Source organism: Pseudomonas sp. BF-R-19, assembly GCF_019956445.1.
Taxonomy (GTDB): domain Bacteria; phylum Pseudomonadota; class Gammaproteobacteria; order Pseudomonadales; family Pseudomonadaceae; genus Aquipseudomonas; species Aquipseudomonas fluorescens_BH.
Genome location: NZ_JAHBDN010000032.1, coordinates 55,865 through 111,974, shown reverse-complemented (window position 1 = coordinate 111,974; position 56,110 = coordinate 55,865). Strand labels below are relative to the sequence as shown.

The window sequence follows — 56,110 nt, the reverse complement described above, 5'->3', positions numbered from 1 at the left end:
GTGTTCACCCAGCGGCAGGCTGAACAGCGCGCTGTTGAACAGGCGCATCAGGCGTTCGACGTCTTGCTGCGAGAACTCTTCGCGCAGGCGGGCGTAGCTGTTGTTGTCGGCGTGATCGAGTTGCTGCTTGACCGACTTCAGGCGTTTTTCCAGGTCGCGCAGACGTTCGTCGAGGTCTTCGGCGCTGAACTGGCGGGACTGTGCCAGCGCACCGGCCAGTTCATCGTGGGCGTCCTTGGCGGCCAGCAGTTGCTGCTCCAGCACCTTGACGTCATCGACCAGGGCAAAGCGATGCTTGAGCACCGACAATTCGCCGAGCCAGCGCTGGATGCCGGTGATTTCCCGCTCCAGACGCATAAGTTCCTGAGTGCCACCGCGCTGGTCGTTTTGCAGGGCATCCTGCTCGTTGCGGTAGTGCTCGGCCTGAATGGTCAGCTCTTCCTTGCGCGCACTGGCGTAGTCCGACCAGGTGCCCAGCAGCGAATCGAGCAGGGGCGAGATCCGGTGCAGTTTGCCGCGCAGGATGTCGCGTTGCTTCACGCCGTTGGCCAGGGCTTCGACCAGCGGGCCGGCGGCGACCAGCGAGTTGTAGTCCTGCTCCATGCGTCGTACATCACGGAACGCTTCTTCGCACGCAGCGATGTAGTCGACGCTGCCGGAACGCAGGCTGTGCTCGAAGGCATCGAGAAACAGTTGCTTGAGCTTGGCCGCGGTGATTTCGCGCATGTGCAGCAGGTTGATGAACAGGGCGCGGAAGGTCTTCAGGCTCTGCTCGCTGGTGGAGCGTAGCGGAATCAGGGTCAGGTCCAGCGGAATCGAGGTGTGGCCACCGACCAGCAAACGGCGCAGTTCATCCGGCTTGAGTTCGTAGGCTTTCAGGCCTTCGCGCTCAAGGTTGGTGAACAGTTCTTTCTGGCGCAGGCAGGTGTCGTTTTTCTGATAGTGGGCCAGGTCCAGTTTGCCGGCATAGGCAAAGAACTGGTGACCGAAACCGCCGCCCGGGCCGCGACCGACCACACCGATCACGTGGGGGCCGTGGGGCAGGTTCACTTCGACCAGGATGTAGCTGGTGTCCGAGGCGAAGTAGAAACGCCGGGATTGCTCCAGGCTGTACTTGCCGAAGCTCATGTCCGACATGCGCGCCAGGATAGGGAACTGCAGGGCGTTGATCGAGGCGGATTTACCGAGGTTGTTCGCGCCGTAGACCGACAGCGGCTCTTCCAGCGGGAACAGGCCGAGGCTGTAGCCGGCGGTGTTCAAAAGGGCAAAGCGGCGGATGCCGTAACGTTCCTTGCTCATGCGTCGAGCTCCTGTTCTTCGGCGATGGCGCGGGCCAGGGCGTCTTCTTCGCTTTCGTCTGCAAATTCCGCGAGGTCGAGCGGATCGTCGGTCTGCAGCAGTTTTTCGTCGCTGTCTTCGTCGATCAGCACCGGCACCGGCAACGGCAGGACACTGTGCAGACTGGCGGCCAGATCGCGGTCCTGCTGCACCGACAGGCACACATCGAGGAAGCGGTGCATCGGCGGCAGGAAACGGTAGATGCCGTTTTCTTCGCTGGCGAAACCGAGCTGGGTCATGCGCCGCATGATCTTTTCTTCCAGCTCGTCCTGGGTCTGCACTTCGGCCTGGATGAACAGGTCGCGGTACTTTTCCAGCAACGACGGCAGCTCATCGCGGCCGAGGCTGCCGCCGTCAAGCACGGAGATCGGGTCGCGGCCCTGGTCGGCCAGGTGCTCGACGAGGATGAAGGTGAACAGCGCAAGACGCTGCGCGGTCTTGTTCACCGCGGCGGCAGCGAGGTCCGGCACGAAGTAGTAGAAACCGCGGGTGTCGCAGACCAGTTCAAAGCCCAGGGCCTTGAACAGCGTGCGGTATTGGTCCTGAAAATTCGACAACTGTGCGTACAGCTCCGGATCGCGGCGGCTGACGTGGTAACCCTTGAACAGTTCGCGAAAGATCGGTGCCAGATGGGACAGTTCGGATAGATCAAGTTGCATAGGAAGTACTTGCATGGAGGGTGCTCGCAGAATTCTCGGTGCCGTCGCTGACCGAGAGCAGGGCGAAGGAGCGCAGGCTGACCTGGTGCTCGTGTGTGTAGTAGTCGCGACGTTCCAGACGCTCGCGCGTGAAGCGTTTTTCCCGCGACAGACGCGAGAACCAGTACAGCAATTCGTCGGTGGCGCCGTCCGGTTCCTGCTCCAGCAGCCAGGTCATCAGGTCCGGCATCGGCAGGGCGTCTTCGCAGCGTTCGAGCATTTCCCGAACGGTGCGTGGCGCCCGTGGCGCTTCGCCTTTCTGGGTCTTGTGCGCCTTGGGGAAGCGCGCCGGTTTCGGCTCGAAGCGGGCCAACGCATAAACGTAGGCTTCGACCTGACTGGCACTGCCGAGGAAGGTGCTTTGCGGGCGAGTGAACATCGGCATCGCCGCTTGCGGCACGGCGTCGATGCCTTTGCGGCGGATCATCGACAGGGCCAATGCGGCGCCACGGGTCACGGCGTTGTGCCGGCGCGCTTCCTCACGCAGCGGCAGCAGCAGCTCGCGGGCGTGACGCAGGGTCAGCTGGGCGCTGGTCTGCATTTCGAGGATGCGTGCGTGGGTGCGCAGCAGCATGTCGTCGTCGACCAGGTGGCCGAGGCGCTGCTGTTCGCTGAGCATCTTCAGCAGCACGGTTTCGACCTTGCGCACGCCTTGTTCGAAGGCACCGTCGGCGTTCACCAGATCAATCATCGGCTCGACGTATTCGTCCCAGGTCGCCAGTACTTCAGCGTAACGCTGGCGCAATGGAATCTGCCGATCGCTGGTTTTCGCCCGTTCGGCGACGGCCACCAGCGCCTGTTCGTCGTTATCGAGTTTTTTCAGTACATCGCGAACCCGCATGTCGAGCAGGCGCAATTGGCGCGCCAGGTCGTTGCCATCGCGGATATCGAACGCGTCCTGGATATAACCGGCCAGACGCTCGAGGTGGCGCAGGTAGGCTTCGATTTCCAAACACAGGCCAAGGCGGTGTTCGCGGCGCAGGTAGGCGAGGAAGTCGTGAATCTGCGCATTGAGCTCGAAACGGTTCGGGCTTTTGGCCACGGGAACCAGGATGTCGAGGCGAATCCACACGTCCAGCAGGCTGGTGATGTCCTGCGGCGTACTGTCGAGTTGCTGGGCGGCCAGTTGCGTGCGCAGTTCGTTCAGGCTCAGTGTGCCTTGGTCGAAGTGCTCGCACAGTGGCTCCAGAAGTGCCCAGTGTTCAGCGAGGGCGCGCAAGACGCGCTTGGGTTCGATCATCGTAATGGCCGGCTGGTTGGCGATTAAAAGCCGCGATTGTACTGCATCGGGGGCAATGCGATTCAATCTCGGGACGGGCTGTCGCCTTCTTTTCGGTAAAGTGCATCGATCAACTGCGGGCGATCTTGAGCGAACGGCGGTAGAATCAGCGCACTTTAGTTATCCACAAGTGGCCGACCTTTGCTTATCGAGTCCCGTCGTCGCGCTTATCTGGCCGCCATGCAGGTGGTCAACTGGCTGCCGCGCACCGAATTGCCCTTTGCCGCGCCGTCGCGGCCCGAGCTGCTGGAGATCCCCGAGCCGGTTGTGGTCGCGCCTGTCGTGCCAGCAGTTGTGGCTCAGACGCCCGTGGCGCCTGTGGTCAAGCCGGCCGAGCGGGCGAAGATCGAGGTGCCGCGACCATCGCTGGCCAGCACCCGCACCGGGGTCAAACCGGTGGAGGAGGCCGAAGAGGCCCTGGTCGTGGTCAAGGCGCCGATCGTGCCGCCGCCGCGTTTTGCCCTGCAATTGCTGCGGGCCGGGCGTTGCCTGCTGCTGGTGGAGTTACCCACAGGCGAATCCTTCCAGACTCGCGACCCTGCTTATCTGCTGCTCAAAGACATGTTGCGCGCCGCCGGCCTGCCGGACAGCCCGCAAATCGTCGGTGAGCCGGTGCGTTGGCCGCTGCTGGTGCGTGGCACGATGGATCAGGGCCCGGAAGCGGCCCGCGACTTCGTGCAAGGTTTTCTCTCGGTGCGCATGGAAGAAACGCCCTGCGCCTGCTTGTGGCTGATCGGCCTGCCCGCGGTGCGATTTGCCGGCGAAGCGGATGCCGAGGCGTTCAATTGCGAGTTGCAGATCGAAGGCCTGGGCTCGGCCTGGGCGGTGCCGGGCCTGGAATTATTAATGGAAGAGCCACAGCGTAAGGCTGATGTCTGGCAAGCCATGCGTCGGCTGATGGCGCGCTGGAAAGAATCGAATGAGTGACGCTGTATCGTTTCGCCCGATGACCGAGGCGGACCTGGAAACTGTACTGAAAATCGAATACGCGGCCTACAGCCATCCCTGGACCCGCGGGATTTTCCTTGATGGCCTGGGCAAGTATCAGATCTGGCTGATGTTCGAAGGTCAGCAACAGGTCGGCCACGGTGTGGTGCAGATCATCCTCGACGAGGCGCACCTGCTGAACATTACGGTCAAGCCGGAAAACCAGGGCCGTGGCCTGGGGCTGACATTACTTGAGCATCTGATGTCGATTGCCTACAAGGCCGACGCCCGGGAGTGCTTCCTGGAAGTGCGCGACAGCAATACCGCGGCGTTCAAGCTGTATGAGCGTTATGGTTTCAACGAGATCGGCCGGCGTCGGGATTACTACCCGGCGGTGGGCGGGCGCGAAGATGCGGTGGTCATGGCCTGCACTTTGGTGGATTGAGCCTCAAAAACTTCGCGAGCAGGCTCGCTCCCACAGAGATTTGTGTCGTACATAAAACCTGTGGGAGCGAGCTTGCTCGCGAAGAGAGCCTGACAGACACCAAAGATCAGCGCTTGCCATCCATCGGATCGCGCCGCGCCAGTTCAGCCTCATCCAGACCATTGCCACCGCCAATATCGTCCTCGTCGACGATGCTCAGGTCCCAATCCGCGCGCTTATCATCGCCCGCTTCATGGGCATCCCGGGCGCCGTCTTCACGGATCAGGGTTTCCGGGCTCAGGTCGTCGTCGGTAGGTTGATGGTCACTGGTCGCGGCACCAGCCAGGCTCGCTTCACGTCCGCGGCGACGAGGCATCAGTTGCTCGCGCTTCTCGTCCGTCAATTCGTCACCAATTCTGGCGCCGGGCTCTTCTTCATCGAAATCCAGCTCACGCACCGAGCCCATGCGGTCTTCGTTGTCATCGACGGGTTCCGGTTGCACCGCATCGTACGGACGTCGTGAATCATTCATGGCAATTCCTCATACTGTAGGCCTTACTACGGTTGACCCTCGTGGCTACCGAGAATTCCACCGGCATGGAGCCCCGTGTTCCGGATCAGGAGAGCATCTGCATTTCGCGCGTGACCCCGACGGACGGTTGTCAGTCAAAGCTGCGCATCATTCTTGAGGCTTCAAAGCATGAACGAATTACAAGATCTGATTGATAACAACGAGCGTTGGGCCGCTGCGATCAAGGAGGAAGATCCTGACTTCTTCGCCAAGCTGGCTCGCCAACAGACCCCTGAGTTCCTGTGGATCGGTTGTTCCGACGCCCGGGTGCCGGCCAACGAGATCGTTGGCATGCTGCCAGGCGATCTGTTCGTACACCGTAATGTGGCCAACGTCGTGCTGCACACCGACCTCAACTGCCTGTCGGTGATTCAGTACGCGGTCGATGTACTCAAGGTCAAACACATTCTCGTCACCGGCCATTATGGCTGCGGCGGTGTGCGTGCTTCGATGCAGGATCGCCAGTTCGGCCTGATCGACGGCTGGCTGCGCTCGATTCGCGATCTCTATTATGAAAAACGCGAAGAACTGGCCAAATACGCCACTGAAGAGGAGCGCGTCGACCGCCTCTGTGAACTCAACGTGATCCAGCAGGTCGCCAACGTCGGTCACACCAGCATTGTGCAAAACGCCTGGCACCGTGGGCAGAGCCTGTCGGTCCACGGCTGCATCTACGGCATCAAGGATGGCCGCTGGAAGAGCCTGAACGCGACCATCAGCGGTTTCGAGCAACTGCCGCCGCAGTACCGCCTGCGTCCGTTCGAACCCCTGTAAAGCCCTTCAGCACGGACTTTGCCGACGCCACTGTTGCAAAAACAGCTGGCCGTCGGCGTTCGGCTCTTCATCGTAGCCGGTGATCCAGCCACGGCACTCGTATGAGCCGCACTGGCAGGCGAACTGGCGTTGCAGTTTGTCTTCGCTGGCGGCGAAGTCCATGGTCAGCCAGTCCCCCTTGCTGATGTCCTTCAGCGCCCATAACCACAACTCGCTCAAGTCGAGAAAGACATTGGGGTCGCAGGAGTGTCGCAACAGTCCGCAGAAGCGCGGGTCGTAAACGTGCACACCCGGGGCGAGCTGGCGGGTATGCCGGCAGCGATAGGGCAGCAAGTGCCCCGACGCCCGGCAGAGACGAGTGATTCGCGGGAATTCGCGCCGTGCGGCAATAGCCGTGGCTTCGCCCTTGGCGTTTTCAATGATTTCGAAGTCGGCCAGGGAAGGAAATCCCAGGCGAACGGGCAGCTCCGAAAAGGGGTAAACACCTTGCGGCGGTTGTGGGTGTTTTCGTTGAGGGGCGTGAGCTTTCATAACGATCCCTGTCTGCTGGGTGCTGCGACTTCCTTGCACCGACGGTCCTGTCAGCACAGCAGCACATGGGTTCAGACCAAGCCTCTCGCAGATACTACGGGCGGTCTACTGTCATAAGTGACAGATTGGCAGCCGTTCATCGGGTTACAACGGCGGAGCAGGTTTCGCCGTGGCTGGCGCTGGGGCCTTGAGTTGTTTGAGCTGGGACACGATCGGAGCTGTCGCGCATTTACCCGCGGCCTGTTGGGGCGACAGGTGGCGGATCGAGGTGTAGAACAGCTCGCAGGTTTTTTCTTTGCGGGCCACTTGCCAGGTTTGCCTGCAGGTATTGAGCTCAACGTCTGGATTGCTGTCCGGTTGACGGCCCATGGCGGCCTGCCAGCACGCAGCACTCAAATCCTGGCCCATGACTTTCAGGCCTGCCGCATCGGCCTTGGCCTGGGCGTCACTGCCGGTGTAGCTTGCCGGATCGGCGGCATACCAAATGTAGCTCGGGTGGTTGGAGCCCAATACGGGGACTTTCACGCCGTTGTCCGGGTTGATCTGGGTCAGGCCCAACACGTTCACCGTCGGCCCGTATTGCTCTTTGATCCAGTTACGCACCGGTGTGCCGAAGGCGACCATCGGCAGTGCTGCACCGCTGGCATTCAGGCTGACTTCCTTGACCATGGTGGTCTGGTAATCCTTGAAGTAGCCGTAGACGCCTTCGAGGTCCTTGCCCGCGTTGGAAGGCGCGGCAATCGGGGCGATGTCGATGATGGTCTGGTAGCCCGGCGTCTGCTCGGCCGGGATGCCGTTGGCGGTCAGCAGCGTGGCCCAGCGATCCGTGGTGGCGGACCTCAGGTAATCCTGGGCCTGGGTCAGCGAATAATCTGGCGGGAAGTGCAGCAGTTCGACGCTTTTGCGATTTTCCAGGGCCATGCCCAGCGGCAGGAACAGATACCAGCTGTACGCCCACTTGCCATCGGCATTCAGTTTGCTGGCGCCGTTATAGGCCAGGTCACCGGCGTCGAGCAGCGCGGCCAGGGGCTTTTCATAGCCGTTGGGTACGCCGCTGATTTCGGCATATAGCTGATTGTTATCGGTCTTGATCAGAACCTTCGCCCCACTGTAGCCATCACGCTGCACGCTTTGGGTCAGGTAATGTTCGACGGTTTGCTCAAGCGTCCAGTTGCGAAAGCAGATCACGTTACAGTTGTTGGGGTAGGCGAAGAGACGGGTAACGCGTTCGGTAGTGCCCAGCTTCAAATTGACATCGGCGTGGGCGGTGGTGCTCAGGGTGAGGGCTGCGAGAGTGAGTGCCGCGAGTTTGAACATGCTCAGATCCTTTTCAGCGTATTAAGACCAGCAGTTACTGAAACAGACAGGGCGGAACAAAAAGGGCCGATATCAATACCGGCCCTTTTTTATGGTTACGGCATTACCGGCGGCGTATACGCCAGCGTCGTCCCCAGTGCCCATAACAACACTAGCACCAGTGGCGTGTGTACCAGCAACTGCACGAACGAGAAACCGATCAGGTCCCGCGCCTTCAACCCCAGCACGCCCAGCAACGGCAGCATGTAGAACGGGTTGATCAGGTTCGGCAAGGCTTCGGAGGCGTTGTAGATCTGTACGGCCCAGCCCAGGTGATAGTTCAGGTCGTTGGCCACTTGCATCACGTATGGCGCTTCGATGATCCACTTGCCGCCGCCGGATGGAATGAAGAAGCCGAGGATCGCCGAGTACACGCCCATCAGCAGGGCATAGGTGTCGTGGGAGGCAATGCTGACGAAAAAGGTCGAGATGTGGTGCGCCAGAGATTGCGCATCGGCGCCCTTGACCGTGGTCATCAGCGCAGCGATCGAGCCATACAGCGGGAACTGGATCAACACGCCGGTGGTGGTCGGTACCGCACGGGACACGGCGTCCAGAAAGCTGCGCGGACGCCAGTGCAGCAGGGCGCCCAGCATGATGAACAGGAAGTTGTAGGTGTTCAGCCCGGATATCGCGCTGATGGCCGGTTTGGTCGAGAACTCGTGAAACAGCCATCCGGCTGCCAGCAACACCAGCAGAATCGTCAGCAGCGGGCTGTGTTCCAGCCATTCGCCAGGGCGGGTGCGTGGTTGCAGCGGTGGCAGGTTGAAACTCGGATCGACGCCGCACGCCTTGGCGTCACGCGCCGAGTTCGGGCCAGGCGCGGTGGCGTAGGCGATGATCAGCGAGATCACGATCAACGCCAGCAACATGGCACCGGACTGCCAGAGGAAAATCGTCTGCGTGAATGGAATCACTCCGGTGATCGACAGAATCGACGGCGGCAGGCTCGCCGGGTTGGCCTGTAATTGTGCTGCGGACGACGACAGGCCCAGGGCCCACACCGCGCCAAGCCCCAGATAGGCGGCAGCACCAGCGGCACGGTAATCCATTTTCAGATCGGTGCGGCGGGCCAGGGCGCGCACCAGCAATCCGCCAAACACCAGGGACAGGCCCCAGTTCAGCAACGAGGCGACCATCGAGATCAGCGCGACCCAGGCCACGGCGGAGCGGCCGTTTTTCGGGAGCTTTGCCAGTCGGTCGATCAGCTTGACCGCTGGCGGCGAACTGGCGACTACATAACCGCCGATCACCACGAAAGCCATCTGCATGGTGAAGGGAATCAGGCTCCAGTACCCGTCACCGAACGCCATCGCGGCATCGGTGGGCTTGGCACCCATCGCCATAGTGGCGAGGGCCACGATAATCACCGCCAGGGCAGCAAACACCCAGGAGTCGGGGAACCAGCGTTCGGCAAAACTTGAGCAGCGCAGGGCAAAGCGGGCGGAGCGGCTATCTTCGATATCAGCGGCCACGGGTGAACCTCGAATTTTTATGTTTGTCGTGGTCTTCGGGGCAGTAACCGCCCGTCTGGACAGACGCCAACATTAATTCAAGCCGAGGATTTTTGCGGGGCTGTTTCGCGGCTATGAGACTTTGGTCTAACGGGTTGTCCGCCGGTGCGTTTGCGTAGACCATGGGCGCCTTGGTTTTTGCCTGTGCCAGAGTTCTTTTCATGACTGCCAACACCGATTCGCGCCCGACGCCGTTCAACCGCTCGGACTACAAGACCCTGGGGCTCGCCGCGCTCGGCGGGGCGCTGGAAATCTACGACTTCATCATTTTCGTGTTTTTCGCCCTGACCCTCAGCCAGTTGTTCTTCCCGCCTGAAATGCCCGAGTGGCTGCGCCTGCTGCAAAGTTTCGGGATTTTCGCCACCGGTTACCTGGCGCGACCGCTGGGCGGCATCCTGATGGCGCACTTCGCCGACCGTCTGGGGCGCAAGAAAGTCTTCAGCCTGAGCATCCTGATGATGGCGTTGCCCTGCCTGTTGATCGGGATCATGCCGACCTACGCGCAAATCGGCTATTTCGCACCCTTGCTGCTGTTGGCCCTGCGCATCCTCCAGGGCGCGGCGGTGGGCGGTGAGGTACCCAGTGCGTGGGTATTCGTCGCCGAGCACGCACCCATCGCCCATCGCGGCTATGCCTTGGGCTTCTTGCAGGCTGGGCTGACCTTCGGTTATTTGATCGGCGCACTGACCGCGACCTTCCTGGCGCAGGCATTCACACCAACGGAAATCCTCGATTACGCCTGGCGTTACCCCTTCCTGCTGGGCGGCGTGTTTGGGGTGATTGGCGTCTGGCTGCGTCGCTGGCTCAGCGAAACCCCGGTGTTCATGGCCATGCAGGCGCAACGCGAGGCGGCCGGCGAACTGCCGCTGCGCACGGTCTTGCGCGAGCATCGGCTGGCCATATTGCCGGCGATGATTCTCACCTGTGTGCTGACCTCGGCGGTGGTGGTGTTCGTGGTCATCACTCCGACCATGATGCAGAAAACCTTTGGCATGACCGCCAGCCATACCTTTGCCTTGAGCGCACTGGGCATCGTGTTCTTGAACATCGGCTGCGTGCTCGCCGGGCTGTTGGTCGACCGCATCGGCGCCTGGCGCACGGTGATGCTCTACAGCCTGCTGCTGCCTCTGGGCATCGGCGTGCTGTATGCCTGCCTGATCATGGGCGGCGACTGGATCGGCCTGGCCTACGCCGTGGCAGGGCTGTCCTGCGGGGTGGTCGGCGCGGTGCCATCGGTGATGGTCAGCCTGTTCCCGGCGCGGATTCGCGTCTCGGGCATCTCGTTCACCTACAACATTGCCTACGCCGCGTGGGCGAGTGTCACACCGCTGTTGTTGATCGGCCTGATGCCGTGGAGTCCATGGATCTGCGTGATGTTCAGTGCGGTGATGGGGGCGGTGGGCGTGGGCAGTGCGGCGTACTTCGGTGCGCGGATGCCGAGAATTGCAGGCTGTTCTGCGGCTGGCGCGCATTGATTGTGCGCGTCGTAACTATTTTTACAGGGCAAGCCTGAAACACGCTTAAGTAAATGTTTCCAAGGCCGATGGTTAGGCTGCATATCGCTTTCTGCCCCTGTCCATCGGTGCTTTCCCATGTTCAATAAACGCTTGAAGCAAGAGCTGTCGGCTCTTCGTGAAGAACTCTCCAGCCTCCAGCAAGTGAAGGAAAGCCTGGAAAGCGAGATGCTGGTACTGACCCTCGAAAGCGATGGACGGGTTCAGTCGGTCAATCAGAACTTCCTTGGCGAAATGCATTACAAGAGTGGCGACCTGATTGGCCGACACATCGACGACTTGGTCCCGGATCACGTGAAATCCGACGAGTTCCAGCAGCGTTTCAAGAGCGCGCTGACCCGTGGCGAGCACTTCGCCGGCGCGGTGCGCCTGTTGCGCGGTACGGGCCAGGAAGCGTGGTTGCGTTCGATCCTGCAACCGGTGCGCTCGGCGGATGGGCGGATCAGGCATTTTTCGATCTTCTCCAGCGACCTGACCCGCACCATCGAGGCCTCCCGCGAACACTAGAACCTGATCGGCGCGCTGGTGCGCTCCACGGCGGTGATCGAATTCGACCTCAATGGCAATGTGCTCGCCGCCAACGACCGCTTCCTCAGCGGCATGGGTTACAGCCTGGCGCAGATCAAGGGCAAACATCACCGCATGTTCTGCGAGCCGGCGGATTACAACAGCGCCGAGTACCAGGAGTTCTGGCGTCGCCTGAACGCGGGCGAATACGTGGCCAACCGTTTTAAACGAGTCGACAGCCATGGTCGTACGGTCTGGCTGGAGGCGTCCTACAACCCGGTGGTCGATGCCAACAATAATCTCTACAAGGTGGTGAAGTTCGCCACGGTGATTACCGACCAGGTCAATCAGGAACAAGCCGTCGCCGAGGCCGCCAACATCGCCTACAGCACCTCGCAGCAAACCGACCAAAGCGCCCAGCGCGGTAACGCCGTGGTGACCCAGGCCGTGGACGTGATGCGCGACCTGGCCAGGCATATGCAAACCGCCGGCGATGGCATTGAAGCCCTGAACGAGCAGTCGCTGGTGATCGGTAGCATTGTCAAAACCATCAGCGGCATTGCCGAACAGACCAACCTGCTGGCGCTCAACGCGGCCATCGAAGCGGCGCGAGCGGGCGAGCAGGGGCGGGGGTTCGCCGTTGTGGCGGATGAGGTCCGGCAACTGGCTTCGCGCACCAGCCAGGCCACCGACGAAATCGTCCTCGTGGTGCGGCAGAACCAGGACATGGCGCGCAACGCCGTGGCGCTGATGACCGACGGCAGGCTTCAGGCCGAGCAGGGCCTGGCACTGGCGGCGGAAGCGGGTACGGTGATTGTCGAGATCCAGGACGGCGCGCAGAAAGTGGTCAATGCGGTGGGGCAGTTTGCCAATCAACTCACTAACTGACCTGCGATCAGCTCTTGGTGGGAGCAAGCCCGCTCCCACAGGGTTACGTGGGCGCTACAATCGGCTCTTTTCCCCAGGAGCAGACTTCCATGAGCGTTTCCCACCGCCGTCCGGTTCCCTTGTCCAAGGCCTATCGTCTGCTCAATCATGGCCCGACCGTGCTGGTCAGTGCAGCCCACGGTGGTCAGCGCAATATCATGGCGGCAGCCTGGGCCATGCCGCTGGATTTCGAACCGCCGAAAATTGCCGTGGTGCTGGACAAATCCACCTGGACTCGCCAGTTGCTGGAAGCCGCGGGCACCTTTGTGCTGAACGTTCCGTGCGCTGCCCAGGCCGACATTGTGCAGACCGTCGGTTCGACCTCCGGCCTGGAATTGACCCAGGGCCAGGGTCGCGACAAGTTTGAGACCTACGACTTGCAGACCTTCACCGGCGAGTCGGTCGATGCACCGATGCTAGAAGGCTGCGTGGCCTGGCTGGAATGTCGTCTGTTGCCTGAACCGAACAACCATCAACAGTACGATCTGTTCCTGGCCGAAGTGATCGCAGCCCAAGCCGACGAGCGCGTGTTCAGCGAAGGTCGCTGGCACTTCGAGGGGCATGATGCGCTGCGCACCTTGCACCACGTGGCGGGCGGGCATTTCCTGAAGATCGGCGATCCGGTGGATGGCAAGCACTTGCAGGCTTGAGCCGGTCCGCGCTCATATCCACAGATCATTCTCGGCCGTGCGTTCGCCACCTTCACTGCCGGTATTGAGCACACCCTTGGGTTCGATCAGCAGGAGTTTCACCTCCTGCTCGGCACAGGGTTTGTGCTCGACGCCCTTGGGCACCACGTACATTTCCCCGGCGTTCACTAGCACGTGGCCATCGCGAAAATCGATGCGCAACCGGCCTTCGAGCACGATGAAGGTTTCGTCGGTATCGAGGTGGTCGTGCCAGATAAAGTCCCCCAGCAGCTTCACCACCTTGAACTGGTAGTCGTTCATTTCGGCGATGACCCGGGGCGACCAGTGGGAATCGATCCGGCTGATTTTTTCAGCGAAGTTCAGGCTTTCGTAAGCGTTCATCTAACAGCTCTCATGGAGGTTGGTGAACCCACGATAGCCAGCGACTCAACGCGCTTCTTGTACGATTGTGCGTGGCTCAACGGCGCTGCATGTTGATCCAGCGGGCCGGTGACAGGCCGTAGGTCTTGCTGAATTGCCGCGTCATGTGGCTCTGGTCGGTGAAGCCTGCGATCAGTGCGGCACTGACCAGGCTCTGGCCCTGAATCAGCAGCGCACGGACCAGGTCCAGGCGGCGCATGGTCAGGTAACGGTAGGGGCTGGTGCCGAACAACAGGCGAAAATCCCGGGACAGGCTCCAGCGATCCCGACCACTGTGCTGCGCCAGTTCATCCAGGGTCACGGTGCGATCCAGGGCGCCGTGGATGTATTCCCGCGCACGCTGCGCGGCCACGTAATCGAAACCCGAGCGTTTGCCCGACGCGCCGGAAACCGCGCTCATGGCTTGCGCCAGATCGAACAGCGCGTCCTGTTCTTCCAGTGGATCGAGCGGGCAATCCAGGCTGCGCAGCAGCGCTCCCGTGGCGGCGAACAGACGTGGGTCGTTCGACAGCCCGCTCTTGATGAACGGCAGCGGCTGACCGCCGAGCATCTGCTGGATCAGTGCGGGTTCGATGTACATCATCCGGTACTGGAAACCGGACTCGGTGCCGGCCTCGCCATCGTGGGCTTCGTCCGGGTGCAGCACGATCGTTGTGCCCGGCAGGCTGTGACGCCTGCCACCGCGATACTGAAAACTCTGCACCCCGGCCAGGGTGTGGCCGATGGCATAGGTGTCGTGGCGGTGAAGGTCGTAGCCATGGCCGGCAAAAAACGCCTCGAAACGCTGCAGCCCGCCGACATCGGGCGCGCGATGGAACCAGTCATTGCGAGGCAGTTGCTTGGCCATGGTGATGATTGTCTTTGGATCGATGTGCAACACGGTAACCCAGCCAACGGTTCCCTGTCTTCTGATCGGATGGCGGTTTGCCCGCTAGAAAACCAAGGGCAAATACTGCACTGTGGGGCGCATTCGCTACAGGTCCTTTTTTATTTGTCAGGATGAGGCCAGGTCATGAGCAAGTTGCGCGTGGGGATCATTTTCGGAGGCCGTTCGGCCGAGCATGAGGTGTCGTTGCAGTCGGCGAAAAACATCGTCGATGCGCTGGATCGTTCACGCTTCGAGCCGGTGCTGATCGGCATCGACAAACAAGGCCACTGGCACCTCAACGACCCTACTAACTTTTTGCTGAACCAGGAAAACCCGGTGCTGATCGCCCTCAATCAGTCCAATCGCGAGCTGGCCGTGGTGCCGGGCAAAGCCAGTCAGCAACTGGTGGAAACCTCCAGCCAGGAAATGCTCGGTCACGTCGATGTGATCTTCCCGATTGTCCACGGCACCCTCGGAGAAGACGGTTGCCTGCAAGGCTTGCTGCGCATGGCCGATCTGCCGTTTGTCGGCTCCGATGTGCTCGGCTCGGCCGTGTGCATGGACAAGGACATCAGCAAGCGCCTGCTGCGCGATGCCGGCCTGGCCGTGACGCCGTTCGTGACATTGACCCGCGCCACGGCGGCGCGCACCGGGTTTGCCGAGGTGCGGGGCAAGTTGGGTTTGCCGCTGTTCGTCAAACCGGCGAACCAGGGCTCTTCCGTGGGCGTGAGCAAGGTCACCGACGAGGCTGAGTACAGTGCTGCGGTGGAGCTGGCCTTGAGTTTCGATACCAAGGTGTTGATCGAATCCGCCGTCAGCGGCCGTGAGATTGAATGCGCGGTGCTCGGCAATGAAGACACCATCGCCAGTGGCTGCGGCGAGATCGTGGTGCGCAGCGGGTTCTATTCCTACGACAGTAAGTACATCGACGACACGGCTGCCGAAGTGGTGGTGCCGGCCAATATCAGCGTCGAGGCCAGCGAGCGCATTCGCGCCCTGGCCGTCGAAGCGTTCCAGGTACTTGGCTGCTCCGGTTTGGCCCGCGTCGATGTATTCCTGACCGACAGTGGCGAAGTGCTGATCAACGAAATCAACTCGCTGCCCGGCTTCACCCGCATCAGCATGTACCCGAAACTGTGGCAGGCCACCGGCATGACCTACAGCGAACTGGTGACGCGACTGATCGAGCTGGCGCTGGAAAAGCACCATGTTCGGCAGGGATTGAAAATCAGTCGATAGCGACTTGCTCATGTACAAAGGGCCTACCCACCGGTAAGCCCTTTCTCATCCCCGCGTACGACTCAATCCCCCAACGCTTGCCCTTCACGCCGAGGATCGGCCCCGCCTGTCAGCGACGCTTTGCCTTGGGCGTCCTTGACCCGAACAATCGCCTGGGTGCCGCTGGTCATGTCGATTTCGCTCACGCTGTGCCCTTTGTCTTTCAGCGCCTGAATCAACGTCGGGCTGAACTGCCCCTGTTCCAGTTCAGTCGGGCCGTTGCGGCTGCCGAAGTTGGGCAGGTTGATGGCGGCTTGCGCATCGAGGTTCCAGTCGAGCAGGCCGATGGTGGATTTGGCCACGTATTCGATGATTTGCGAGCCGCCGGGGGAGCCGACGGTGGCGAGGAATTCGCCGCTCTGGCGGTCGAAGATCAGGGTCGGGGCCATGGAGGAGCGCGGGCGTTTGCCGGGTTCGGCGCGGTTGGCGACTTTCTGCCCGTTTTCCTCGGGGATGAACGAGAAGTCGGTCATCTCGTTGTTGAGCATGAAACCCTGAACCATGATGTGCGAGCCGAACGCCGACTCGATGGTGGTGGTCATCGACACGGCGCCGCCTGCGTCATCGACGGCCACCACTTGCGAGGTGGAAATCCGCAGCGGCGAACGGTCCGGCGCATAGGCCACCCGGATGCCCGGCGGAGTGCCGGGTTTGGCCGTGCCCATGCTGCGGTCGCCAATCAGGGCGGCGCGGCTGGCGAGGTAGGCCGGGTCGACCAGGCCCTTGACCGGCACGGGGACGAAGTCTGCGTCGGCTAAGTATTGTGCGCGGTCGGCGTAGGCCAGGCGTTCGGCCTCGGAAATCAGATGCACGGCTTGCGGATCGGGTTCGATGCCGGCCGGGGCCGTGGTCTTGACCGGTTTCAGCGGCGCCAGCGCCAGGCGCTTGTCGCGAGTCTCCAGGGCTTGCAATGTGCCGAGGATCTGCGCCACGGCGATCCCGCCCGACGATGGCGGCGGCATGCCGCAGACTTGCCAGCGCTTGTAGTCGGTGCACAGCGGCGCGCGCTCCTTGGCCTGGTAGTTGGCGAGGTCGCTTACGGACAAGCTGCCGGGGTTGGCGTGTCCCTGAACCTTGGTCGCGATTTCCTCGGCGACCGGGCCTTTGTAGAGGGCATCCGGGCCTTCGTGGGCGATGCGTTTGAGCACCGCGGCCAGTGCCGGGTTCTTCAGGTTTGTGCCGGCGGCTTTTGGGCTGCCATCAGCATTACGAAAGTACGCCATCATTTCCGGCGAGCGCGGCATGGACGAATCCGCGGCGATCAACCGGTGCAGGCGTGGCGAAATGGCGAAGCCTTGCTCGGCGAGCTGGATGGCCGGTTCAAACAGCTGCGCCCAGGGCAGGCGTCCGTGTTTTTGATGGGCCAGTTCCAGGGCGCGCAATACGCCGGGCGTGCCCACCGAGCGGCCGCCAATCTGCGCCTGGGTGAACCCCATCGGTTGTCCGTTGGCTTGCAGGAAAAGCTTCTCGCTGGCACCGGCCGGGGCGGTTTCACGTCCGTCGTAGGTGCGCACGGCCTTGCCATCCCAGAGTACGATCAATGCGCCGCCGCCGATGCCCGAAGACTGTGGCTCGACCAGCGTCAACACCGCTTGCATCGCAATCGCCGCGTCGATGGCCGAGCCGCCTCGGCGCAGCATCTCCCGCCCGGCTTCGGCCGCCAGCGGGTTGGCCGCCGCTGCCATGTATTTCTCGGCGTGTTGGGTTTTCAGGTCGGTGCGAAAACCGGAAGCGCTTTCCGGTGCGAGCGGCAGCGTCGGCACCGAAGCGTTGTTGCACGCGGCCAGGGTCAAGGCACTGGCGAGCAGAATCAGGGCTGGCAGGCGATAGCGGCGCAAAGGGAAGGTTGAGAACACGTGGGGTACTCCGTCCGTTGGATCTACGATCAGTGGACTTTATCGGCCGACCGGGAGGGAAGCAAACCAGGTCCAACGGCACCGATGTTTTTGTCCTTCATCAATGGCAGGATTTTCTGTAGGGTCGTTGCCAACAGGCAGGCCAGAAGATCAACAAGAGGCAGACATGCAAACCGAGTTCCCCACCCAGTCCAGCTATCGCAACCAGCGTGAACAGTTCCTGGCCGCGGCGACCACGGCAGGCGCAACGCTGACGGAATATCGACACCCGCTCAAAGGACCGTTCGGCGAACCCCTGAGTACCGATGTGGCGGTGCTGGGTGATCCGGGCGCCAAGCGGCTGCTGATCGCGTTGAGCGGCACTCACGGGGTCGAAGGCTTCTATGGCTCGGGCTGCCAGATCAAATGGTTGCAAGAGTTGGGCAAGCGTTCCCTGCCAACGGATGTCGCCGTGGTCATGATCCATGCCATCAACCCCTGGGGCATGGCGTGGTTGCGCCGGGTCAACGAAGACAACATCGACCTGAACCGCAATCACCTGGATTTCCAGCGCCCACTGCCGGACAACCAGGCCTACAACGCCCTGCATGAAATCTATGCCTGCCCGCAGTTGCATGGCCCGCAGCGTGATCGCGCCGATGCCTTGCTCGACGAGCAGATTCGCCTGCACGGCTGGCCGGCAGTCATGTCGATTGTCGAGGGCGGTCAGCATGCTCATCCCGACGGCCTGTTTTTCGGCGGGCTGGCGCCGAGCTGGTCGAACCGCACGCTGCACAAGATCGTGCAAAAGCACGTGGCCCATGCCGAGGTCGCCATGTGTTTCGACTTGCACACGGGCGCTGGCGAGTACGGTCATCCGATGTTGTTGACCATCACCGAGTCCGCCTATCCGGCGCTGGTGGATGCGCAGGCGATTTACGGTCCGTGGCTCTACAGCCTGCAAACCGGCGTCGACACCCTGAGCGAAACCGGCGTGGCGGCAACGGCCACCGGCTACACCTCGCAGGCATTGATCGACGCGCTGCCGCAGGTATGGTTGATGCCTTTCGTCATCGAGTGCGGTACGTACCCGGGGCGGGATGTTCACCGGCATCTGCGCGATGACCACTGGCTGCATCTGCATGGCAACCCGAATGACGCAACAGGGCGCGGGATCAAGCTGAGTCTGCTGGAGCAGTTCTATCCCGCCGACAGCGATTGGCAGGCGATGGTCTGGTTGCGGACGTGGCAGATCTGGGAGCGGGCGTTGTCCGCATTGCCGACGGTATAAAGTTCAGGGGGAAGCTGCAGGGTCAAGCCACTTTGTCTGGATGCAGTGTTTGGCTATCCATGGAAATCCGGACTGCGTCATGACGCCAGAACTCGCGATCGCAATCAAGAATCTGTCCATGCTGATCATAGTTGACGCGAATTATCATTAACAGCGGACTGCCTTCTGGCAGATTGAGATAATTCGCCACGCTGGCCTGCGCCGCAGTCGGGTAAATATCAAAAGTCGCGCGGCCGCAATGGATGTCATAGTGTTTTCGGTAAATCAATGTCAGCGACTGAGTCAGGTCCAGTTTCAATATGTCCGGGAAAAACTCTGGTTTCAGATAATGTTCTACAAACATCACGGGGCGACCATCGACTGAGCGTAGACGGCGTATACAGTGCAGCCTGCTTAACGGCAGCACCGCCAACTTCAGGCATAACTCCGGGCTCGCCAATTCCGTACTGGTCGAAATGACCTGTGTGAGTGCCTTGCGCCCCTGGCTTTCGACCATCTGGTGGAACAGCGAATTTGTGAAGGGGTTGTACACCAGTCGGGGTGGGGTAACAAACCAGCCGCGCCTGCTTTCCCGATAGATCGATCCTTCCGCTTCCATTCTTTGCAGGGCTTCTCTGAGCGTGATGCGGGTTGTGGAAAACAGATCGCTCAGCTCTCGTTCGGGAGGGAGCTTGCTACCGGACGCCAGAGTGCCATTGATGATTTGCGTTGCCAGGGCGTGATAGATGGTGGCAGCTTGGGTGGTTATTTTTTCTGTCACGGTGATGGTCTGGATGATTTTTGAGCGCTGATATTATCCCAGTTCATCATTTCATTACCTTTACTCGACTCAACTGACTCTCTTCGGGCGCACCTCGCCCACTGTCCCTCTGACGATTGATCACCCGGAGCGGATGCTCAGACCTTCGTCCGCACCTGCGCTCTGGTGCCGATTACCTTCGTTGTTTCTGGTCGTGTCGGGCGCGTGAATAAGCGTGGCATCGACAGACATTCCTTGGTGCAACGACAGCCCTGTTCTATCCCGGCCAGGTGCTTAACGCCTATTCAATTGCATCAGGGGGCCGAGTCGGAGCGTCTCAAGTGTCACATTTCGGTCATTTCTTATGGGTAGCATCCAGTTTCCGCCCCAATCTGGTCTATACCACACGGCTATTCCATGAAAAAAATACTGATTACGAGTTTGCTTGCAGGTGCCTTGTCGATTGCAGTTTCCAGTGCGTACGCGCAGTCGGAGCTGGATGCTTTAGTCGCCGCAGCCAAAAAAGAAGGCGCGGTCAATAGTTTGGGCATGCCGGATAACTGGGCAAACTGGAAAGATACCTGGGCTCAGATCACGCAAACGTACGGCCTGGTACATCAGGACACCGACATGAGCTCGGGGCAGGAAATCGCAAAATTCGAAGCTGAAAAATCGAACGCATCAGGCGATATCGGTGACGTTGGCCAATCTTTCGGCCCGATTGCCGTCAGGAAGGGCGTTACCCAGGCCTACAAGCCGACCACCTGGGACGAAATTCCGGCTTGGGCCAAGGACGCAGACGGTCATTGGATGGTGGCTTACAGCGGGACCATTTCCTTCATCAGCAACAACAAACTGGTCAAAAATCCGCCAAAGAACTGGGGCGATTTGCTCAAAGGCAATTACAAGGTGACGGTTGGCGAAGTGGGCGTCTCGGCGCAAGCCAATAGCGCTCTGCTGGCAGCGGCGATTGCCAATGGCGGCAACGAAAAGAACTTGCAACCTGCGTATCAGTTATTTGCAGAGTTGGCTAAACAAGGGCGGCTCTCCATGACCGATGCGAGTATCGCCAACATGGAAAAAGGTGAAGTGGAAGTTGCCCTGTTATGGGACTTCACGTCATTGAGCTATCGCGACAAGATCGATCCATCCCAGTTCACGGTATCCATTCCCACTGACGGTAGTGTGAGTGCCGGTTATTCAACCCTCATCAACAAATACGCACAGCATCCGAACGCCGCCAAACTGGCGCGTGAATACATTTTCAGCGATGCAGGCCAGATTAACCTGGCGCGTGGTTATGCGCGTCCGATTCGCAGCAACGTCGTCCTGCCACAGGATGTAAAGGAAAAGATGCTGTCGGCTGAACAGTATCGCAACGCCAAACCGATCCAGGATTTCGCGGCTTGGGAGACAACCACCAAGGCCATACCGCGGCAGTGGCAAGAACAAGTCATGATTTATAACAAGTAACTCCACCCGCGTTAGTTCGCTTCTAAAAACCTGCTGCACGACTTGGGTCGCTCGCTACGGTTTTTAGAAGTGAGCATCAGAGCAGAGAGCAGGGTAATGGTCGCACTAAGGTTTGTGCCGGCCATATTTCGCGCTCGCTTATCAAAAACCATGTAACACGGAATGGCTAGCTGTATGACTTCTGCATCGAACCCGCTGGCAATACCAGTGACTCTCGACACCCGGCATCACCCACGCTTTCGCCACTGGCGGGCGGCGCTGGTTCTATTGCCCTTGTTATGTGTGTTGGCGCTGTTTTCACTGGCACCGACAGCCTGGCTGCTGATCAACAGTGTGCAGGTTGATGGCGCATGGTCGCTGGCGAATTTCAGTGAAATCCTGCATTCCCCGTTTTACCGGCAGGCCTTTGGTAACAGCCTTTGGGTTTCCGTCTGCTCCAGCTTGATCGGATTAGCCATCGCGCTGGTGGTCGCCGCTTCATTGAAGCGGGTGGATTGCGCGCTGCGCGACATGACGGTGGCATTCACCAATATGGCCAGCAATCTAAGTGGGGTGTCATTGGCATTCGCCTTCATTATCGTGATGGGAACTAATGGCGCCGTGACCTTGCTCTTGCGGCGATGGGGTTTGCTGGCTGATTTCAATTTATACACGCAGACCGGTCTGACGCTGATTTACAGCTATTTCCAAATACCGCTAGCGGTGTTGTTGCTCTATCCAGCCTTTGATGCGCTGCAAGATGATTGGCAAGAGGCAGCCTCTTTGCTGGGTGCCAGCCGTGCCAGTTACTGGCGTCTGGTTGCATTGCCGGTACTGCTGCCGGCGGTACTCGGCACTTTCATATTGTTGTTGGCTAATGCCATGGGGGCGTATGCGAGTGCGTATGCACTGATGACCTCCAATTACAACCTGGTCACCATCCGCATTTCCAGCCTGGTCGCCGGGGACATTTCTCTGGAACCGAATCTGGCGGCAGCACTGTCCGTGCTTCTGGTGGCGATGTTGGTGCTCGTGGCGATGGTCAACCAGCTCTTGATGAAGAGAAGCTACCATGCACACTAACCGTTATCACCAGTTCGTGTTGTATGGCGTGATGGCGCTACTCAGTGTCCCTGTTCTGGCGACCCTGGTGTATTCATTTTCCCAGCACTGGGGGGCAACCATATTGCCCGACGGGCTGACGTTCGACTGGTACCTCAAGTTGTGGCAAGAGCCGCGGTTCTTGAGTGCATTTAGCCACTCCCTGTTGATTGCACTGGGCACATTGGTCTTCAGCACAGTGGTCATCGTGCCTGCCGCATTTGTCGTGTTCCATTATTTCCCGAACCTGGATCGTTGGATGAACATCCTGATCCTGATCCAGTTCGCGGTGCCGCCTGTGGTCTCGTCAGTGGGCTTGTTACAGATTTATGCCGATGGCCCGCTTCCACTGATCGGTACGCCGTGGGTATTGATCGGGTGCTATTTCACGATTGTCCTGCCGTTCATGTACCGGGCACTCGCCAACGGTCTGCAAGGGCTGAACGTGCGTGACCTGATGGATGCGGCGCACCTGCTAGGGGCAAGCACTCCCGCCGCTTTTTTGCGGGTGATCTTGCCGAACATCCGCAAGGGCCTGATGGCCGCGTTGTTTCTCTCGTTCTCCTTCCTGCTGGGCGAGTTCGTGTTCGCCAACATATTGGTGGGCAGCCGTTACGAAACCTTGAACGTCTATCTCTATTCCGTGCGCTCCACCAGCGGCCATTTCATGAGTGCCGTGGTGATGAGCTATTTCATATTTACGCTGGGCGTGACCTGGATTGCCACCCGCTTGAGTCGATAGGACTGTGCGATGAATTATCTTGAAGTATCCAACTTGTCGAAATACTACGGCAAGGGCTCGGGCAAGACCCGCGTGTTTGACGACATCCATTTCAATATCAAGGAAGGCGAACTGGTGACCCTGCTCGGTCCCAGTGGCTGCGGCAAGTCGACCTTGTTGCGCTGCATCGCCGGTTTGACTGACGTCGATAGCGGTCAGATCCAGGTGGCGGGAAATAACATTACCCATGTTGCTCCGCAAAAACGTGGTATCGGCATGGTCTTCCAGAGCTATGCGTTGTTTCCGAATCTGACGGTGATGGGCAATATTGCCTTCGGCCTGAAAATGCAGGGCGTCAGTGTCGATGAAACCTTCCAGCGCGTGACCGAAGCGGTGCGCCTGGTTGAATTGCAGGGGCACGAGAACAAGTTCGTGAGTCAGCTCTCCGGCGGCCAGCGTCAGCGTGTAGCCCTGGCGAGGGCATTGGTGGTGCGGCCACGCATCCTGTTGCTGGATGAACCACTGTCGGCACTGGATGCGCGCATCCGCAAGAACCTGCAGGAGGAGATCAGGCGGATTCAGTCGCAGCTGAAACTGACGACTATTTTCGTGACCCACGATCAGGAAGAAGCGCTGATGTTGTCCGACCGCATCATTGTCATGGATGGCGGTCGCATTGTGCAGGAAGGGAGCGCCGAGACAATCTACACCCGTCCCGCCAATGGTTTTGTCGCGCGCTTCATGGGTAGCTACAACCTGCTGGATGCCCGTCAGGCGGAACAACTGCTTGGCCTGCGCATACAAGGACAACTGGCAATCCGGCCGGAAGCGATCCATGTGGCGCAAGCCGGCCGCAGTTATGGCCCGCATCTGGGTGCACCGTGCCGCGCCAGGGTCCGTCACCATCAACTGCTCGGCAACGTCATTCGTTACCACGTCGATGCGCAAGGCTGCTCGTTGATGGTCGATATGCTCAATCGCAGTTCAGGTTCTTTACTGCCGGCAGGCGCGCCGCTCGATCTGCTGTTCAATCGTGAAGAACTGCAGGAGGTCGCATGACGGTTTTGGCTATTTTTGACCTGGACGAGACCCTTGTCGATTGCGATAGCTCCAGTCTCTGGCTGCGCTATCTGGTGCAACGTGGTGTGGCCGCAGCCGACATGCTGGTCACCGAGCAGGCGATGATGCAAGCCTATCATCTGGGCGAACTCTCCATGGCGCAGTACATGGACTTTACGCTCCAACCGTTGTCTGGAGTGGCCGTCAGCGAAGTGGAGCGATGGGCTGATGACTTTGTTTCCAGCATCATTGCTCCCCGCATATATCCAGCCGGACGTCGGCAAATCGAGTGGCATCGCCAACAGGGAAACCAGCTGTTGATCATCTCCGCGACGGCTGACTTTATCGTGCGCCGTGTCGCGGCCATGCTGGGCGTGGACGAGGTGATCGCCATCGAACTTGAACAGGAAGGTGGCAGCTTTACCGGCGCGACTAAAGGGATACTCAGTTTTCGGGAAGGCAAGGTGGAGCGCTTGCAGGCGTGGCTGAAGCACCATGGCAGCAACTTGCAAGGCAGCTATGGCTACAGTGACTCGGTGAATGATTTGCCGCTTTTACATGTGGTCCAGCATGCGTGTGTCGTCAACCCCGCACCAGCGTTGAAACAGGTCTCGGACCAGCATCAATGGCGACAGTATGACTGGCAGTTGGCGCAAGATGAGCACGGCGTCACGGGTTAATCCAGTCGCGCTTCAATGCATTATTGCGCCACAAGGCAGCGGGCCCGCCGGTACCTCGGCTAACCCAGGATTTGTCATGGGCCGCCATGGGGATGTACTTCCAGGCAGAGGCCTTGTTCGTCATAAAGGCGGCAGGCCTTGTCCGGGTGCATGGAGTGAAAGAACAAATGCCCCAGACACAAGAAAGCCCGCACTAGGCGGGCTTCTTGAGGTTGTTTATAGACTGCTGTAGACATCTATAAACAGGTACTTGGTGGCTACACAGGGACTTGAACCCCGGACCCCAGCATTATGAATGCTATGCTCTAACCAACTGAGCTATGTAGCCAAGTGGCGCGCATTATTCACCGGTAACGGGGATGCGTCAAGCACAAATCTAAGATATTTCTCTGCGCTTTCAACCGTTTATCAACTCTTTAGCAAAATCGACCCTCCGAGCAGGGGTGAAGGGCAGCGCTGGAACCAGCGGCTGGCCTGTTCGTACGCGTGCGCCAGTTGCAGGACGGCGAAGTTGGCCTGGTGCCGGCCGATGATTTGCAGGCCCATGGGCAGGCCGCTGGCGTTGAAACCGACCTGTACGTTAGCCACCGGGCAGCCGGACAAGGTGCCGGGAATCACCACCTCCATCCAGCGGTGATAAGTGTCCATGGTCACGCCTTCGATGGCGGCGGGCCACGGTCGGGTTTTATCGAACGGGAACACCTGGGCGCTGGGCAGCAGCAGGTAGTCGTATTTTTCGAACAACCTGGAGATCGCCCGATACCAGTCGCTACGCGTCACCGAGGCAGCAAACACATCGGTGGCCGAGAGTTTCAGGCCGTTCTCCACTTCCCAGCAGGCTTCCGGTTTCAACAGCGCACGTTTTTGCGGGTCGGCATAGGTCGCGCCCAACGAGCCGGCGACCATCCAGTGGCGCAACGTCCGCCAACTGCTCCACAGCTTCTCTGGCGTAGCCGAGTTGGTCGATAAACAGGTCGGCACTGTCATCGAAGGGCACGCGGACCTGGTGAAACACAACCTGATCCACGTCGATGACGGCGAGTGGTGGAACCTGTGGTTCGCCGCCAACGACCTCGACATCCACCTCAATTCGGACATGCTCTACGTCAACAACGACCACGCGCTGTCGGTGGCTGAGAGCGGGCAGGGCATTGCGCTGGCCAACGAAGTGCTGGTGCGCGAAGAACTCCATAGCGGCAAGCTGGTGCGGGTGGTGGACGCGCAGGTGAAGCTGGAAAGCTATCGGGTGCTGACGCCGTCCGCCGAGCTCTCGGCGGACGTGGCGTGGTTTATCGACTGGCTCAAGAGCGAACTGGAGCAGGACTTCCCGGAGGCGGTGATCCGCGCCTGAGAAGTCCTGGCGGACTCAACTCAAGCGGAAGCGCCCGGTGTTGGCGCTGAGGGCCTTGCTGCCGTGGCTCAAGGTGTCCGCCGCCTGGTTCACCGCGCGGGCACCTTCGAGCAAACGCACCGCCGCTTGATCGACCTGCTGGATATTGCCGCTGACCTCGTCGGCGGTACTGGCCTGTTCTTCCACCGCCGTGGCGATTTGCGCCAGGGTATCGGTGACGCTCTGCACCGCACTGGCGATTTCCCCGAGCCGTTCACCGAGGCCGGTAACCGCTTGTGCATCGCTTTCTGCCTGACTGCACGCGGCTTGCATCAGGCTGACGGCCTCATTCACGGTGTTGCGCAGGCTGTCGACCGTACCGGCAATCTGTGCGGTCGACGATTGCGTGCGTTGGGACAGGCTGCGCACCTCATCGGCCACCACCGCGAAGCCACGCCCTTGCTCGCCCGCCCGAGCCGCCTCGATGGCGGCGTTGAGTGCCAGCAGGTTGGTCTGCTCGGCGACGCCGCGAATGGTGTCGACCACCAGTTGAATCTGCTGTCCCTGCTCGCTGACCCGGCCCAGTGCCGCAGCGGTCTCGTTCAGGCGTTGATTGAGCTGCTGGATGCTCGCGGTGGTGCGCTGGCTGTCACGGCTGCTGTCGGCGGCAATGCGTCGGGTGTGCTGGGCGCTGCCGGACGCCTGTTCGCAACTGTGGGCCACCCCTTGGGAGGTGGCGGCCAGTTGCGTCGCCGCAGCGGCAATCTGGCTGATCTGCAGCTGCTGGGCTTCGACTTCGCCCAGGGCGTCGCTGGAGTGATGGTTGAGGGTTTGTACCGCGTTGCTCAGTTGCAGGGTTTCGTGATCTACCCCTTGCAGGCTGGTGCGCAGTTGCACTACGGCGACGTTAAGCGCGGTGCTGATGACTGCCAGTTCGTCTCGACCCTGAACCGGCACCTGCAGGCTCAGATTGCCATCGCGCAAGGCCTCGGCCAGTACCGTGATGCCGCTGGCGCTGCGGCGGATCGAGGCCTGCAAACAGATGAACAGATACAGCGCGGCCAACAGCAGGCAGCCCAACACGGCGGCCACCACAATGAACTGGCGGATCGCCGAGTCGTGGTAGTAATCCAGGCGTTGATCCAGCGACACCAGCGACTGCTGGCGCAACGCGGCGAGGTCGGAGAGCAGGGCATCGAGACTGCGCTCGAAGTCCTCCGGCTTGAGGTTGATGCTGCCGCCGAACACGCCGTCATCCAGCACCTTCAGGCCCGCATCGAGGCGCTTGAGGCTGTCATGGTATTGCCCGGCCCAGGTTTTCAGGGCGCTGGGCAAGCGCGCTTCGAGCAGGCCTGCGGTTTTCACCAGCTGCTCACGCGCATCGCCGATGCGGCTGCGCAAGTCGCGCAGTTGCAGACGGCTTTGCAGGGTGAACTGCCCGGACACCACCGAGGCCTGACCCACCGCCGCCAGACGACCGACCCGTTCGATCAGGTCCGGCGCGTGCTGGGTGGAGATCTGCGTCAGCAAGTAGGTTTCCAGCCAAGGTGCCAGCGTCAGGCGATTGTCCATGGCGATCTGCTCGCGCAAGGCTTGCAGGGCGCTCAAGGCGTTGGTGAAGCGATCGTAGCCATCGGGCCACCAGCCGACATTGCTCAGGCTTTTTGAATCGAGGCCATCGAGGGCGGTTTGCAGGGCCTGGTAACGCGACAGGGTTTCGCCCTCGGCGCTTTCTTTTTGCAGGGCATTGCCCAGCTCGGCAGTGGCCTGGATGACGGCGGGCTGAACCGCATCGAAGGCGGCCATCGCGGCGAGGGTGGCCGGCGTGGGCTGGCGATTGGTTTCCGTGGCGCGCCATCGGGCGGCGCGATCACGCTGGGCGGCGAGCAGGTCATCCAGCGCATCGAGCGCAAGCAGTTGCCGCACCCCGGCGCGTTCGCCGGAGATCAAGTTGAGTTTGTCGCGATAGTCCTGGCCGATCATCCACAGGCTGCCGGCCAGCGGCAGGATAAACAGCAGAAACAACAGCTGGAATTTACGTGCGAAGCCAAAACGCCCCAGCAGCCCGATCCCCGGTGATAAAAAAGCCTGCATGCCCCATGACTCCTCTGGACACCACGCACTATTGGCGTGCGTCGGAGGTTGTCGCACCTCCGACTCGTGCCCTCTAAAAAGGCCTCGAAAGTTCACCCTTGTCCGCTCTGTAGGCCGACTCTGTGGCGAAACTTCCCATTGTCGGTCTCCTTTGTAAGGAAGCCGCGTTCAAGCCGACAAGGAAGGCAAGATTCAGACCATGGCTTTGCGCCATCAAGGATGTGGCGATGAAAAATCGAAGTCGTTAGCAGGCTAAGGGGATGGCGTTGCCGCACCGAAAAATGGCACATTGACGCACCTGCACGTTCGTACCTCCTGTTGTCTGGAAACTCCCATGGCTATCAGCAACGCCCAGACCGGCTCAGTGCCGGCGTCCGCTACGCCCCAAAGCAGTCCCCTGGTGATGCGCATCATTGGCGCGGTAGCGCTGGCGCACTTGATCAACGACCTGATCCAGTCGGTGCTGCCGTCGATCTATCCGATGCTCAAGGCCAACTATGGCCTGACTTTCACCCAGGTCGGCCTGATCACCCTGACGTTCCAGTTGACGGCCTCGCTGCTGCAGCCGTGGGTCGGTTATTACACCGACCGCCATCCCAAGCCGTGGTTGTTGCCGGCGGGGACGGTCTGCACCCTGGTCGGTATTCTGATGATGTCGGTGGTCGCCAGTTTCCCGCTAATCCTGCTGGCGGCGGGGCTGATCGGCATCGGTTCATCGACCTTCCACCCGGAAGCGTCCCGCGTGGCGCGCCTGGCTTCGGGCGGGCGTTTCGGGCTGGCGCAATCGACCTTCCAGGTCGGCGGTAACGCAGGCTCGGCGTTCGGCCCGTTGCTGGCGGCGGCGATCATCATTCCCTACGGTCAAGGGCAGGTGGCGTGGTTCGGCCTGTTCGCGGTGTTTGCGCTGTTCGTGCTCTACCGGATCAGCCGCTGGTACGCCAACCACTTGAACCTGTTCAAGCTCAAGCAAGGTCAGGCGGCGACTCACGGCCTGTCCAAGGGCCGAGTGACCAGTGCGCTGGTGGTACTCGGGTTGCTGGTGTTCTCCAAGTATTTCTACATGTCGAGCCTCACCAGCTACTTCACCTTCTACCTGATCGAGAAGTTCGACCTGTCGGTGGCCAGTTCGCAGTTGCACCTGTTCCTGTTTCTCGGCGCGGTCGCGGCGGGGACATTCTTCGGCGGGCCGATCGGCGACAAGATCGGGCGCAAGGCGGTGATCTGGTTCTCGATCCTCGGTGTTGCGCCGTTCACATTGCTGCTGCCCCATGTCGACCTGTTCTGGACCAGCATCCTCAGCGTAGTCATCGGCTTCATCCTCGCCTCGGCGTTCTCGGCCATCGTGGTGTACGCCCAGGAGTTGGTGCCGGGCAATGTCGGGATGATCGCCGGGGTGTTCTTCGGTTTGATGTTCGGCTTCGGCGGGATTGGTGCGGCGCTGCTTGGGCATCTGGCGGACATACACGGCATCGAATACGTGTACTACCTGTGTTCGTTCTTGCCGTTGTTCGGGGTGTTGGCGATCTTCCTGCCGCGTACCAAAAAGACCTGAGCCAACACAAATCCCCCTGTGGGAGCGGGCTTGCTCGCGAAGAGGGCGTGTCAGTCAGTACAACTGTAAATGACACACCGCCTTCGCGAGCAAGCCCGCTCCCGCAGGGGGTCGGTGGTGTGGCGGATGATTGTTTCAGGCAAAAAAAAGCCGCGAATCAAACGCGGCTTTTTTTGGGGCGTATAGCTTAGACGTTGAAGCGGAAGTGCATCACGTCGCCGTCTTTGACGATGTAGTCCTTGCCTTCCAGGCGCCATTTGCCGGCTTCCTTGGTACCGGCTTCGCCCTTGTACTGGATGAAGTCGTTGTAGGCGATCACTTCGGCACGGATGAAGCCTTTTTCGAAGTCGGTGTGGATCACGCCTGCGGCTTGTGGTGCGGTGGCACCGACGCGGACGGTCCAGGCGCGGACTTCTTCGACACCGGCGGTGAAGTAGGTCTGCAGGTGCAGCATTTCGTAGCCAGCGCGGATCACGCGGTTCAGGCCAGGCTCTTCGAGGCCCAGGGCTTCGAGGAACATGTCTTTTTCTTCGCCGTCATCGAGCTCGGCGATTTCCGCTTCGATCTTGTTGCACACCGGTACAACCACGGCGCCTTCTTCTTCGGCGATGGCGCGTACAACGTCCAGGTGCGGGTTGTTCTCGAAACCGTCTTCAGCGACGTTGGCGATGTACATGACCGGTTTGGTGGTCAGCAGGTGGAAGCCCTTGATCACCGCTTTCTCGTCGGCACCCATGTTCTTCATCAGGCTGCGCGCTGGCTTGCCTTCGGTGAAGTGGGCGATCAGTTGCTCCAGCAGGCCTTTCTGGACCACTGCGTCCTTGTCACCGCCCTTGGCGTTGCGCGCAACTTTCTGCAGTTGCTTCTCGCAGCTGTCGAGGTCGGCGAAGATCAGTTCCAGTTCGATGATTTCGATGTCGCGTTTCGGGTCGACGCTGTTGGAGACGTGAATCACGTTCTCGTCTTCGAAGCAGCGGACCACGTGGGCGATGGCATCGGTTTCACGGATGTTGGCCAGGAACTTGTTACCCAGGCCTTCACCTTTCGACGCACCGGCAACCAGGCCGGCGATGTCGACGAACTCCATGGTGGTCGGCAGGATGCGCTTTGGATTGACGATGGCTGCCAGGGCATCCAGGCGCGGATCCGGCATCGGCACGATACCGCTGTTGGGTTCGATGGTGCAGAAGGGGAAGTTCTCGGCCGCGATCCCGGATTTGGTCAGGGCGTTGAACAGGGTGGACTTGCCGACGTTAGGCAGGCCGACGATGCCGCAATTGAATCCCATGGTGTTTCCCCTCGGATAAGAGTCAGGCCTTCTGGCTGTGCAGGTTTTTCATCGCGCGGTTCCATTCCCCGGCGAGGATATCCGGCAGCACGCCGAGGGCAAAGTCGATGCTGGCATCGAGTTTTTCCTGTTCGGCGCGTGGCGCACGACCCAGGACGAAATTTGAAACCATACTGGCAACGCCCGGGTGGCCAATGCCAAGCCTCAGGCGATGAAAGGTATTCTGATTGCCCAGTTGCGCGATGATGTCGCGCAACCCGTTGTGACCGCCATGGCCGCCGCCCTGCTTGAGCTTGGCAACGCCGGGTGGCAGGTCGAGTTCGTCGTGCGCCACGAGGATTTCTTCAGGCTTGATGCGGAAGAAACCGGCGAGTGCCGCCACGGCCTGGCCGCTGCGGTTCATGTACGTGGTGGGAATCAGCAGACGAACATCCTGACCCTGATGCGAATAGCGCCCGGTCAGGCCGAAATATTTGCGGTCCGCCACAAGGTTCACGCCTTGTGCGTTCGCGATGCGCTCAACAAAAAGGGCCCCTGCGTTATGCCGGGTCTGTTCGTATTCAGCGCCTGGATTTCCCAGGCCAACGATCAGTTTGATGGCAGTCACGATAGGGGCCCTTCCTTGGAGTGGTGGATAACATCGCCGCAATCAGGGAAAGCGGCGAAAGTGGACGAAAATTGCTCATTTACCATGATGTAAACTCCGCGTTCTCGCCCGCTTTCTCGCTATGCTCTAGTCCGCGATGTTTCCGGTCACTCCGGCGTACAGAGTAAAATTACTCTGCAGCGCCTTCTGCAGCTTCTGGAGCAACACGTGGAGCGTGGACGTTGGCAACAGCCTTGTCATCGCCGTGTGCCAGGGCCACGAACTCAACGCCTTTAGGCGCCTTGAGGTCCGACAGGTGAATGATCGAACCGATTTCAGCGTTAGCCAGGTCGACTTCGATGAACTCAGGCAGATCTTTCGGCAGGCAGGAAACTTCGATCTCGGCAACAACGTGCGAGATTTCGCCGCCTTTCTTGGTCGGTGCTTCTTCGTTGATGAAGTGCACTGGAACGATAGCGGTCAGTTTCTGGCCAGCTACTACGCGTACGAAGTCAGCGTGCATCACGTGGCCTTTGGCCGGGTGACGCTGCAGGGCTTTGATCACGACGTTCTGCTTGGTGCCACCAACGTTCAGCTCGATGATGTGGCTGTAAGCCGCTTCGTTTTCGAGCAGTTTGGCAACTTCTTTGGCCAGCATGCTGATGGATTCAGGGGCTTTTTCGCCACCGTAAACTACAGCTGGAACCAGGCTTGCGAGACGACGCAGGCGGCGGCTCGCACCTTTCCCCAGGTCGGAACGCACTTCAGCATTCAGGGTAAAATCGTTCATGTTGTATCTCCAAAATAACCACATTCGCCCCAGCGTTTGCGACCAGCGCTAAAGGCGATATGGGCAAAAAAGCCCCGCCCCGACAGGAATGCCGGGGCGGGGCGCTTTTCGTCAACGAGACATTTCGAGAAGGGCAGGGCCCTTAGCGGAACATCGCACTGATCGATTCTTCATTGCTGATGCGGCGAACCGCCTCGGCAACTACCGGCGCGATATCCAGTTGACGGATACGCGAGCAGGCTTGTGCAGCAGCGGACAACGGGATGGTGTTAGTCACCACCAGTTCGTCCAGCATGGAATTTTCGATGTTTTCGATCGCCCGACCGGACAGCACAGGGTGTGTGCAGTAGGCGAAAACCTTGGCAGCGCCATGCTCTTTCAGGGCCTTGGCCGCGTGGCACAGGGTGCCGGCGGTATCGACCATGTCATCGACCAGAATACAGGTACGCCCTTCGACATCACCGATGATATGCATCACTTCAGAGTGATTGGCTTTCTCACGGCGTTTGTCGATGATCCCGAGATCCACGCCCAGGGATTTGGCAACCGCACGTGCACGCACGACGCCGCCAATGTCCGGGGATACGATCATCAGGTTTTCGAAGCGCTGATCTTCGATGTCATCCACCAGAACCGGGGAGCCGTAGATGTTATCTACCGGAATATCGAAGAAACCCTGGATTTGGTCAGCATGCAGATCAACCGTGAGAACACGGTCGATGCCGACTACGGTAAGCATGTCAGCCACGACTTTCGCGCTGATAGCCACACGTGCGGAACGCGGACGGCGATCCTGACGGGCATAACCAAAGTAAGGAATAACAGCAGTGATACGAGTAGCCGAGGAGCGGCGGAAGGCATCAGCCATCACTACCAGTTCCATCAGGTTATCGTTGGTCGGAGCGCAAGTCGGCTGAATAATGAAGACGTCTTTACCGCGGACGTTTTCATTGATCTCGGCTGTAATTTCGCCGTCGGAGAATTTACCGACAGAGATGTCACCGAGAGGGATATGCAGCTGACGTACGACACGCCGAGCCAGATCGGGGTTAGCGTTCCCCGTAAAGACCATCATCTTGGACACGCGCAGTACCTGAAGGCTGAGGGTAACCTGGATGAGTATAGGAAAATGGCAGGGGCGGCTGGATTCGAACCAACGCATGGCAGGATCAAAACCTGCTGCCTTACCGCTTGGCGACGCCCCTGTATTTGTTGCAACGATTACCCGGTAATCGGTTCCTTTAGAGCAGACTTTGCAGCTTGCGATGCAACATCGAAATGTTGCTTCCTTTTGCTACAAACCCTGTAAGGGTCTCTGTAAGAAGGGCCGAGACTTTATCAGCTTCAGCTTTGCTTGGGAAGCCCCCAAACACACAACTTCCAGTTCCGGTGAGTTTTGCTTCGGTAAATTTACCTAACAAATTCAAAGCGTTACGTACCTCTGGATAACGCCTTGTTACCACCGGCAAGCAGTCATTTCGACTGTTTCCCTTGGGAACGGGGCGCACTTTAATGGGAGGAGTGTTACGTGTCAACAACGGATCTGAAAAAATTTCTGCCGTACTTACAGAGACTTGCGGTACCAGCACCAGATACCACGGTTCTTCCGGGTCGACAGGGGTCAGTTTTTCCCCCACACCCTCGGCAAAAGCCGCGTGTCCACGTACGAAAACCGGGACGTCGGCGCCCAGCGTCAACCCCAGGCCAGCCAGGCGATCTTCATCCCAGCCCAATTGCCACAGATGATTGAGGCCGAGCAAAGTCGTTGCGGCATTCGAGCTGCCGCCACCAATGCCGCCGCCCATGGGCAGGATTTTTTCGATCCAGATGTCGACGCCCAGCGAGCAAGCGGATTGCTCCTGAAGTTTTCTGGCGGCCTTGACGATCAGGTTGCTGTCGTGGGGGACGCCCGGGAACTCGGTGTGCAATTGAATGACACCGTCATCGCGCAGGGCATAGGTGATTTCGTCGCCGTAATCGAGAAACTGAAACATCGTCTGCAGTTCGTGGTAGCCGTCTTCGCGGCGACCCAGGATGTGCAGCATCAAATTGAGTTTGGCCGGCGAGGGCAGCGTCAGGCGATTGTCCGGCATGTCATTGCCCCAGTTTGCGCGGTTGCCAGACCTTGATCACCAGCGTGACATCAAGGTCGGTACCGCTGAGCTTGATGCGCTCGGGCAGCCAGAAACCGTTTTGTTGCGTGTACGAGGTGTAGTCGACCTTCCAGCCATCCTGTTCCAGGCTGGCCAGGCGGCTGTCGCCGTCCAGGGTCAGGCGACTTTTGCTGTCGGGAGCCGGGAGCCCGCGCACCCACCAGGCCAGGTCGGACACCGGTAATTTCCAGCCCAGCTGTTCTTCGAGCAGCACTTCCGGATTCGGTGCGTCGTAACGTCCCTGGTTGGCGACTTCCAGCGACACCTTGCCCGGACGTCCGGTCAGGCGAGCCGCGCCGCGGCCCAGTGGTCCCGACAGGCGAATGTCGTAGTAATCCTGGCGCTGCAACCAGAACAGCGTGCCGCTGCCCGAGTCTTTCGGGGCGCGGATGCCGATCTTGCCGTCGATCTGCCAGCCATCGAGGCCGGTCAGTTGCTGTTTGTGCTCGCGCCATTGGGCGGCGTTGCCATGGCCCACGACCGATTCGCGGGGACCCAGGCCCGCGCAACCGGCGAGCAGGGCGATAAAACTGAAAACGATGAAATGGCGCAAAAACATAATCTTAAAGAGTCTCTGATCCGGTCAGGCGTTTGATGGTGCCGCGCAGGGTCGGGCTGTCAGGCTGTTCCTTGAGGAATTTGCCCCAGACTTGTCTGGCTTCGCGCTGTTTGCCGTTTGCCCACAGGACTTCGCCCAGGTGAGCGGCGACTTCCTGATCGGGGAAGCGATCCAGGGCCTGGCGCAGCAGGCGCTCGGCTTCGTCGAGATTGCCCAGGCGGTAATTCACCCAGCCAAGGCTGTCGAGCACCGCCGGGTCTTCCGGGCTGATCTGGTGTGCCTGCTCGATCAGGGCCTTGGCTTCGGCGTAGCGCGTGGTGCGGTCGGACAGGGTGTAGCCGAGGGCGTTCAACGCCATGGCATTGTCCGGGTCGCGCTTGATGATCGTACGCAGGTCTTTTTCCATCTGCGCCAGGTCATTGCGTTTTTCCGCCTGCATGGCGCGGGTGTAGAGCAGGTTCAAATCGTCCGGGTATTGCTGCAAGGCTTGATGCAGAACATTCCAGGCCTTGTCGCCCTGATTGTTGGCGGACAGGGTTTCGGCTTCGATGAGGTACAGCTGGATCGCGTAATCCGGCTGCTCGTCGCGCTCTGCCGCCAGCTTTCTTTGCGCTTCGGCGGTCCTGCCGTTGTCTATCAGGATGTCGGCCTGACGCAATTGCGCCGGCAGGAAATCGTTGCCCGGGCCAACCTTGGCGTACTCGATCAACGCGCCTTGCGGGTCGTTTTGTTCTTCGGCGATGCGGCCGAGGTTCAGGTGTGCCGAGTCGACGTGGCTTTCCCGGGCGATCAGGTCTTCAAGATAACCCTTGGCCTCGTTCCAGGCCTTGGCTTCCAGGCAGACCAGTGCCAGGGAGTAACGCAGTTCGTCGTCTTCCGGGTACTGCTGAACCAGGCTCGAGAACTCGGCCTTGGCGTCGTCCATGCGGTCCTGTTCAACCAGCATGCGCGCGTAAGTCAGGCGCAGGCGCTTGTCGTCCGGGTATTTCTTGATGCTTTTCTGCAGCAGCGGCAAGGCCTCGTCACCGCGATCGAGGGTTTGCAGCAGGCGTGCGCGCAGCAGGATCGGGGCGATTTCGCCGTCTTCAGGTGGATTGTCTTCCAGCAGCTTCAACGCGCCCTTGGTGTCGCCGTCCTGTTGCATCAGCAAGGCCTTGCCGAAAATCAGCTGGCTGTTGTCCGGATGACGCTGCAACAAACGGTCGAAGCTTTGCATCAAGCCGTTGCGGGTGTCCTGGTCGGTGTCGGCCGCAGACAGCGCAAGGAAGTCGAAATGGGTGTCGCCCTTGCCTTGCAGGACTCTCTCCATATAGACCATGGAGTCGTCATAACGCCCGGCGCGTGCCAGTTGCACGGCGGCGGCACGTTGCGCTTCGAGGTCGTCGGGGGCGTTCCTGGCCCAGATCAGCGCGGTATCCAGGGCTGCCTGATCGGCGCCCAGATATTCGGCGATACGAAATGCCCGCTCGGAGATGCCCGGATCCTGGGTGTTGATGGCCTGGGTCACATAGTTGTCCAGGGCAATGTCGAAACGATTGCGCTGGCCAGCGAGTTCGGCGCTCAACAGGCTGAAGACGGTTTCCTCGCTGAATGAGCTGTAGACCTTGGGCTTTTCAGGGGCCGGGGTGCTGTCTTCAACCGGTGACGTACCGTCCGGTGAAGCGGGTGCCAAGGCCTGGCAGCCGCTGAGGAAGACAATAGCGAGGAGCAACGCGGAAGATCTATTCATATAGGAGGAGGACGACTAACCTGCGGTCGGATCATCATGACACAAGCTTTCGGCCAAACATAACCGGCCCGGCAATTTACCTGCCCGCCCGATAGACGACTCTGGGCGATCCTTTAAACGAGAACCGCTCGCAACGTCGGCGTCGTCTACTGGCACGATAGATATCGAGTAGTTGTTCTGATTCCGTCGAAGTAGGACAATTGTCGGCTTCACGTCACAATCAGCGACTTTGAATGGCCTTCCTTGCACTCGGTATTAACCACAAGACTGCTTCAGTAGACGTCCGCGAGCGCGTGGCTTTTACCCCTGAGCAGCTGGTTGAGGCCTTGCAGCAGCTCTGCCGACTCACCGACAGCCGCGAAGCTGCGATCCTCTCCACCTGCAATCGCAGTGAGCTCTATATAGAACAGGATCACCTGTCGGCGGACATCGTGCTGCGCTGGCTGGCCGAATATCATCATTTGAGCTACGACGAGCTGCGCGAAAGCGCCTATGTGCATGAAGATGATGCGGCAGTTCGTCACATGATGCGGGTCGCCTCCGGACTCGACTCGCTGGTGTTGGGCGAACCGCAGATTCTCGGCCAGATGAAGTCGGCCTATGCCGTGGCCCGCGAGGCCGGCACCATCGGGCCGTTGCTCGGGCGGCTGTTCCAGGCCACGTTCAATGCGGCCAAGCAGGTGCGCACGGACACGGCCATCGGCGAGAACCCGGTGTCGGTGGCGTTTGCCGCGGTGAGCCTGGCCAAGCAGATTTTCAGCGACCTGCAACGCAGCCAGGCCTTGTTGATCGGCGCCGGCGAGACCATCACCCTGGTCGCCCGCCATCTGCATGATCTGGGTGTAAAGCGCATCGTCGTCGCCAACCGTACCCTGGAGCGCGCCAGCATCCTGGCCGAGCAGTTCGGTGCACATGCGGTGTTGTTGTCGGAGATTCCGGCAGAACTGGTGCGCAGCGATATCGTCATCAGTTCCACCGCCAGCCAGTTGCCGATTCTGGGCAAGGGTGCGGTGGAAAGCGCCTTGAAACTGCGCAAGCACAAACCGATCTTCATGGTGGATATCGCTGTTCCGCGCGACATCGAGCCAGAAGTCGGCGAACTGGACGACGTTTACCTCTATAGCGTCGACGATCTCCACGAAGTGGTCGCCGAGAACCTCAAGAGTCGTCAGGGCGCAGCCCAGGCCGCCGAAGAGATGGTCTCGATCGGCGCCGAAGACTTCATGGTGCGCCTGCGTGAATTGGCGGCGGTGGACGTACTCAAGGCCTATCGCCAACAGAGCGAACGCCTGCGCGACGAAGAATTGCAAAAGGCCCAGCGCATGCTGGCCAACGGCAGCAGTGCCGAAGAGGTGCTGGTGCAACTGGCCCGCGGGCTGACCAACAAACTGTTGCACGCACCGAGCGTGCAGTTGAAAAAGCTCTCTGCCGAAGGTCGCCTGGATGCGCTGGCGATGGCCCAGGAACTCTTTGCCCTCGGTGAGGGCTCATCGGATAGCTTTTCGGATAAAAAACCGCAATGAAAGCGTCACTGCTCAATAAGCTGGATATCCTCCAGGACCGTTTCGAGGAATTGACTGCCCTGCTGGGCGACGGCGAGGTCATTTCCGATCAGAACAAGTTCCGCACCTATTCCAAGGAGTACGCGGAAGTCGAACCGATCGTGGGCGTCTATAAAGAACTGCTGAAAGTGCAGGACGACCTCGAAGGCGCCCAGGCACTGCTCAAGGACAGCGACCCGGACATGCGTGAAATGGCCGTGGAAGAAGTCCGCGAGGCCAAGGAACGCCTGGTCACGCTCGAAGCCGACCTGCAACGCATGCTGCTGCCCAGGGATCCGAACGACGGGCGCAACGTGTTCCTCGAGATCCGTGCCGGTACCGGCGGTGACGAAGCGGCGATTTTCTCCGGCGACCTGTTCCGCATGTATTCGCGTTACGCCGAGCGTCGTGGCTGGCGGGTGGAGATCCTCTCGGAAAACGAGGGTGAACACGGCGGCTATAAAGAGGTGATTGCCCGGGTCGAGGGCGACAACGTCTACGGCAAGCTCAAATTCGAATCCGGCGCGCACCGCGTGCAGCGGGTTCCGGCGACCGAGTCCCAGGGGCGCATCCACACGTCGGCCTGCACCGTGGCGGTATTGCCCGAGCCGGACGAACAGGAAGCCATCGAGATCAACCCGGCCGACCTGCGCATCGATACCTATCGCTCCTCCGGCGCCGGTGGCCAGCACGTCAACAAGACCGACTCGGCGATCCGAATCACGCACTTGCCGTCCGGCATCGTGGTCGAGTGCCAGGAAGAACGTTCACAGCACAAGAACCGTGCCCGGGCGATGTCCTGGTTGTCGGCCAAGCTGAACGATCAGCAGACCTCCGCCGCAGCCAACGCCATCGCCAGCGAGCGCAAGTTGCTGGTCGGCTCCGGCGACCGTTCCGAGCGCATTCGCACCTATAATTTTGCCCAGGGCCGGGTCACCGACCACCGGGTCAACCTGACCTTGTATTCCCTCGACGAGATCCTCGCTGGCGGTGTCGAGGCGGTGATCGAGCCGTTGCTGGCCGAGTACCAGGCCGACCAACTGGCCGCGATAGGTGAGTAAATGACGATCATTGCCAGTTTGTTGCGCGCCGCCGATTTACCTGACTCGCCGACGGCGCGTCTGGATGCCGAATTGCTGCTGGCGGCGGCCTTGGGCAAGTCCCGCAGTTTCCTGCACACCTGGCCGGAGCGCATCGTGCCGAGCGAAGCGGCGCTGACCTTCGCCGAATATTTGCAGCGCCGCCGCAGTGGTGAGCCGGTGGCCTATATCCTCGGCCAGCAGGGTTTCTGGAAGCTGGACCTGGAAGTGGCACCGCACACGCTGATCCCGCGCCCCGACACCGAGTTGCTGGTGGAAGCCGCACTGGAACTGTTGCCGGCCACGCCGGCCAAGGTACTCGACCTCGGCACCGGCAGCGGCGCGATTGCCCTGGCCCTGGCCAGCGAACGTCCGGCGTGGAACGTCACTGCCGTGGATCGCGTGCTGGAGGCCGTGGCCCTGGCCGAGCGCAATCGCCAGCGTCTGCACCTGAACAACGCCAAGGTACTGAGCAGCCATTGGTTCAGCGCCCTGGAAGGTCAGCGTTTTCAACTGATCATCAGCAATCCGCCCTACATCGCAGCGACCGATCCGCATCTGGTCGAGGGCGATGTGCGCTTTGAACCGGCCAGCGCTTTGGTGGCGGGTGTCGACGGGCTCGACGATCTGCGCCTGATCGTCGCCCAGGCGCCGGACCATCTGGATGCCGGCGGTTGGCTGATGCTCGAACACGGCTATGATCAGGCCGAGGCGGTCCGCGACTTGCTGCTGACCCGCGGATTTGAAGAAGTCCACAGCCGCACCGATCTGGGCGGTCATCAACGCATCAGTCTGGGGCGTCTGCCGTGCTGAATGATCAGGAGTTGCTGCGTTACAGCCGGCAGATTCTGCTGCAACACATCGATATCGACGGCCAGTTGCGGCTCAAGGAAAGCCGTGTATTGATCGTCGGTCTCGGCGGCCTTGGCGCGCCAGTGGCGCTGTATCTGGCGGCCGCCGGCGTTGGCGAGTTGCACCTGGCGGACTTCGACACGGTCGACCTGACCAACCTGCAACGCCAGATCATCCACGACACCGACAGCGTCGGCATGACCAAGGTCGATTCGGCAATCAAGCGCCTGACCGCGATCAATCCCGAGATCCAGTTGATCGCCCATCGTGCGGCGCTGGACGAAGACTCCCTGGCCGCCGTGGTGGCCGGGGTAGATCTGGTCCTCGATTGCTCTGACAATTTTTCCACCCGTGAAGCGGTCAACGCCGCTTGCGTAACCGCCGGCAAACCGCTGGTCAGCGGCGCGGCGATTCGCCTCGAAGGGCAACTGTCGGTGTTCGATCCGCGTCGGCCGGAGAGTCCGTGCTACCACTGTTTATATGGGCACGGCAGCGAAGCCGAATTGACCTGTAGCGAGGCCGGCGTGGTCGGTCCACTGGTGGGGCTGGTTGGCAGTCTGCAAGCGCTGGAGGCGTTGAAGTTGCTGGCCGGATTCGGTGAGCCACTGGTGGGGCGCCTGCTGCTGATCGATGCCTTGGGCACGCGCTTCCGTGAGTTGCGGGTCAAGCGCGATCCGGGTTGCAGTGTCTGTGGGTCGAAACATGCGTGAAGCGCCGATTGGCGTGTTCGACTCCGGTGTCGGCGGGCTCTCGGTACTGGCCGAGATCCAGCGTTTGCTGCCCAATGAATCTCTGTTGTATGTCGCCGACTGCGGGAATGTTCCCTACGGCGAGAAAACCCCGGAGTTTATCCAGCAACGTTGCAGCGTGATGGCCGACTTCTTTCGGCAACAGGGCGCCAAGGCCCTGGTGCTGGCGTGCAACACGGCGACGGTGGCTGGCGTCGCCAACTTGCGTCGCGACTATCCAGAATGGCCCATTGTTGGCATGGAGCCGGCAGTCAAACCGGCCGCCGCCGCAACCCGTTCCGGCGTGGTGGGGGTGCTGGCCACCACCGGCACTTTGCAAAGTGCCAAGTTCGCAGCGTTACTCGACCGGTTCGCCACGGACGTGAAAGTCATCACCCAGCCCTGTCCCGGACTGGTGGAGCTGATTGAAAACGGCGACCTGCGCAGCCCCGAGTTGCGCCAGCTATTGGCCGGGTATGTTCGGCCACTACTGGCCGCCGGCGCGGACACCCTGATTCTCGGCTGCACCCATTACCCCTTTCTCAAGCCGATGCTGCGGCAGATGATCCCCGAGGACATCAGCCTGATCGACACCGGCGCCGCCGTCGCGCGGCAACTTCAACGGCTGCTGGCCGATGGCGAGCTGCTCGCCGAGGGGCCCGCCCGCGAAGCGCAGTTCTGGACCAGCGCTGATCCGCTTCATTTCAGAAATATCTTGCCGATACTGTGGAATACCGCTGGCGTTGTGCGAAGCTTCAACAGGTAGAAGGCTGTCCGGGGGGAGGACGAAAAATCGGGGTGAACTTCTGATAAATCGCTGACTTCTATAGTTTTGCAGGGCTGGGCAACAAAAAAACCATACGAAATCGTTCGGAAAAGGAAGTTTCTAGTGAAGCGACTATTCTGCTTGGCCGCGATTGCGGCCGCACTGATGGGGCACACGTTTACCGCGCAAGCGGCAGGTGTGGAGTTTGCCGTGGGGCAAACCGGCGAGTCGACCATGACCTATCGACTGGGCATGCAATTCGATTGGGACCAGAGCTGGTGGCAGAGTGACGTGGGTCGTCTGACCGGTTATTGGGACGGCGCCTACACCTATTGGGAAGGTGACGAGCAATCCAGTAACCACAGCCTGTCGTTCTCGCCCGTGCTTGTTTATGAATTTTCCGGCCAGAACGTCAAACCCTACATCGAGTTTGGGGTTGGCGTGGCGGCCTTTGCCAGCACCGAAGTCGAAAACAACGATCTGGGCAGCGCCTTCCAGTTCGAAGACCGCTTTGGTTTCGGTTTGCGCTTTGCCGGCGGACATGAAGTCGGGGTCCGCGCGACGCACTACTCCAACGCCGGGATCACCACTCCGAACGATGGTGTAGAAAGCTACGCATTGCATTACACGATGCCGTTGTAAGGCGCAACGCTGTACTAAATGTGGGAGCGGGCTTGCTCGCGAAAGCAGTGGATCAGTCGAGACTGTAATCGACTGACCTGACGCTTTCGCGAGCAAGCCCGCTCCCACATTGGTATTGGGACAACTTCAAACTAGCGATACGCCGTCGAAATCCCCTGGCGTTCGTCGATGCACTCCGGTGCGCCCATCTCGAATTCCCGGCAGATCAGCGGGCGTTTTTCATAGATGGTGCACATCATCGTGTTGCGATCCAGCGCGGCACACCAGCCGTCATCCAGGCGCAGCATCACTTCCCCGCCCCAGTCATCGGTATCGATGAACCGTTCAGGCACACCCGTATCGGTGATCAGCATGACTTCGAGCTGGCAGCAGCAGGCCGCGCAGGTCGAGCAGGTGACTGCGGGTTCCGCGATTTGCGTAAGGGGGATGGTTTTCATGGCGCGCAGTGTAAGGCAGTCACCGTGTGCTGTGTGAAAGGTCTGACGGACGCTCAAGCATCGGAGCGTCCGGGATACCGCTGCCGATGATGGCGATTTTCACGGTTGATCCTTGATCGGTGGCTGGCTGCGCACCATGCGTTTGCCGATCTCCAGTTTCACTCGGTCCGGCCGTTTGGAGAGCGGCCAGAGGGTGGCCATGAACGCTGCCGGGAAAGCGATTTCCAGCGGGCGCTCCTTGAGTTTTTCGAAGATGTGGCGCGCAGCTTTCTCCACCGGCCAGCTCAAGGCCATGGGGGAGTCGTTTTTCGCCGTCAGCGGCGTTTCGACAAACCCGGGGCTGATCACTGTGAGTTCTATACCTTCCGGGGCCAGGTCGATGCGCAGGGATTCGAACAGGTAACGCAGCCCGGCCTTCGAGGCGCCGTACGCTTCTGCCTTGGGCAACGGCAGGTAAGTCACAGTACTGGCCATGGCTACCATATGCGGTGCGATGCCGGCCCTCAGCAAAGGCAGGGCGGCGTCGATGCAATAGCTGCTGGCCAGCAGGTTGGTGCGTACCACATGCTCGACAATCGACGCATCGAACTGCTTGGCGTCCACGTACTCGCTGGTGCCGGCATTGAGTATCACGGTGTCCAGCGAGCCCCAGTCCTCGGCAATCTGCTCGCCGATCTCGCGTACGGTCTGGCTGTTGGTCAGGTCTCCGGCGACCACCAGCACTTGTCCCGGATAACGTAGCGACAAGTCTTTCAGTGGTGCCACGGTGCGCGAACTGACGGCCAGGTGCGCACCGGTTTTCAGGATTTCTTCGGCCAGGGCGGCGCCGATGCCGCTGCTGGCACCGGTCAGCCAGTATCGTCGTGCGAGTATGCGACTCATCCCAATCTCCTTTTCAGCCAGGCAATTGCCTGGCCCAATACGGGTAAATGTTCATAAAGCAGAGCCCTCGGCATCGAAGTAATCCCGGTGGCGGTAATTCATGACCCAGCGGCGGCGTATTGCCGCGAGGGCAGGTTTTTGAATGCCGTCAACGCACGCGTACGGGAAGTACTCAGGTCGACGATCGGTGAGGGGTAATCCACAACACCGAAAAGGCCGCCGAGATTGGCGGGGTTGTGCACGTCTTTTTTGTTCAGCCCGGCCAGTTCCGGCAGCCATTGCTTGATGAACACGCCTTCGGGGTCGAATTTTTCCGACTGGCTCAGCGGGTTGAATATCCGGAAGTAAGGCGCCGAATCGGTGCCGGTGGAGGAACTCCACTGCCAGCCACCATTGTTCGCCGCCAGGTCGCCATCGATCAGGTGACGCATGAAAAAGCGTTCGCCTTCGCGCCAGTCGATCAGCAGGTTTTTGCTCAGGAACATCGCCACCACCATGCGCAGGCGGTTGTGCATCCAGCCGGTTGCCAGCAGTTGGCGCATGGCGGCGTCGATGATCGGCAAGCCGGTACGCGCCTGTTGCCAGGCGGCCAGTTCTTCGGGGGCGTTGCGCCAGGCCAGCGCTTCGGTTTCCGGGCGAAACGCGCGGTGCCGGGAAATCCGTGGGTAACCCACCAGGATGTGTTTGTAGAACTCGCGCCACAGCAGTTCGTTGATCCAGGTGACGGCGCCGGTCTTGCCGCTTTCGAATTCACCGTGATTGCTGTTCAAGGCGGCGTGCAGGCATTGACGCACAGAAATTACCCCGGCGGCCAGATAGGCCGAGAGCTGACTGGTGCCGGGCTTCGCCGGGAAATCCCGTTCGCTTTGATAGTGCTCGATCTGTGCATCGCTAAAGCTCTCGAGGCGATGTCGGGCTTCTGCTTCGCCCGCCGGCCACAGGTTGCGCAGGTTATCAGCGGGTGTTGCGAAGCCGTCGACACTCAAGGGGATTGCATCGCTGGCAATGTTCAGCGGCGCTTGTTTGTGCAGCGCGCGGACCAGGCTGGGCAGCGAGTGGTGCAGTCGTTCGTAGCAGACTTTGCGGAACTGGCTGAAGACCTGAAAGTAAGTGCCGGTGCGGGTCAGCAAGCTCCCGGGCTTGAACAGCAATTGATCGAGGTAGTGGTGAACTTCGATGCCTTCGGACTGTAGCGTCCGGGTGACCGCTGCATCGCGACGGGACTCGTGGATGCCGTATTCCTCGTTGAGGTGCAACGCATCGACCTGCCACTCTCGACACAGGTTCAGCAATACGCTGGGCGCATCATCCCAGCGGGGCGCCTGGCGGATCAGCAGGGGAATGTTCAGTTGACCCAGTTCGCGGCTCAACTCGCGCAGGTTACGCAGCCAGAAGTCCACTTTGCAGGGTGCATCGTCGTGTTCCAGCCATTGTTCCGGACTCAGCAGATACACCGCCACGCACGGGCCGCGAGCCGCGGCGGCCGAGAGGGCGGTGTTGTCATGTAGACGCAAGTCGCTGCGCAGCCAGATCAATTGCATTTTGGTATCCACGCGATTCACTTAAATCAGCCCGCGCTGAGCGAGTGCCTGATGTGCCGACAACGGATCTTCGGCCAGGTACAAATCAGCGATCTCGATAGTACTTACGGACAACTCGGTGTGGTGGATGCATACCGTTGGTCCGGCAATCATTTTTGGGCAACTGATACCTTTCAATAGTTTCGGCAACTGCGCCAGGTTCAGGGTTTTACTGGAGTACAGCAGAACCCCACGGGGTTGCAGCATTTCGACCGCCAATGCCAGTTCTCCGACAGGCAGCGGCCCGTCGAAGACCTCCACCGGGCAATCCGCGCTGCTGATCAGCCAGGCCGTGAGCCACAGATGCGGCTCCATGGGCAGGTCCGAGTGGTTGATCAGCAGCAGCGGCGCGGTGCGCAACTGACGATTGTTATGGTAGATGCGCGCACCGAACTTGCTGCGCAGCCAGGCACAAAAAAAGCCCCGCTCCATCTGCGCCCCGAACTGGCCTTGCCAGCGTTGCTCCAGAACGGCCAGCAATGGCATCAGCAACTGCTCGCACAGAGTTCGCGGCGGATACAGCGCCATCGCCTGATTGACGCTGTCATCCAGGGCGCGTTCCTGCAATCGGCTGACCGCCTGCAGCAATGTTTGCAGCAAGGCGTGCCAATCGTTGTCGACGGACTCGCTGAAGGCTTGCGGCGTGTCGAGCAATGGCTTGACCTGGCTGACGGCAACGCCACGGTTGAGCCAGGTGAGGATGGTCTGGATGCGTTGTACGTGGTCGGCCGAGAACAACCGATGGCCCTTGGGCGTGCGCAGCGGCACGATCAGACCGTAGCGCCGCTCCCAGGCGCGCAAGGTCACGGCATTGACCCCGGTTTGCCGCGCCACTTCACGGATCGGCAGCCAGCCTTCGTCCAACGCCTTTTTAAAGTCATCGCCGAGGTCTTCGCGGGCGCTGGTGTCGAGTGCTTTTTTCATCAGATGGCGTTTCGCAGGCTGAGGTTTTCCGGGTGCGGTTGCAGGTAAACCTGCTGTGCGATGTACGGATCGGGGTGTTGGCGAAAGTGATGTTTGAGCAGTGTCAGCGGCACTACCAGCGGCACGATGCCCAGGCGGTACTGGCTGATCACGTGCTGCAATTCCTGCTTGTCTTCGCCGCTGATGGCCTGTTTCAGGTAGCCACTGAGGTGTTGCAGGACGTTGGTGTGAGTGCGACGGGTGGCGCATTTTTTCAGCGCCGCCATCAGTTCGCTGAAATAGCGGGGCCCCAGCTCCTGCGGATCGGTATGGCCCATGTTGCCCAGCAAGTGGCCCAGGGTTTTGTATTGCACCGGGTTGTGGGCCATCAGCAGGTATTTGTAGCGCGAGTGAAAGTCCGTGAGCCCGCGCCGGGTCAGGCCTTCCTGGCACAGCTGCTGCCAGGCGTTGTAGGCGAACACGCGGGTGAGGAAGTTTTCCCGCAGCACCGGATCATTGAGCCGGCCATCTTCCTCCACCGGCAAGTCCGGGTGCAGCAGGCAGGCGCTGATGGCGATTTTCGGTTTGGCGGGGGAGTGGAACATCGGAGCACCTCGAATCTGAACCTGTGCAGACGGTCGAGTCTGTACAGGATAACTTCATCATAGATTCGAAGTTGTACAAGTCAAATGTTGTGTATAAGTTTTGTGGCGGGCTGCTGTCCATGGCGACAGCAGCGATTTGCTCGGGTCGATGCTCTTTACTGCAGGTGCTCATGCAAGCGGCGGGCAGCTTCCTGACCGCTGAGCCAGGCTCCTTCGACGCGTCCGGACAGGCACCAGTCGCCACAGGCGTACAGCCCCAGGTCGGCATCGGCCAGGGTGCCCCATTCGTGACTGCTGGCGGGGCGGGCGTAGAGCCAGCGGTGGGCGAGGCTGAAGCTCGGCGCGGGCATGGAATCGTGCAGCAGTTCGGCGAAAGCGCCGTGCAACTGCTCGATCACCGCTTCCTTGGACAAGTCGATGTGCTGGCGACTCCAGGCGCTGGTGGCGTGCAGTACCCAGGTGTCGAGGGTGTTGTCGCGCCCGGGTTTGCTGCGGTTGCGGGCCAGCCAGTCGAGTGGGCTGTCCTGTACGAAGCAGCCTTCCATGGGTGTTTCCAGCGGCGTTTCGAAGGCCAGGGCGATGGCCCAGGTCGGGTCCATTTTCACCCCGGCGGCGGCCCCGGCGAGTTTCGGCGCCGATGCCAGCAGGGCCGTGGCCTGTGGGGCCGGTGTGGCGATGACCACGTGGCTGAACGGTCCGTGGGTGAAGCCCTCGGCGTCCTGCAGGTGCCAGTGTTCTTCACCGCGATAGACCTCGGTGATCCGGCAGGCGAAATGCACTTCAAGGTCGCCGAGCAAGGCGCGGGTGATGGCGCTCATGCGCGGCGTGCCGACCCAGCGGGTCTGCTCGTCCGGTGACAGGTTGAGCTGGCCGCCGTGGTAGGTGTACAGCTGCGGCGTCCACTCGGCGACCCAGCCCTTGGCTTGCCAGCGCTGAACTTCGTTGACAAAACGCCGGTCGCGGGCCGTGAAATACTGCGCGCCCATGTCCAGAGCACCCGCATCGCTGCGCTTGCTCGACATGCGTCCGCCGCTGCCGCGGCTTTTATCGAACAGTTGAACCACATGCCCGAGGTCGGTCAGGGCCTGGGCGGCGGAGAGTCCGGCAATGCCGGTGCCGATGATTGCGATAGGTACAGTCATAGGGGCCTCGTTTACCTTTCTGTACAGACTACGCCGGGGTTCAAACCTGTACAATATTGTTTTTTGGTATAACTTTTAGCGTTCTCGTTCTGACAGCTTGGCCTATTGTTAAACATAGAGCCTGCTCGATACCAAAGATCCCTGCTTATAAAAATAGACTAATGGACAAGGTAAAACGCCACGCGAGGAAGAAGTCATGCACATATTGCTGACCGGCGGTACTGGTTTGATAGGACGTCAGCTCTGCCGGCACTGGTCAGGGCAGGGCCATCGCCTGACAGTCTGGAGTCGCCAGCCTGAAAAAGTCGCGAAAATATGTGGTACCCAAGTGCGTGGAGTTGCCCGGCTGGAGGATCTGGGGCAGGAGCCGGTCGATGCGATCGTCAATCTGGCCGGAGCGCCGATTGCCGACCGGCCCTGGACACACAAGCGTAAAGCCTTGTTGTGGAGCAGCCGCATCACGCTGACTGAAACCCTGCTGGCGTGGCTTGAAAGCCGCGAGCAGAAACCACGGGTGATGATTTCCGGTTCGGCTGTCGGCTGGTATGGCGACGGTGGCGAGCGCGAACTTACCGAGGACTCGGGGCCGGTCAGCGAAGATTTCGCCAGCCAGTTATGTATCGCCTGGGAAGAGACTGCACAGCGGGCTGAAGCGCTGGGCATTCGCGTCATCCTCATTCGAACCGGGTTGGTGCTGTCGGCGGAGGGCGGCTTTTTGTCGCGGCTGTTGCTGCCCTTCAAATGGGGCCTGGGAGGGCCGATTGGCAATGGACGGCAGTGGATGTCCTGGATTCACATCAACGATCAAATCGCCCTGATTGATTTTCTTCTGCATCGCAACGAGGCCAGCGGTCCTTATAATGCGTGCGCGCCCAAGCCTGTGCGCAACCGCGAGTTTGCCACGGCGCTGGGTGGCGTACTGCATCGCCCGACCTTCATGCCGATGCCGGCCTTCGTATTGAAGGTGGGGCTGGGCGAGTTGTCCTTGCTCTTGCTGGGCGGCCAGCGCGCCACTCCGGTGCGTTTGTTACAGGCTGGTTTCACTTTTAAGTTCACGGATTTGCGCGCGGCTCTGGACGATCTGTCCGGTCGCCTTTGAAATAGGACGTTGCATGACCGATCACGCGTTGCTTCTGGTCAACCTGGGTTCACCTGCCTCCACTTCGGTGGCGGATGTGCGCAGTTACCTCAATCAATTTCTGATGGACCCGTACGTGATCGACCTGCCATGGCCGGTTCGACGTCTGCTGGTGTCGCTGATCCTGATCAAGCGTCCCGAGCAGTCGGCCCATGCTTATGCCTCGATCTGGTGGGACGAGGGCTCGCCGCTGGTGGTGCTCAGCCGTCGCCTGCAACAAGCCATGACCAGTCAATGGCAGCACGGCCCGGTCGAACTGGCGATGCGTTACGGCGAGCCGTCGATTGAATCGACGCTGGTGCGCATGGCCGCCGGGGGGCACAAGCGAATCACCCTGGCGCCGCTGTATCCACAGTTCGCCGACAGCACCACGACTACGGTCATCGAAGAGGTCATACGCGTGGTGCGCGAGAAAAACCTCGACGTGCAACTGTCGGTGCTGCAACCGTTCTACGATCAACCGGAATACCTCGATGCGCTGGTGGCCACGACCCGGCCGCATTTGCAGCAGGACTTCGATCACTTGCTGATGAGTTTTCATGGATTGCCGGAACGGCATCTGAAGAAGCTCAACCCCGGTCACAGCTTCGAGGGTGGTGGTGATTGCTGTGCCGGAGCTCCACCGGAGGTGGTCGCCACCTGTTATCGCGGCCAATGCCTGCGTACGGCGGCAGAGGTCGCCAAACGCATGGGGTTGCCGGAGGGCAAGTGGTCGGTGTCGTTCCAGTCGCGTCTGGGGCGCGCCAAATGGATCGAACCCTACACCGAGGCGCGCCTGGATGAGTTGGCCAAAAGCGGGGTGAAAAAGGTTCTGGTGATGTGCCCGGCGTTCGTTGCCGATTGCATCGAGACCCTGGAGGAGATCGGAGATCGCGGCAAGGAGCAGTTCCGCGAGGCGGGGGGCGAGGAGTTGGTGCTGGTGCCGTGCCTCAACGATGATCCGCATTGGGCGCGGGCGTTGAGTGCGTTGTGCGAGCGAGCACCGTTGGTGCTTTAAAAAGCTTCGTCGGAACGCCGCCCGGAGCAAGCCCGCTCCCACAGGTGGAATGCATTCCAAGTGTGGGAGCGGGCTTGCTCGCGAAGAGGATCTTTCAGTCAGCGAAGAATCCGAGCCTGCTTAGATCAGCGGCTCATTCGCCTTCTTGTGCTTCCAGCTGTCATTGCCCGGCAGGATCAGGTTCAAGCCAATCGCCACCACCGCGCACAGCGCGATGCCCTTGAGGCCGAAATCGTCCGGCCCGGTGCCGGTGCCGATCAGCACGCCACCGATCCCGAACACCAGGGTCACCGACACAATCACCAGATTGCGCGCCTCGCCCAGATCGATCTTGTGGCGGATCAGCGTGTTCATCCCCACCGCCGCGATCGAACCGAACAACAGGCACAGAATCCCGCCCATCACCGGTACCGGAATGCTTTGCAGCAATGCGCCGAACTTGCCGATGAACGCCAGGCTGATGGCGAAGATCGCCGCCCAGGTCATGATTTTCGGGTTGTAGTTCTTGGTCAGCATCACCGCGCCGGTCACTTCGGCGTAGGTGGTGTTGGGCGGGCCGCCGAACAGACCGGCCGCCGTGGTGGCAATGCCGTCGCCGAGCAGGGTGCGGTGCAGGCCGGGCTTTTTCAGGTAATCGCGACCGGTCACGCTACCCACGGCAATCACGCCGCCGATGTGTTCGATGGCGGGGGCCAGGGCCACCGGAACGATGAACAGAATCGCCTGCCAGTTGAATTCCGGCGCGGTGAAGTGCGGGATGGCGAACCACGGTGCCGCCGCAATCTTCGCCGTGTCGACCACGCCGAAGTAGAACGCCATGCCGAAACCGACCAGCACGCCGGAGATAATCGGCACCAGGCGGAAGATGCCCTTGCCGAATACCGCAACGATCAGCGTGGTCAGCAGCGCGGGCATCGAGATCATCATCGCCGTCTGGTAATGAATCAATTCGCTGCCGTCACCGGCCTTGCCCATGGCCATGTTGGCGGCAATCGGCGCCATGGCCAGGCCAATCGAAATGATCACCGGCCCGATCACTACCGGCGGCAGCAGGCGGTCGATGAAACCGGTGCCTTTGATCTTCACCGCGAGGCCGAGGAAGGTGTAGACGAAACCTGCCGCCATCACGCCGCCCATGGTCGCGGCCAGGCCGAACTGGCCCTTGGCGAGAATGATCGGGGTGATGAAGGCAAAGCTCGATGCCAGGAACACTGGCACCTGACGCCCGGTGACGATCTGGAACAGGATCGTCCCCAGGCCGGCCGTGAACAGCGCCACATTCGGGTCGAGACCGGTAATCAGCGGCATCAACACCAGGGCGCCGAAGGCCACGAACAGCATCTGTGCACCCGACAGCACCGTGCGCCAGAGCGGATCGTTGAACTCTTGCTGCATGGTCACGCGTCCTTCTGCTTGGTGCCGAAGATCTTGTCACCGGCATCGCCCAGCCCTGGGATGATGTAACCGTGTTCGTTCAGTTTTTGATCAATGGAAGCGGTGTAGATGATCACGTCCGGGTGAGCCTTCTCGACCACGGCGATGCCTTCTGGCGCAGCGACCAGCACCATGGCGCGGATGTCCTTGCAACCGGCTTTTTTCAGCAGGTCGATGGTGGCAACCATCGAGCCGCCGGTGGCGAGCATCGGGTCGATGATCATGGCCAGGCGTTCGTCGATTTCCGGGACCAATTTTTCCAGGTAGGTATGGGCTTCGAGGGTTTCCTCGTTGCGGGCCACGCCCACGGCGCTGACCTTGGCGCCCGGGATCAGGCTGAGCACACCTTCGAGCATGCCGATACCAGCACGCAGGATCGGTACTACAGTAATTTTCTTGCCGGCGATTTTCTCCACCGACACGGTGCCGCACCAGCCTTCGATATCGTAGGATTCCAGCGGCAGGTCTTTGGTGGCTTCATAGGTCAGCAGGGCGCCGACTTCCTGAGCGAGCTCACGGAAATTCTTCGTGCTGATGTCTGCGCGGCGCATAAGGCCAAGTTTATGACGGATCAGCGGGTGGCGGATCTCATGGATGGGCATGGGGAAAGGCTCCGGCGGCGGGCAAAAAAACCGGCCTAGATTAATCTATCCGAGGGTGTTGTCCTATAGACATACAGTACGTTAGTCCACAAACGCTTGATCTGGCCGTGCGGGATGCGTACCTTTGCCCGCTTTTCCGAATCCGTCACTCCCCCTCAAACCCCTTGGAGAGCGCCATGTCCGCTGATCTCGAGCATATCCGTCAAATCATGCGAGAGGCTGACTGCCTGTACACCGAAGCTGAAGTCGAGGCGGCTATCGCCCGCGTCGGTGCACAAATCAACGAACAAATGGCCGACAGCAACCCGGTGGTGTTCTGCGTGATGAACGGCGGGCTGATTTTCTCCGGCAAGCTGCTGACCTACCTGCACTTCCCACTGGAGGCGTCTTACCTGCACGCCACCCGTTATCGCAACGAAACCAGCGGCGGCGACCTGTTTTGGAAAGCCAAGCCGGAAGTTTCCTTCATCGACCGTGACGTGCTGATCATCGACGACATCCTCGACGAAGGTCACACCCTGGGCGCGATCATCGACTTCTGCAAACACGCTGGCGCACGTAAAGTGCATACTGCGGTGCTGATCGACAAAGACCACGACCGCAAGGCCCGTCCGGACCTCAAGGCCGATTTCGTCGGTCTGCCGTGCATCGACCGCTACATATTCGGTTACGGCATGGACTACAAGGGCTACTGGCGTAATGCCAACGGAATTTTCGCCGTTAAAGGAATGTAAGACATGGATACGCCTCGCTTTCTGGATCAGACCTTGTTCGCCGAGCTGGCCGGGAAAGCCGCGGCTAATCCTCGTGGGCGCCAGCATCACAACTTCCATCAGATGGAAGACGCTTGCCATCGCATGGCGGTGGGGTTGCAGCCGTCCACGTATATCCCGCCTCACCGGCATTTGGGCGACAACAAGGCCGAAACCCTGTTGGTCCTCAAGGGGCGGCTGGGCGTGTTGATCTTCGATGAGACCGGTACGGTGCTGAGCAAGACCGTGCTGCAGGTCGGTGGCGACTGTGTTGGCGTGGACCTGCCAACCGGTGTGTTCCACGGTGTGGTGGTGCTGGAGGCCGACAGCCTGATGTTCGAATGCAAGGCCGGACCTTATCGCCCGGTCGGTGAGGGGGAACTGGCGCATTGGGCGCCGCGCGAAGGCGAGCCCGGTGTTGCCGAGTATCAGACCTGGATGCGCGCGCAGTTCGACTGAACGGTACCCTGTGGGAGCGAGCTTGCTCGCGATGGCCATGTTACTGACACATTGATGCTGGATGTGCCGACGTCATCGTCGGAACGCCGCCCGGAGCAAGCTCGCACAGTGGTTTCTGTGCACTTGAACCACTTCCGTCAGCCCATGGTAAAGTGCCCGGCCCCGATTCCGGAGCCTGCCATGAGCCCTTTTATCCGCGGCTGCGCCGCCCTGTTGCTGGCCCTCAGCCTGCCCCTGGCCGCCACACCGGCACCCATGCACAGTCAATTCCTGCCGCCGGACGATCTCACTTTGCGTGATGCGGATCCCGAGCAGCAGCAACTGATGCAGGTCACCGATTATTCGGTGGTGGTCGGCGCTCAGCGTCAATCCAATCAACAGCCGATTCCGGTCACTTCGCCGCTGATGATTCGGCTCAAGGGCAAATCCCTGAACAAGGGCGCCACCATCAGTCAGGTGCTGGTCAACTTCGATGGTGAAAGCAAAAGCCTGAAGAAGCCGGTCTACGACGATAAGAGCAAAACCCTGACCCTCTATTACCCGCTGGCGCAATACCGGGTGGTGATCGACTTGTTGCGCAACGACACGGTGTATTGCCAGTTTCTCAGTTACGCCAATGGTCATGTCTGGGCCGATCTGCACACCGGCAGCACTCGTCCGCGTTGAGCCTTGAGCCCGCGCAGGGGTAAACTGCCCGCCCCGTGAAATGTCTGCGAGCTGGAGTCGGCAATGCGTAAAGATAAAAAACAAGTGATTGGTGACGAGATCGGCGATGAGCAGATCAAGTTGTTCCTCGATTTCGAACCGGTCGACGCGACTTCTCCGTCCCTGCACAAACTGGTCAAGGCCTACCGTGGCCTGCGCATCGACGATTTCGCGCGTTTCCTGACGTTCTTCGTTGAAGCCGGTTACGACCTGAATGGCAAGGATGAGCACGGCAATAACTTCATTGCCCTGATCAAGGATCAGCGCAATGCGGCTGATTACATTGAGCTGATCGAAAAGGCTCGCGGCTGATCCCTCGCCACAAATCATCAGGATTGCCCGGTCATAAAAAAACGCCCCGCTCTCAGTGAGAGCGGGGCGTTTTTCATGGAGCCGAATCAAGCGTAGCTTTCGGTCTCGCTGCTGGCTTCAACCAGTTCCAGGGCAACGTTGTTCTGCGTGTTGATCTTGCGATACAGCGCAGCGTCGGTTTCCAGAACCTTTTCCCGGGCCGGGAAAATTTCGGCCAGTTTGGTGGCCCATTCGCCCTTGGTTTTGCTCGGGAAGCATTTTTCGATCAGCTCAAGCATGATCGAAACGGTCACCGAGGCACCTGGCGAAGCGCCGAGCAGTGCCGCCAGGGAACCATCCTTGGCCGCGACCAGTTCGGTACCGAATTGCAGGACACCGCCTTTCTTCGGGTCTTTCTTGATGATCTGTACCCGTTGGCCGGCCACTTCCAGGCGCCAGTCTTCAGCTTTCGCCTCAGGGTAGAAGCGACGCAGGGACTCCAGGCGCTGCTCCATCGACTGCATCACTTCGCTGACCAGGTACTTGGTCAGGTCCATGTTGTTTTTTGCCACGGACAGCATCGGCCCGATGTTGCCGGCGCGAACCGACATCGGCAGGTCCATGAAGGAGCCGTGCTTGAGGAACTTGGTGGTGAAGCCGGCATAAGGTCCGAACAGCAGGGACTTCTTGCCTTCGACCACGCGGGTGTCCAGGTGCGGCACGGACATTGGCGGCGAACCCACGGCAGCCTGGCTGTAGACCTTGGCCTGATGGTGCTTGACCACTTCCGGGTTATCGCAACGCAGCCACTGGCCGCTGATCGGGAAGCCGCCGAAGCCTTTGCTCTCTTCGATGCCCGAAGCCTGCAGCAGCGGCAGTGCCGCGCCGCCAGCACCGAGGAAGACGAATTTGGCATCGACTTCACGGGTGTTGCCGCTGTTGACGTCCTTGATGCTGACGGTCCAGCCGCCGTTGCTGCGCTTGAGGCCGGTCACGCGCTTGCAGTACTTGACCTGGGCATCGGGTGCGCTGGTCAGGTGCTTGAGCAACTGGTTGGTCAGGGCGCCGAAGTTGACGTCGGTGCCATTGATCACGCGGGTCGCGGCGAGGGTTTCGCCAGGATCGCGGCCAGGCATCATCAGCGGCATCCACTCGGCCATTTTGGCCTTGTCTTCGGTGTATTCCATGTCCGAAAAGGCGTGGTGCTTGCTCAGTACCTTGAAGCGTTCCTTGAGGAAGGACACGCCGCTGTCGCCCTGCACGAAACTCAGGTGTGGCACCGGGCTGATAAACGATTTGCACGAGCCGAACGTGCCTTTCTTGGTCAGGTACGACCAGAACTGCTTCGACACCTCGAACTGGGTGTTGATGTGCACGGCTTTCTTGATGTCGACGGCGCCATCGGCGGCCTGCGGCGTGTAGTTGAGCTCACACAGCCCGGCGTGACCGGTACCGGCGTTATTCCACGGGTTGGAACTCTCCGCGGCACCGGAATCCATCAGCTCGACGACTTCCAGCTTGATCGCGGGGTCGAGCTCTTTGAGCAGTACTGCAAGGGTGGCACTCATGATGCCGGCCCCAACCAGTACTACGTCGACTGCTTCGTTATGCGCCATTTAACGCGTCTCCAAAATCTGCAGCACCAAATTGTCGGCATGGCTGCCAGGAGTGACGGGGCGTGTCAGTGTTGCCCCAGGTACCCATGGCAGGATCGCCATGTCCGAATCTTCGCAATTTATCGCAACTTCGACGGACGCTACCTGCCGGGCCTATGAGCCATATGAACTCATTTCAGCGCGCGGGAGGCAATTCGACTTATGGTCGATACATCCGTTTGTGCAACCAAATCCGTAGCGGACAGGCTTCAGGCTCCGGTGTTCGAGGAATACTCGGTCCTGTGTCGTTGGGCTGTTGTAGACGCTAATGGTGCATGTTCAGACGCAAAACTATTCATTTGCTCGCCACACTCTTGTGAAGTTGTGAAAACCCGTTTTTTTCACGCTCTTTTGAAGACGTGAACCTCAAAAAGGGCTGTCCCAG

At 60.2% G+C, this 56,110-nt stretch carries 54 protein-coding genes, 2 tRNA genes and 5 pseudogenes (1 of these 61 only partly in view); 29 read left to right on the top strand and 32 right to left on the bottom strand.

The genetic code is table 11. From position 1 onward, the window contains the following. The 3 genes in view from mksF to mksB are tightly spaced (each overlapping or abutting the next) and all read right to left on the bottom strand, a layout consistent with a single transcriptional unit that may run on beyond the window. On the bottom strand, positions 1–1,299 hold the start of the coding sequence (mksF, locus tag KGB28_RS04135; RefSeq protein WP_223442607.1) for an Mks condensin complex protein MksF. Its footprint begins 1,542 nt before the window's first position; only the first 1,299 of its 2,841 coding nucleotides appear in the window; its start codon is at positions 1,297–1,299; its stop codon lies off the left edge, out of view. Continuing rightward, positions 1,296–1,997, bottom strand: a complete 702-nt coding sequence (mksE, locus tag KGB28_RS04130) for an Mks condensin complex protein MksE (RefSeq protein WP_150759032.1) — start codon at positions 1,995–1,997, stop codon at positions 1,296–1,298. The genes mksF and mksE overlap by 4 nt, the downstream gene beginning before the upstream one ends. Then, positions 1,987–3,276 carry an Mks condensin complex protein MksB gene (gene mksB, locus KGB28_RS04125; protein ID WP_223442604.1) on the bottom strand — a complete coding sequence of 430 codons (1,290 nt, stop codon included), beginning with the start codon at positions 3,274–3,276 and terminating at the stop codon, positions 1,987–1,989. Before mksB ends, mksE begins: the two co-directional genes overlap by 11 nt. 219 nt (positions 3,277–3,495) lie before the next feature. Here mksB and KGB28_RS04120 point away from each other — a divergent pair, with 219 nt between their 5' ends. Continuing rightward, the gene (locus KGB28_RS04120) at positions 3,496–4,242 is read left to right on the top strand and encodes an energy transducer TonB (RefSeq protein ID WP_223442639.1); all 747 of its coding nucleotides are present in this window, start codon (positions 3,496–3,498) and stop codon (positions 4,240–4,242) included. Next, entirely contained in the window at positions 4,235–4,687 is a 453-nt protein-coding gene (gene rimI, locus KGB28_RS04115; protein ID WP_007978046.1) for a ribosomal protein S18-alanine N-acetyltransferase, read from the top strand. Before KGB28_RS04120 ends, rimI begins: the two co-directional genes overlap by 8 nt. Positions 4,688–4,793: 106 nt before the next feature. On the opposite strand, the gene KGB28_RS04110 is transcribed toward rimI, so the two are convergent. Next, positions 4,794–5,198 (bottom strand): serine kinase/phosphatase, encoded by a 405-nt coding sequence (locus KGB28_RS04110; protein WP_223442602.1) that lies wholly within the window; start codon positions 5,196–5,198, stop codon positions 4,794–4,796. 168 nt (positions 5,199–5,366) lie between these two features. Between KGB28_RS04110 and can the strand changes: the two genes are divergently transcribed. Next, the gene (can, locus tag KGB28_RS04105; RefSeq protein WP_150728035.1) at positions 5,367–6,011 is read left to right on the top strand and encodes a carbonate dehydratase; all 645 of its coding nucleotides are present in this window, start codon (positions 5,367–5,369) and stop codon (positions 6,009–6,011) included. Positions 6,012–6,017: 6 nt separating this feature from the next. Here the strand turns inward: can and KGB28_RS04100 are convergent, their stop codons facing one another. From KGB28_RS04100 to KGB28_RS04090, 3 genes are all read right to left on the bottom strand, one after another. Continuing rightward, the gene (locus KGB28_RS04100) at positions 6,018–6,542 is read right to left on the bottom strand and encodes a lysine methyltransferase (protein ID WP_223442599.1); all 525 of its coding nucleotides are present in this window, start codon (positions 6,540–6,542) and stop codon (positions 6,018–6,020) included. A gap of 144 nt (positions 6,543–6,686) precedes the next feature. Then, complete coding sequence (locus tag KGB28_RS04095) at positions 6,687–7,859, bottom strand: hypothetical protein (protein ID WP_223442597.1); 1,173 nt, start codon at positions 7,857–7,859, stop codon at positions 6,687–6,689. A 95-nt stretch (positions 7,860–7,954) separates the two neighbouring features. Further along, positions 7,955–9,373 (bottom strand): short-chain fatty acid transporter, encoded by a 1,419-nt coding sequence (locus tag KGB28_RS04090; RefSeq protein WP_223442594.1) that lies wholly within the window; start codon positions 9,371–9,373, stop codon positions 7,955–7,957. 200 nt (positions 9,374–9,573) lie between these two features. On the opposite strand from KGB28_RS04090, the gene KGB28_RS04085 reads away from it, so the two are divergent. From KGB28_RS04085 to KGB28_RS04065, 5 genes and pseudogenes are all read left to right on the top strand, one after another. After that, the gene (locus tag KGB28_RS04085; RefSeq protein ID WP_150756389.1) at positions 9,574–10,887 is read left to right on the top strand and encodes an MFS transporter; all 1,314 of its coding nucleotides are present in this window, start codon (positions 9,574–9,576) and stop codon (positions 10,885–10,887) included. A gap of 117 nt (positions 10,888–11,004) precedes the next feature. Further along, entirely contained in the window at positions 11,005–11,433 is a 429-nt protein-coding gene (locus KGB28_RS31770) for a PAS domain-containing protein (RefSeq protein ID WP_223442591.1), read from the top strand. An 18-nt stretch (positions 11,434–11,451) separates the two neighbouring features. Then, positions 11,452–11,733, top strand: a pseudogene (locus KGB28_RS31765) (PAS domain S-box protein); the annotation flags it as partial. After that, positions 11,713–12,321 carry a methyl-accepting chemotaxis protein gene (locus KGB28_RS31760; RefSeq protein WP_411740573.1) on the top strand — a complete coding sequence of 203 codons (609 nt, stop codon included), beginning with the start codon at positions 11,713–11,715 and terminating at the stop codon, positions 12,319–12,321. The pseudogene KGB28_RS31765 and the gene KGB28_RS31760, both read left to right, overlap by 21 nt. A gap of 89 nt (positions 12,322–12,410) precedes the next feature. Beyond that, positions 12,411–13,010 (top strand): flavin reductase family protein, encoded by a 600-nt coding sequence (locus tag KGB28_RS04065; protein WP_223442588.1) that lies wholly within the window; start codon positions 12,411–12,413, stop codon positions 13,008–13,010. A gap of 12 nt (positions 13,011–13,022) precedes the next feature. Here KGB28_RS04065 and KGB28_RS04060 read toward each other — a convergent pair whose 3' ends face one another. Together KGB28_RS04060 and KGB28_RS04055 are read right to left on the bottom strand one after the other, a co-directional pair. After that, positions 13,023–13,391 carry a cupin domain-containing protein gene (locus KGB28_RS04060; RefSeq protein WP_223442577.1) on the bottom strand — a complete coding sequence of 123 codons (369 nt, stop codon included), beginning with the start codon at positions 13,389–13,391 and terminating at the stop codon, positions 13,023–13,025. Positions 13,392–13,467: 76 nt separating this feature from the next. Continuing rightward, positions 13,468–14,277 carry an AraC family transcriptional regulator gene (locus KGB28_RS04055; protein WP_223442565.1) on the bottom strand — a complete coding sequence of 270 codons (810 nt, stop codon included), beginning with the start codon at positions 14,275–14,277 and terminating at the stop codon, positions 13,468–13,470. Between the two features lie 165 nt (positions 14,278–14,442). Between KGB28_RS04055 and ddlA the strand changes: the two genes are divergently transcribed. Next, on the top strand, positions 14,443–15,537 hold the full coding sequence (ddlA, locus tag KGB28_RS04050) for a D-alanine--D-alanine ligase (protein ID WP_223442562.1): 1,095 nt from the start codon (positions 14,443–14,445) through the stop codon (positions 15,535–15,537). A 62-nt stretch (positions 15,538–15,599) separates the two neighbouring features. Here the strand turns inward: ddlA and ggt are convergent, their stop codons facing one another. Further along, a complete protein-coding gene (ggt, locus tag KGB28_RS04045) occupies positions 15,600–17,432 on the bottom strand; it encodes a gamma-glutamyltransferase (RefSeq protein WP_223442559.1) in 1,833 nt (610 codons plus the stop codon). A gap of 166 nt (positions 17,433–17,598) precedes the next feature. On the opposite strand from ggt, the gene KGB28_RS04040 reads away from it, so the two are divergent. Next, complete coding sequence (locus KGB28_RS04040) at positions 17,599–18,702, top strand: DUF2817 domain-containing protein (protein WP_223442556.1); 1,104 nt, start codon at positions 17,599–17,601, stop codon at positions 18,700–18,702. Positions 18,703–18,724: 22 nt separating this feature from the next. On the opposite strand, the gene KGB28_RS04035 is transcribed toward KGB28_RS04040, so the two are convergent. Then, positions 18,725–19,462 (bottom strand): UTRA domain-containing protein, encoded by a 738-nt coding sequence (locus tag KGB28_RS04035; RefSeq protein WP_223442553.1) that lies wholly within the window; start codon positions 19,460–19,462, stop codon positions 18,725–18,727. Between the two features lie 396 nt (positions 19,463–19,858). On the opposite strand from KGB28_RS04035, the gene KGB28_RS04030 reads away from it, so the two are divergent. From KGB28_RS04030 to KGB28_RS04010, 5 genes are all read left to right on the top strand, one after another. Further along, positions 19,859–20,914, top strand: a complete 1,056-nt coding sequence (locus tag KGB28_RS04030) for an ABC transporter substrate-binding protein (protein WP_223442551.1) — start codon at positions 19,859–19,861, stop codon at positions 20,912–20,914. A gap of 174 nt (positions 20,915–21,088) precedes the next feature. Further along, the gene (locus tag KGB28_RS04025; RefSeq protein ID WP_223442548.1) at positions 21,089–21,976 is read left to right on the top strand and encodes an ABC transporter permease; all 888 of its coding nucleotides are present in this window, start codon (positions 21,089–21,091) and stop codon (positions 21,974–21,976) included. Then, positions 21,966–22,736, top strand: coding sequence for an ABC transporter permease (locus KGB28_RS04020; protein WP_223442545.1), 771 nt, complete (start codon positions 21,966–21,968; stop codon positions 22,734–22,736). Before KGB28_RS04025 ends, KGB28_RS04020 begins: the two co-directional genes overlap by 11 nt. Before the next feature lie 9 nt (positions 22,737–22,745). Further along, positions 22,746–23,774: an ABC transporter ATP-binding protein gene (locus tag KGB28_RS04015; protein WP_223442542.1), complete on the top strand. Its 1,029-nt coding sequence runs from the start codon at positions 22,746–22,748 to the stop codon at positions 23,772–23,774. Continuing rightward, positions 23,771–24,454, top strand: a complete 684-nt coding sequence (locus tag KGB28_RS04010) for an HAD family hydrolase (protein ID WP_223442539.1) — start codon at positions 23,771–23,773, stop codon at positions 24,452–24,454. Before KGB28_RS04015 ends, KGB28_RS04010 begins: the two co-directional genes overlap by 4 nt. A gap of 251 nt (positions 24,455–24,705) precedes the next feature. On the opposite strand, the gene KGB28_RS04005 is transcribed toward KGB28_RS04010, so the two are convergent. Next, positions 24,706–24,782: transfer RNA gene (locus KGB28_RS04005), tRNA-Met, on the bottom strand. 80 nt (positions 24,783–24,862) lie between these two features. After that, positions 24,863–25,402: pseudogene (locus KGB28_RS04000) on the bottom strand (amidase family protein); the annotation flags it as partial. Between the two features lie 49 nt (positions 25,403–25,451). On the opposite strand from KGB28_RS04000, the pseudogene KGB28_RS03995 reads away from it, so the two are divergent. Next, positions 25,452–25,805: pseudogene (locus KGB28_RS03995) on the top strand (LysR substrate-binding domain-containing protein); the annotation flags it as partial. A gap of 15 nt (positions 25,806–25,820) precedes the next feature. Here the strand turns inward: KGB28_RS03995 and KGB28_RS03990 are convergent. Further along, positions 25,821–27,878 (bottom strand): methyl-accepting chemotaxis protein, encoded by a 2,058-nt coding sequence (locus tag KGB28_RS03990; RefSeq protein ID WP_223442536.1) that lies wholly within the window; start codon positions 27,876–27,878, stop codon positions 25,821–25,823. Positions 27,879–28,212: 334 nt separating this feature from the next. On the opposite strand from KGB28_RS03990, the gene KGB28_RS03985 reads away from it, so the two are divergent. Beyond that, positions 28,213–29,430: an MFS transporter gene (locus tag KGB28_RS03985; RefSeq protein ID WP_223442534.1), complete on the top strand. Its 1,218-nt coding sequence runs from the start codon at positions 28,213–28,215 to the stop codon at positions 29,428–29,430. A 187-nt stretch (positions 29,431–29,617) separates the two neighbouring features. On the opposite strand, the gene ychF is transcribed toward KGB28_RS03985, so the two are convergent. The 8 genes from ychF to KGB28_RS03945 form a co-directional block, all read right to left on the bottom strand. Beyond that, positions 29,618–30,718 (bottom strand): redox-regulated ATPase YchF, encoded by a 1,101-nt coding sequence (gene ychF / locus KGB28_RS03980; protein ID WP_150728018.1) that lies wholly within the window; start codon positions 30,716–30,718, stop codon positions 29,618–29,620. Between the two features lie 22 nt (positions 30,719–30,740). Continuing rightward, positions 30,741–31,325: an aminoacyl-tRNA hydrolase gene (gene pth / locus KGB28_RS03975; RefSeq protein WP_046030136.1), complete on the bottom strand. Its 585-nt coding sequence runs from the start codon at positions 31,323–31,325 to the stop codon at positions 30,741–30,743. A gap of 169 nt (positions 31,326–31,494) precedes the next feature. Beyond that, a complete protein-coding gene (locus KGB28_RS03970) occupies positions 31,495–32,094 on the bottom strand; it encodes a 50S ribosomal protein L25/general stress protein Ctc (protein ID WP_008046051.1) in 600 nt (199 codons plus the stop codon). 142 nt (positions 32,095–32,236) lie between these two features. After that, positions 32,237–33,178, bottom strand: coding sequence for a ribose-phosphate pyrophosphokinase (locus KGB28_RS03965; protein ID WP_003208392.1), 942 nt, complete (start codon positions 33,176–33,178; stop codon positions 32,237–32,239). Positions 33,179–33,224: 46 nt separating this feature from the next. Continuing rightward, positions 33,225–33,299, bottom strand: a tRNA-Gln gene (locus KGB28_RS03960). A gap of 36 nt (positions 33,300–33,335) precedes the next feature. Further along, positions 33,336–34,187: a 4-(cytidine 5'-diphospho)-2-C-methyl-D-erythritol kinase gene (ispE, locus tag KGB28_RS03955; protein WP_223442531.1), complete on the bottom strand. Its 852-nt coding sequence runs from the start codon at positions 34,185–34,187 to the stop codon at positions 33,336–33,338. A gap of 1 nt (position 34,188) precedes the next feature. Continuing rightward, a complete protein-coding gene (lolB, locus tag KGB28_RS03950) occupies positions 34,189–34,806 on the bottom strand; it encodes a lipoprotein insertase outer membrane protein LolB (protein ID WP_150756376.1) in 618 nt (205 codons plus the stop codon). Between the two features lie 4 nt (positions 34,807–34,810). Then, positions 34,811–36,535 carry a tetratricopeptide repeat protein gene (locus KGB28_RS03945; RefSeq protein ID WP_223442520.1) on the bottom strand — a complete coding sequence of 575 codons (1,725 nt, stop codon included), beginning with the start codon at positions 36,533–36,535 and terminating at the stop codon, positions 34,811–34,813. A gap of 233 nt (positions 36,536–36,768) precedes the next feature. Between KGB28_RS03945 and hemA the strand changes: the two genes are divergently transcribed. From hemA to KGB28_RS03915, 6 genes are all read left to right on the top strand, one after another. Continuing rightward, positions 36,769–38,058 carry a glutamyl-tRNA reductase gene (hemA, locus tag KGB28_RS03940; protein ID WP_223442517.1) on the top strand — a complete coding sequence of 430 codons (1,290 nt, stop codon included), beginning with the start codon at positions 36,769–36,771 and terminating at the stop codon, positions 38,056–38,058. Beyond that, positions 38,055–39,137, top strand: coding sequence for a peptide chain release factor 1 (gene prfA / locus KGB28_RS03935; protein WP_223442514.1), 1,083 nt, complete (start codon positions 38,055–38,057; stop codon positions 39,135–39,137). Before hemA ends, prfA begins: the two co-directional genes overlap by 4 nt. Then, positions 39,138–39,968: a peptide chain release factor N(5)-glutamine methyltransferase gene (gene prmC / locus KGB28_RS03930; protein ID WP_015096818.1), complete on the top strand. Its 831-nt coding sequence runs from the start codon at positions 39,138–39,140 to the stop codon at positions 39,966–39,968. Then, complete coding sequence (locus tag KGB28_RS03925; protein ID WP_223442512.1) at positions 39,962–40,717, top strand: molybdopterin-synthase adenylyltransferase MoeB; 756 nt, start codon at positions 39,962–39,964, stop codon at positions 40,715–40,717. The genes prmC and KGB28_RS03925 overlap by 7 nt, the downstream gene beginning before the upstream one ends. Next, the gene (gene murI / locus KGB28_RS03920) at positions 40,710–41,501 is read left to right on the top strand and encodes a glutamate racemase (RefSeq protein WP_223442509.1); all 792 of its coding nucleotides are present in this window, start codon (positions 40,710–40,712) and stop codon (positions 41,499–41,501) included. The genes KGB28_RS03925 and murI overlap by 8 nt, the downstream gene beginning before the upstream one ends. A 123-nt stretch (positions 41,502–41,624) precedes the next feature. Continuing rightward, positions 41,625–42,143, top strand: coding sequence for an acyloxyacyl hydrolase (locus KGB28_RS03915; RefSeq protein WP_223442506.1), 519 nt, complete (start codon positions 41,625–41,627; stop codon positions 42,141–42,143). Between the two features lie 131 nt (positions 42,144–42,274). On the opposite strand, the gene KGB28_RS03910 is transcribed toward KGB28_RS03915, so the two are convergent. The 7 genes and pseudogenes from KGB28_RS03910 to KGB28_RS03880 form a co-directional block, all read right to left on the bottom strand. Beyond that, the gene (locus tag KGB28_RS03910; protein WP_110658460.1) at positions 42,275–42,580 is read right to left on the bottom strand and encodes a YkgJ family cysteine cluster protein; all 306 of its coding nucleotides are present in this window, start codon (positions 42,578–42,580) and stop codon (positions 42,275–42,277) included. 99 nt (positions 42,581–42,679) lie between these two features. Further along, positions 42,680–43,462, bottom strand: a complete 783-nt coding sequence (locus KGB28_RS03905) for an SDR family NAD(P)-dependent oxidoreductase (protein ID WP_223442503.1) — start codon at positions 43,460–43,462, stop codon at positions 42,680–42,682. Further along, positions 43,459–43,558, bottom strand: a pseudogene (locus KGB28_RS03900) (nuclear transport factor 2 family protein); the annotation flags it as partial. The pseudogene KGB28_RS03900 and the gene KGB28_RS03905, both read right to left, overlap by 4 nt. A 2-nt stretch (positions 43,559–43,560) precedes the next feature. Next, positions 43,561–45,003 (bottom strand): deoxyribodipyrimidine photo-lyase, encoded by a 1,443-nt coding sequence (gene phrB, locus KGB28_RS03895; RefSeq protein ID WP_223442500.1) that lies wholly within the window; start codon positions 45,001–45,003, stop codon positions 43,561–43,563. Between the two features lie 21 nt (positions 45,004–45,024). Continuing rightward, positions 45,025–45,966, bottom strand: coding sequence for a MerR family transcriptional regulator (locus KGB28_RS03890; protein ID WP_223442498.1), 942 nt, complete (start codon positions 45,964–45,966; stop codon positions 45,025–45,027). Next, positions 45,966–46,508: pseudogene (locus tag KGB28_RS03885) on the bottom strand (YbgA family protein); the annotation flags it as partial. The pseudogene KGB28_RS03885 and the gene KGB28_RS03890, both read right to left, overlap by 1 nt. A gap of 197 nt (positions 46,509–46,705) precedes the next feature. Further along, positions 46,706–47,692: an NAD(P)/FAD-dependent oxidoreductase gene (locus tag KGB28_RS03880; protein WP_057713325.1), complete on the bottom strand. Its 987-nt coding sequence runs from the start codon at positions 47,690–47,692 to the stop codon at positions 46,706–46,708. 196 nt (positions 47,693–47,888) lie between these two features. Here KGB28_RS03880 and KGB28_RS03875 point away from each other — a divergent pair, with 196 nt between their 5' ends. Both KGB28_RS03875 and hemH read left to right on the top strand, forming a co-directional pair. After that, a complete protein-coding gene (locus KGB28_RS03875) occupies positions 47,889–48,791 on the top strand; it encodes a TIGR01777 family oxidoreductase (protein ID WP_223442496.1) in 903 nt (300 codons plus the stop codon). Positions 48,792–48,804: 13 nt separating this feature from the next. Continuing rightward, positions 48,805–49,827, top strand: coding sequence for a ferrochelatase (hemH, locus tag KGB28_RS03870; RefSeq protein ID WP_223442493.1), 1,023 nt, complete (start codon positions 48,805–48,807; stop codon positions 49,825–49,827). A 120-nt stretch (positions 49,828–49,947) separates the two neighbouring features. Here hemH and KGB28_RS03865 read toward each other — a convergent pair whose 3' ends face one another. Both KGB28_RS03865 and upp read right to left on the bottom strand, forming a co-directional pair. Then, entirely contained in the window at positions 49,948–51,222 is a 1,275-nt protein-coding gene (locus KGB28_RS03865; protein ID WP_057713328.1) for a uracil-xanthine permease family protein, read from the bottom strand. Between the two features lie 2 nt (positions 51,223–51,224). Next, positions 51,225–51,863, bottom strand: coding sequence for a uracil phosphoribosyltransferase (upp, locus tag KGB28_RS03860; RefSeq protein ID WP_102671705.1), 639 nt, complete (start codon positions 51,861–51,863; stop codon positions 51,225–51,227). Between the two features lie 176 nt (positions 51,864–52,039). On the opposite strand from upp, the gene KGB28_RS03855 reads away from it, so the two are divergent. From KGB28_RS03855 to KGB28_RS03840, 4 genes are all read left to right on the top strand, one after another. After that, on the top strand, positions 52,040–52,597 hold the full coding sequence (locus tag KGB28_RS03855) for a hypoxanthine-guanine phosphoribosyltransferase (protein ID WP_150728000.1): 558 nt from the start codon (positions 52,040–52,042) through the stop codon (positions 52,595–52,597). Between the two features lie 3 nt (positions 52,598–52,600). Beyond that, positions 52,601–53,074, top strand: coding sequence for a WbuC family cupin fold metalloprotein (locus tag KGB28_RS03850; protein ID WP_223442491.1), 474 nt, complete (start codon positions 52,601–52,603; stop codon positions 53,072–53,074). A gap of 180 nt (positions 53,075–53,254) precedes the next feature. Beyond that, positions 53,255–53,740 (top strand): hypothetical protein, encoded by a 486-nt coding sequence (locus tag KGB28_RS03845; protein ID WP_223442488.1) that lies wholly within the window; start codon positions 53,255–53,257, stop codon positions 53,738–53,740. Between the two features lie 63 nt (positions 53,741–53,803). After that, a complete protein-coding gene (locus KGB28_RS03840; RefSeq protein WP_223442484.1) occupies positions 53,804–54,091 on the top strand; it encodes a PA4642 family protein in 288 nt (95 codons plus the stop codon). 86 nt (positions 54,092–54,177) lie between these two features. On the opposite strand, the gene mqo is transcribed toward KGB28_RS03840, so the two are convergent. Beyond that, positions 54,178–55,686, bottom strand: coding sequence for a malate dehydrogenase (quinone) (gene mqo, locus KGB28_RS03835; protein WP_150727996.1), 1,509 nt, complete (start codon positions 55,684–55,686; stop codon positions 54,178–54,180). Positions 55,687–56,110: the final 424 nt, after the last annotated feature.

Coding starts and splice junctions, on each gene's coding strand:
- mksE (WP_150759032.1), bottom strand. CDS start 1,997: ATGCAACTTGATCTATCCGAACTGTCCCATCTGGCACCGATCTTTCGC.
- mksB (WP_223442604.1), bottom strand. CDS start 3,276: ATGATCGAACCCAAGCGCGTCTTGCGCGCCCTCGCTGAACACTGGGCA.
- KGB28_RS04120 (WP_223442639.1), top strand. CDS start 3,496: ATGCAGGTGGTCAACTGGCTGCCGCGCACCGAATTGCCCTTTGCCGCG.
- rimI (WP_007978046.1), top strand. CDS start 4,235: ATGAGTGACGCTGTATCGTTTCGCCCGATGACCGAGGCGGACCTGGAA.
- KGB28_RS04110 (WP_223442602.1), bottom strand. CDS start 5,198: ATGAATGATTCACGACGTCCGTACGATGCGGTGCAACCGGAACCCGTC.
- can (WP_150728035.1), top strand. CDS start 5,367: ATGAACGAATTACAAGATCTGATTGATAACAACGAGCGTTGGGCCGCT.
- KGB28_RS04100 (WP_223442599.1), bottom strand. CDS start 6,542: ATGAAAGCTCACGCCCCTCAACGAAAACACCCACAACCGCCGCAAGGT.
- KGB28_RS04095 (WP_223442597.1), bottom strand. CDS start 7,859: ATGTTCAAACTCGCGGCACTCACTCTCGCAGCCCTCACCCTGAGCACC.
- KGB28_RS04085 (WP_150756389.1), top strand. CDS start 9,574: ATGACTGCCAACACCGATTCGCGCCCGACGCCGTTCAACCGCTCGGAC.
- KGB28_RS31770 (WP_223442591.1), top strand. CDS start 11,005: ATGTTCAATAAACGCTTGAAGCAAGAGCTGTCGGCTCTTCGTGAAGAA.
- KGB28_RS04065 (WP_223442588.1), top strand. CDS start 12,411: ATGAGCGTTTCCCACCGCCGTCCGGTTCCCTTGTCCAAGGCCTATCGT.
- KGB28_RS04060 (WP_223442577.1), bottom strand. CDS start 13,391: ATGAACGCTTACGAAAGCCTGAACTTCGCTGAAAAAATCAGCCGGATC.
- KGB28_RS04055 (WP_223442565.1), bottom strand. CDS start 14,277: ATGGCCAAGCAACTGCCTCGCAATGACTGGTTCCATCGCGCGCCCGAT.
- ddlA (WP_223442562.1), top strand. CDS start 14,443: ATGAGCAAGTTGCGCGTGGGGATCATTTTCGGAGGCCGTTCGGCCGAG.
- KGB28_RS04040 (WP_223442556.1), top strand. CDS start 17,599: ATGCAAACCGAGTTCCCCACCCAGTCCAGCTATCGCAACCAGCGTGAA.
- KGB28_RS04030 (WP_223442551.1), top strand. CDS start 19,859: ATGAAAAAAATACTGATTACGAGTTTGCTTGCAGGTGCCTTGTCGATT.
- KGB28_RS04025 (WP_223442548.1), top strand. CDS start 21,089: ATGACTTCTGCATCGAACCCGCTGGCAATACCAGTGACTCTCGACACC.
- KGB28_RS04020 (WP_223442545.1), top strand. CDS start 21,966: ATGCACACTAACCGTTATCACCAGTTCGTGTTGTATGGCGTGATGGCG.
- KGB28_RS04015 (WP_223442542.1), top strand. CDS start 22,746: ATGAATTATCTTGAAGTATCCAACTTGTCGAAATACTACGGCAAGGGC.
- KGB28_RS04010 (WP_223442539.1), top strand. CDS start 23,771: ATGACGGTTTTGGCTATTTTTGACCTGGACGAGACCCTTGTCGATTGC.
- KGB28_RS03990 (WP_223442536.1), bottom strand. CDS start 27,878: ATGCAGGCTTTTTTATCACCGGGGATCGGGCTGCTGGGGCGTTTTGGC.
- KGB28_RS03985 (WP_223442534.1), top strand. CDS start 28,213: ATGGCTATCAGCAACGCCCAGACCGGCTCAGTGCCGGCGTCCGCTACG.
- ychF (WP_150728018.1), bottom strand. CDS start 30,718: ATGGGATTCAATTGCGGCATCGTCGGCCTGCCTAACGTCGGCAAGTCC.
- KGB28_RS03970 (WP_008046051.1), bottom strand. CDS start 32,094: ATGAACGATTTTACCCTGAATGCTGAAGTGCGTTCCGACCTGGGGAAA.
- ispE (WP_223442531.1), bottom strand. CDS start 34,187: ATGCCGGACAATCGCCTGACGCTGCCCTCGCCGGCCAAACTCAATTTG.
- lolB (WP_150756376.1), bottom strand. CDS start 34,806: ATGTTTTTGCGCCATTTCATCGTTTTCAGTTTTATCGCCCTGCTCGCC.
- KGB28_RS03945 (WP_223442520.1), bottom strand. CDS start 36,535: ATGAATAGATCTTCCGCGTTGCTCCTCGCTATTGTCTTCCTCAGCGGC.
- hemA (WP_223442517.1), top strand. CDS start 36,769: ATGGCCTTCCTTGCACTCGGTATTAACCACAAGACTGCTTCAGTAGAC.
- prfA (WP_223442514.1), top strand. CDS start 38,055: ATGAAAGCGTCACTGCTCAATAAGCTGGATATCCTCCAGGACCGTTTC.
- prmC (WP_015096818.1), top strand. CDS start 39,138: ATGACGATCATTGCCAGTTTGTTGCGCGCCGCCGATTTACCTGACTCG.
- murI (WP_223442509.1), top strand. CDS start 40,710: ATGCGTGAAGCGCCGATTGGCGTGTTCGACTCCGGTGTCGGCGGGCTC.
- KGB28_RS03910 (WP_110658460.1), bottom strand. CDS start 42,580: ATGAAAACCATCCCCCTTACGCAAATCGCGGAACCCGCAGTCACCTGC.
- KGB28_RS03905 (WP_223442503.1), bottom strand. CDS start 43,462: ATGAGTCGCATACTCGCACGACGATACTGGCTGACCGGTGCCAGCAGC.
- phrB (WP_223442500.1), bottom strand. CDS start 45,003: ATGCAATTGATCTGGCTGCGCAGCGACTTGCGTCTACATGACAACACC.
- KGB28_RS03890 (WP_223442498.1), bottom strand. CDS start 45,966: ATGAAAAAAGCACTCGACACCAGCGCCCGCGAAGACCTCGGCGATGAC.
- KGB28_RS03880 (WP_057713325.1), bottom strand. CDS start 47,692: ATGACTGTACCTATCGCAATCATCGGCACCGGCATTGCCGGACTCTCC.
- KGB28_RS03875 (WP_223442496.1), top strand. CDS start 47,889: ATGCACATATTGCTGACCGGCGGTACTGGTTTGATAGGACGTCAGCTC.
- hemH (WP_223442493.1), top strand. CDS start 48,805: ATGACCGATCACGCGTTGCTTCTGGTCAACCTGGGTTCACCTGCCTCC.
- KGB28_RS03865 (WP_057713328.1), bottom strand. CDS start 51,222: ATGCAGCAAGAGTTCAACGATCCGCTCTGGCGCACGGTGCTGTCGGGT.
- upp (WP_102671705.1), bottom strand. CDS start 51,863: ATGCCCATCCATGAGATCCGCCACCCGCTGATCCGTCATAAACTTGGC.
- KGB28_RS03855 (WP_150728000.1), top strand. CDS start 52,040: ATGTCCGCTGATCTCGAGCATATCCGTCAAATCATGCGAGAGGCTGAC.
- KGB28_RS03850 (WP_223442491.1), top strand. CDS start 52,601: ATGGATACGCCTCGCTTTCTGGATCAGACCTTGTTCGCCGAGCTGGCC.
- KGB28_RS03845 (WP_223442488.1), top strand. CDS start 53,255: ATGAGCCCTTTTATCCGCGGCTGCGCCGCCCTGTTGCTGGCCCTCAGC.
- KGB28_RS03840 (WP_223442484.1), top strand. CDS start 53,804: ATGCGTAAAGATAAAAAACAAGTGATTGGTGACGAGATCGGCGATGAG.
- mqo (WP_150727996.1), bottom strand. CDS start 55,686: ATGGCGCATAACGAAGCAGTCGACGTAGTACTGGTTGGGGCCGGCATC.